Here is a 52952-nt window from a genome sequence, read left to right as displayed (position 1 = left end):
GGTCGTGCAGTTCCTGCTCGGCCGCTGCCGGTCGGGCGCCGAGAAGCGGCTGCGCTACATCATCTACAACCGCCGGATCTGGTCGGCCAGCTCGGGCTGGGTCCAGAAGACGTACACCGGCGCGAGCCCGCACACCGAGCACGCGCACTTCAGCGCGTCGTACACCGCATCCCTCGAGGCGAGCACCGCCTCATGGCATCTGGAGGACATCCCCGTGGCGCTCACCGCCGCCGACCTGGCGAAGATCCAGGCCATGATCAAGGCCAACAACGACGAGGCAGCCAAGGCCGTCTGGGCGCAGCCGCTCGGCTCCCCTCCCGGCTCGGACTCGCCTACCTGGCCCGCCGAGAACATGGCCCGCAACACCTACAACGAGGCCAAGCGTGGCCGCATCGCAGCCGAGAACGCTGCCGCGCCCGCGCCGGCCAAGGCGTAATCGGCGGATCATGGGTGAGCAGGCGAACGGTACCCCCGCTGCAACGGGACGCGCTGTTCCTGGTGTTCGGCGGCGTGTGGGGGACGTGGACCGTCCTGACGGCGGGCCCGTGGCCACTCATGCTGATCAGCGCCGCGACCATGCTGGGACCTGGCTTTCTACGGCTCTGGCTCTCCGGGCCCGGTACCGCGCCCAGACCGGGCTCGCCGCCGCCGGAGCCGCCGGAGCCGCAGCCCTCGTTGCCGCCTACCTCATCCAGCGCGGTTTCGGAGGCTGAGGCGCTATGACAACCGTCGAGGAGAGCAGGCCGCGCGTACCGCTCGACCCGCGGGTGTGGGCGATCCTGGTCAGCATCTGGCTGGGCACCATCGCTTGCTTCGGGCTGTTCTCGTTCTGGATCCAGCACAACCAGCACGTGCAGGCCCGCAAAGCCGCGGCCGCGGAGGCGCGCTCGGCGGAGCAGGCCAGGGCGATCGTCTGCCGGCTGTTCACCACGATCCTGGACACGTACCAGGAATCCCCGCCGGCCACGGCGGCCGGGCGCGCGCAGGTCGGCGCGTGGATTCAGGTCTACGAGCTGAGCAGATGTCAGCCCCCACGGTGAGCCTGGGCCTCGACCCACGTGCCGCCGACGGTGCGCATCCAGCGCTGGGCCGTTGCGAGGGCGTAGTGCTCAGCGTGCTGTCCGGCGTACGCCAGGACACCGGGCGCCGGCCATCGCACGTGCTGCGCCGCGTAGCGCTGCACGTACCAACGCCCGTCGGCCAGCCTTCCGACCGCGATCTTCGCGGCAGCCTCGTCCCATTCGTCGCCGTTGCGCCACCGCTGCCGCTGGCCGTGCCGTAGGGACTTCAGCTCGATCCGCTCCACCCGACCACGATAGAACACCTGTTCGAAAGGAACCTCATGCAGCCAACCATCGGCCGGATCGTGCACTACACGCTCAACGACACGGACGCCAACCTGATCCAGCAGCGGCGCACCACCGACGGCACCATCGCGAACACCACCAGCGAGGGGCAGACGTACCCCGCAACGGTCGTGCGCACCTTCGGCGGCGAGGCTGCCAACCTTCAGGTCCACCTCGACGGCCCGGACACCTACTGGGCGACGTCGCGCACTCCGGGCGAGGGCCCGGGTCACTGGGCCTGGCCGGCCCGCGTCTAACCCAAGGAGGAACCATGAAGATCTTCGGCCGCGAGCCCGCGCTCGTCATCTCGGCGGTCGGCGCCGTCGTCACCCTGCTCGTCTCGCTCAACCTGGACTGGCTGTCCGCCGGCGCCGGCGCAGCTGTTATCGCCTTCCTCACTGCGGTGGTCATCGCCGCCACCACCCGGCCGATCGCGCCTGCCCTCTTCACCGCCGTCGTCTCGGCGGGCGCCGCGCTCTTCGCCCAGTACGGTCTGCACGTGTCCGACGCCGTGGTCGCCGCGATCTCCGGGGTGGTCCTCGTCGGCTTCGCGCTGTTCGGCATCCGCCCCCAGGTGACCCCGAACGCGGATCCGCGGGTCATCGACGGCCGCGTGGCCTAGCCCGTCACCCTCAGGACGAGATCAACAGCCGTCAGGAACGACTACAGCGGGATACCGCAGGTCACAGGCGGCAAGAAGCCCCGCACTACCTTCCGGCGGTGCGGGGCTTCCGCGTTGCGGGCCCTACCTCAGCCCTTGGCCTGCGCGCGCAGCTGCCGCTCGGTTTCCTTCCGGTCGGCCTTGTGCGCCGCGATCTGCCGGGCGGTCGGCCCCCGCTCGGCGCGCACCCGGGACAGGAACTCGCCGTGTTTGATCATCGACTCGACCTGCTGCTGGTACTCCGTCTTCGCCATCGTCATTTCCTTCCCGGCAGGCGGCTGTCGCTTGCCGGCCGGAAGTCCACCGAGCTGCCGAGCGCCCGGCGCCCGCGGAACTCGGCGGCCTTGTCGATCGCCTGATCCCCGGTCATGCCCCGGTCGGTGACTCGCGCCTGCCGCCCGTCTTCGATCTTCACCACGTGATACGTCTTCTTGGCCACCGTCAGCCTCCTCAGCCGATCGCCGATTTCTTGACCTTGTTCAACTTCGTCCACACCCGGCGGCCCAGCCGGATCCGCTCACCGCTGCCCTTGCACCGACGGCACCGCCGAAACGTCCGGCCCGACTTCGACCGGAATTTGCCCCGGCCCTCGCACTTGCTGCAGTCCGCGAACGGGAACCATGCGCACGCGCCCAGGTACCAGCCGATGCCGGCGAGCCCCGCGACGATTGCCCAGAAGATCAGCCAGCCTCGATCCACGACGCCCCTCCGAATCCGGTCGCGGAGGTGGTCGCGGCACTGCGGTTGGTCGCGGATCCGCGACCAGGCCGCGACCAGGGATGACCTGCGGAAACGATGGGTGGTCGCGGGTCGCGGCAGGTCACTCGAACCCCTCCGATTCCTCGATTTCGCGGGGATGGAGGGCGGCGTCGAGAGCCGTCCGGCGGGCGCCCTTGATGTTGCGGCGACCGACTTTCACGTCTTGCGTCGGCACGTCGTAACGGGCGAGGGTCTCGCGCACCATGTCCGCGGTGATGCCCTCGTAGAACTCCGGCCAGGTCTCGGCCAGGCGTTGCGCGAGCACGTCCCACGGCATGCCGGACTCGCCCGGCCGCAGCATGGCCCAGGCGTCCTCGAGCATGTTGCGGGCGTGCACCTTCGTCTCGTCGGCGCCGGCCACCACGGTCGTACCGCGCAGCTCGGCGGCCCGCTCCATGATGGCCTTGGTCTGCTCGACGCTCGGGAACATCGACCGGTAGCTGCCCGGCTTCTCGAGGCCCTTGATGATGCCCCACCCGGCGTCGATCTCCGGGCGGTAGACGGTCGCCGACAGACCCGACTTGTAGGCGCCGGTGCCGAGCACCATGTCGTTCTCCATCTGCCCGCCCAGCGACATCGCCCAGCGGATCGTCACGCACCGCACGATGTTCGGCGGCAGCGACGACTTGTCCGGGATCTGGGTGGCCAGCACGAAGAAGATGTTCAGGGCACGCAGCCGCTTGATCGCCCGCTCGGCGTCGTCGGCCGCGTCAGGAAAGACCGCGAACAGCTCGTGCACCTCGTCGAGCACGATCATGACGGGGTGCAGGCCGGACCCCTTGCGCGCCGACAGCTCGGGCGTCACCTTCCCGCGCGGGGCCTCGCCGCTCTTCTTGGCGGCGAAGATCCGCTTGCCGCGGCGGCCGGCTTCGGCCAGGGCCCAGGCGATGATGTCCCGCCCGGCCTCGAATGCCTCGTCGTCCACGCCGACCACATAGGTCGAGCAGAACGGCGCGAAGTCGAGGAAGTCGCCGACGCCCTTGAACTCGGCGATCTTCAGTTCGCAGGTCGGGTCGAGCAGGGCGATCGTGGCCAGGGTGCGAGCGCCGTACGTCTTGCCGGAACCGGGCTGGCCGGCCACCAGGAAGTTACGCGCGAACAGCACAGTCTTGACCTTGCGCTGGCGCGCGTCCGTGCAGAACGTGGTCGGCGTGAACACGCTGGTCCGTGCGTCGGGCTTGGTCAGCTCCCAGGTTGGCTGACCCATCTTCGACGACGGCAGGTAGCCCACCCACAGATCGAGCTGGCCGTCGTGGTCGGGCCCCTTCTCCGGCCAGATCTGATCCACCGGCAGTCGCAGCGCCGACGACAGCGCGGTCCGCTTCTCCATTACCGCAGTCGCCAGCACCCCGGACGGCAGATCTACCCTGGCCAGCCAGCCGGGCCCGTCCCGATGGATGCCCGGCGCCGGGAACTTGAGCTGCTTCGGGTCCTTGACGACGCCGATGTCGGTCAGCGCCTGCCGGACCATCTCCGCGGTAAGCCGCGTGAACTTTGGCCCGTCCAGGGTGCGCTCGATGATCGGCCTGTCCGCAGGCCGGCCGACCCAGGCCAGCACGGGCGCGCCCACCAGCAGCGCCGGCCACGGCCACCACGACGGCCCGAACACCTGCAGCGCCACCACACCCACAACCACCGCAACCAGCCCTGCGAGCAGCATCAGAAAGCGGGCCCGGCGAGCCTCCGCCGCCTGCCGGGCCAGGTGACCACCGTGGTCCAGGTCGCCGCGGTTCGCCGCCGCCTGTTCCATCGCTGTCAGCTCCGGGTGCCACGCCCACCGCAACAGCCGGCCGATCACCAGCAGCGCACCCCATGGCGCGTACACCGCCAGCTTGACCAGGTACTTCGGCGACTTCCACGCGTGCTTGCCGAACTCGTACAGCACCACACCGCGGATCTGCCGCAGGGTGTCGGCGCGCTGGTCGGCGTTGCGCATCCAGGCGGGCACGATCGGCGGCCGGCGCGCCTGCTTCTGTCGCAGCACCGTGCCGTACAGCGTGGCCGGCTCTTCCGGCGGGTCCACCGGGCCGCCCAGCACGCCAGGCTCCTGCACGTACGACTCGGCGTCGTCCGGCCGGGGGTCCAGATCATCCTCGTCGCCGGCGTTGTCGGGGTCGTAGGCCTTCACGTCGGTCATGCCCGCCTCCTCTCCTGGGTGGACGTGCGCCGTGACCGAGCCTCAGGCGGAAGACTCGGCCACGGCTGATCAGGGGTTATTTGCAGCTAGCTCTGGTCGGCCTTGTCGCGCTGCTTACCGAAGTGCAGCCGACGCTGGATGGCTTCCTGGCTGAACATCGGCGGCGCCACCTTCTCGGCCCGGCGCTGCAGGTCAGCCATCTGCTGGTCGCTGATCGTGTTGATGCGCTTGGCCATCAGCCGACCGCAGCCCGCTTGATCCGCTCCCACCGCGACATCGCGCCGGGCCCCCGTGTCCACGGGATCTCGCTGGTGCGGACCCGCTTCACCTTGCGGACCTCGACGGGCCCGGTCGGCTCGCCCCACTCGTTGGACGGCACCTGGCCGACTCTCTTGGCCATCACCGCCGCCTTCCGCGCGTTTCGGCGTCGGCCTCGGCCCGCAGCTTCCTGACGTCCTTGCGAGCCCTGGCCAGTTCAGCCTCGGCCCCCTTCTTGGCCTTAGCCCACGGCATGCCCGAGTGGTGGAGGGCAACCGCACGACCCTGCGCACCCTCGAGTCGTGCGACGACGGCGTCGTAATCGCCGAGCATCTCTTCTCGTGTCCGTCCCACCTGTTCGCTCCTCTCAGATCCCACGCCGGCCACGCGCCACCGAGCGCACCATCGCGCTGCGGTCCTCGCGCCGGGCAGCCCCCTGACGCGCCGCTCGCTGCTCCCGGGCGGTCATGTTCGCCAACGTGGCGTTCAGCGCCCACCTGTCCTGCGCCATACTCGATGCACCTCTTCCTGCTCACGGCCGCCTGCTACGGCCTGGGTTGTTGGGGACCCGCCGGGACGGTTGCCTCCGCCCCGGCGGGGGTCTATTCGGCGTGCACCAGGTGCCGCAGCGCAGCGCCCAGCCCGAGCACCGCCACCGGCAGGCACGCCACCAGCGCGGTGATCTGCCACGGCGCCTGTGTCATTCCCGCCGCCACCATCAGGTGATACGCCACCTGACCAGCGGCGCCGAGAGCCAGCGAACCGATCGCCGACCAGCGGGCGAACCTCCGCGCTCGGAACGGCACCACGCCCGACATCCACACACTCAGCGCGTACGCCGCGTACGTCTCCAGGCCGATGGGGAGCGTGATCGCCAAGTTCACCGCGACCCCGTCCAGGCCCGGAATCCCGGGAAACGGATGCACCACCCCGAACCCGGTCAGCCGGCCGAGATCCACCCAGCCGCCCCAGATCGCCACGAACGCCGGCGCGGTCAGCAGCACCACCGGCCACGACCGCGGCCGCCGCCTGACACGCACCGCCTCGTTGACGGTCACCGGCGCGACCTCCGGGCGCTTCTGGACCGCTTCTGGGATCCTCGCCGGCACCGGCTTGGCGGCCGGTGCCGGCGGCGGCTGGGCGAGCGCCCCGTTAACAGTTCGTTGACGCTCGGCCCGAACCGGCCAGCCGCTTCCAGGGCGCTTCCGGCCGGCCAGCCGGCGCATCGCCTTGCGGGCCTCCCGGCGCCGCTGCTCCGCCGCCTGCCGCGCCTCATCACCCAACCGCGTTAGCACCTCGTTGACGACCGGCCAGCCTTTCGCCAGGTGCTTCTGAAGCTCCCGCTTCGACGGCAACCGGCCGCCCGTGGTCAGCTCTCGAGCCCGGGTGAGGGTCTCCTCGTCAACCTCGGCCCGGCCGTTGTCGGTGATCGTCATCGCGGCACCGCCGGACGGATCTCGACCTCACTGACATTTCCGTCAGCCTGTGGCGGTATCGCCAGAGCCAAGGTCGCGTGCACCTGGGCCAGCGCGATCTCATAATCGGTCGGATACGAGACACGGCTCTCCACCAGCAGTTCTTCAGCCCGGCGGATGTGCTCCTCGCGCGTCATCGGAGCACCTCGCCCTCGATGACTTCGCCCGGGCACACCGGCCGGACCTCGATGACCTCTACCGTCTCGGCCTGCTCGGCGAGGTGGCGCCGTTCGGCCGGCTTCAGGTCACGCTTGATCCGGCGCTCCATCGCCAGCAGCGTCACCCAGCCGATGCCCCACGGGATCGCGACGCCAGCGGCCACAGTCTCGAAGGACAGGTCCGCGAACGGCAACGTCCCTGCGCCCACCCACAGCGCGCTCGCACTCGTGCACAGCGAAGTGGTCGCGATCAGCCGCCGGCGACCGACGTCAGGCAGTACCAGGGACACCCGGAACCGGCGGCCCACCGCAATCGACACGGACGCCATCACGCCACCGCCCAACGGGCCGGGCGGGGACGCGCCACCGGGCGCGGGCGAGGCCGCGGCGCCGGGAACAGCACCTCGATCAGGCCCGGCCACATCGCCGACGCGATCGCCACGACCAGGCCGACCACCAGGAACGGGCCGAGCAGGATCAGCAGGAAGTTCTCGGGGGTCATCGCGCACCGCCCCGCGGGTTGTGAACGAAGTCGCTGTGCTTCGTCGCCTTCCGCAGCCAGCGCGCGGCCGCGGCGTAGTCACCGGAATCGGCCAGCCGGTCAGCGCCTGCAGCGATGCCACCGGCCTCGACGTGCGTCTCGCGCAGCTCGTAGTAGCGCGCGATCAGCTTCTGAGTCATCGCAAGGCCTCCACGTTGGCGAGCAGCTGCGCGACGACGAATCGCTCGTGGCGCTCCTGCGGCGTGACGGCCGGCGAGAGGACGAACGCGCGCGCCCAGTCCTCGAGCTCGCGATCCAGCGGCGGCTCAGCGTCGGGGCGCGCCGGGGGTGACAGAATGCTTCTCACGGTCTCAAGCCCTTCTGGAGAGGGTGAGGGGTCGGTTCCAGGCCTCGGCGGAGTTGGCGCTCCGTCGGGGCTGGCTTGTTTTTGATCCACCGCGCTCCTAGCGCAGTGTCATGACACACGCTAGCATGCGTGTCATGACACATACAAGGGATGCCCCGGGCGACCGTCATGACACCCTCAGTCGCGTGACGGGTAGGAGCGGCCGGGGCACCGCACGGCAGACAATCCGCATCGATGAGGACCTGTGGGACGACTTCGACGAGGCCGCCCGGAAGCTGGGAACCGACCGCTCGACGTGGATTAGGGACGCCGTGCGCTGGTGCGTCGGCAGGCCGAATGCGCCAACACCGGCCCGCCCCGAGCCCGATTCGGACGATGCGGCCTGAATCGATGGTCATGAACACACGATGACGTCGTTCTGTCACCCTCCGCGATGACGTCCGGGGCGTCTGTTGGGCGTCATCGCGGCGACAATAGAGATGACATTTCGGTGACGTCGGCAGTACCGTCGTCCCCATGACGATGACGCCGAAGCCCAACGTTGCCCTTCGCAACGCGCGCGAAGGCATGCACCTCAGCCTGGACGAATTCGCCGAGCGCATCCGCCTCGCCGGTGAGCGCGCCGGCGTCCCCAACACCGCGAGCAAGCGGCACGTACAGCGCTGGGAAGCCGGGGCCGTGACCATGCCGCAGCCGCACTACATCCGAGCGCTCGAAGCCGTCACCGGCCTGCCGATCACCTCGCTCGGCTTCCCCGCCGGCGCCGACGCCATGGTCGTCGAGGACGGCCGGGGTGGTCACGACCTCGAGGTCCGGGCGTCCAGGCTGCCGGCCGCCAGCGGCCCCGGCCGGGCTCACGGAGACCACACAGGCGTCTGGCTCAGCACCTACGAGTATTTCTCCTCCGGCCGCGACGGCAGCTTCAAGAACGCGCACTATGTGGTGCTCCTGCAGCACGACGATCGCGCCACCGTGCGCAGCCTCAACGGCCCCGAGAAGTCACTGCTCACTATGGAACTCCAGGTGGAGGGCAGCGTCGTCACAGGCACCTGGGCGGAGGAGACCGAGCGCGGCGGCTACTACCGGGGCGCCCGCTACTTCGGCGCCATCCAGATGCTCGCCGAACCGACCGGGCGCCGACTGACCGGCAAGTGGGTCGGCTTCGGCAAGGAGATGGACCTCAACACGGGCCCGTGGACGCTCACCTTCGTCGACTCGTCGACCAGCAAGGATGCGCTCGACAAGTACCGCGAGGCTCCAGAGGTCTAGTCACATCGACTGGGAAGCGGCCATCCGACGTTCGGGTGGCCGCTTCTCCTTTTCCCAGCCCCGATGGGCGGTTAGGGTCTTGATTACTGCCCTTGGTTGGGGCGGTAATCGAGGCATCAACTCTGCCCGTTTCGTTCTGCCTCACAGGGAGGCAGTGGGTGAGGCAGAGTACGGGGCAGTGAGGTGATAGCGTGCGAAGCGTGGCGCGACCGCCAGTGAAGATCACCGACGAGCAGGAACGCCTGCTCAAGAAGGTGAACAGGACCATCGACAACGCCCAGAAAATCATCGAGCGCGAAGAGGACAGGATCTGGGCCGCGGTCAAGGAGTTGCGCGACACCGGCATGCCAGACGTCCAGATATGCCGGCGCACCGGGCTCAACCGGTCCACCCTGCAGCGCAAACTCGGCCCCCGCGTAACCGACGAATAGCCCTCCTTAGTGGAGTGTCCGGTAAGGGTCTGGCCAGGGTCGTTGACCGAAAGTGCGTGTTGCATTCGCTTAACGTCGTAGTCACGAATCAGTTACATGTGCAATGTTTTTCTACAGGCCGTGATCAACAGGTCACGATCTAGCCACAGGCAGGTCATGCGAGCACAATCGGGGCTTCGACGCAGGCTCTCTCCCGGAGGCGTGGACGGAACAGGGGGCCGGGTCCGCCCACGGGAGGGAAACGCAGACATGACGGCTTCGACCGACAACGATCGTCGGCAGGCATCTGACACGGTCACGCCCAGCATCGAGCAACCCTGCGGCCACCACCCGGTCATGCCAGCCGTCAAGTTATTCGCCGGGGTGACCGCAGTCGCCGGGGCCGGCTGCCTCGCAGCAGCGTTCAGCGTGGCGGAATGGCGTATCGCGCTGGCCGGCTCGACGCTGGTCGTCCTTTCCGCTGTGGCGTCCGCCCTATGGATCGCCGACGGGCTGCTCGCCGACCGGCACGCTTTCTATCGCCGGGGCAAGGTGGACGGCTGGTACGAGGGCTGGCGCGGCCAGCCACCGGCCACGGACGATCCCCTCCTGCGCCGTTCCTGAGATCGGGTAGAACTCGCCGGACAACCTAGTGGCCTTGGCTCTGCGAAGATGCAGGACCAAGGCCATTTTGCACAGAGGTCAGACGAGGGCAACCCGAAGATGCCGGGCGAGCCGCCGCGCGTGCAGCCGAGCAAGATGAACAAGGCGAACTGGAGCTAAAGGACCTTCTTCATGCCCTCGTGGCTGGCGGTGAAGCCGAGCGACTCGTAGAAGCGATGCGCCTCGGTGCGGCGCTTGTCGGTGGTGAGCTGCACGATCCGGCAGTTCCGCTCGCGGGCGCGGTCCATCGCGTACGCCATGAGCTTGCGCCCGATGCCGCCACCCCTTCTCTCCGCGCTGACCCGGACCGCCTCGACGGTCATCCGCCAGGAGCCGCCGCGGCTCAGGCCGGGGGTGAAGGTGAGCTGGCAGGTCGCGACGATCTCGCCGTCCTGCTCGGCCACGATCAGCTCGTTGTGGGGATCGGCGTCGATCGCCTCGAACGCCGCCCAGGTTGCGGCGTCGACCTCCTCGGGCACGACGCCGAAGCCCCGGGCCCGGCTGATGTCGTCGTCGGCGAGCAGCGCCAGGATGGCGGGCACGTCCGACCGCGTGGCCGAGCGGAACATCAACTCTTCCGATCTCCCCTCGACGTGCGTCGTTCGGGCACGATGTTGGCCATGCACGTCCTGCTCACACCCTTCCGAAGGATCTATCGCGGTGTCGTCTGGCTGGCGAACTCACCGCGCACCCTGATCCTCGCCTACGCCCTGCTGATCATCATCTGCGGCTCGGCTTACCACCACTTCGAGAAGAGCGCCTCGTACGGCGACTCCCTGTGGTGGGCGATCGTGACCGCCTCCACCGTCGGTTACGGCGACATCTCGCCCTCGACCTGGGAGGGCCGGGTGCTCGCCGGGATCCTCATCTCGGTCATGGTGCTCCTCGTCATCCCGCTGATCACCGCTCACTTCGCGAGCAAGCTGATCGTGGACACCGACGCCTTCCGCCACGAGGAGCAGGAGGAGCTCAAGCAGAACCTGCGCCGCGTGCGGGTGCTGCTCGAGGCGCTGGCCGAGCGGGAGGGCGTCACTTTGCCGGACAGCGCAGGCCCTCCTGCGGCACCTTCAGATCGATGAGGTAGGTGTCGACCGCGTTCACGATGCAGGGCGTGCTCGGGTACGCCGTGTGTCCCTCGCCCTCCCAGGTGAGCACATGGCCGACGCCCAGCATGCTCGCCAGGTCGGCGGTGTTCTCGTACGGCGTGGCGGGGTCGCCGGTCGTGCCGACCACGACGATCGGCGGGGCGCCGGTGGCCGGGCCGGCCGGGTACGGGTCGCGCTCGCCCGGCCAGAGGCTGCACGAGAGCATGCCGACCGCCAGCGACGCGCCGAACAGCGGGTACTTCGCGCGCCACTCGCCCTGCAGCTTGCGAACCTCCGCGACGCTCGGCACGTCCTTGGTGTCGGCGCAGTTGACCGCGAGGTTGGCGTCGAAGAGGTTGCTGTAGGTGCCGTCGGGTTTGCGCTCGGCGTACTGGTCGGCGAGGTTGAAGATCCCCTTGGGGTTGCCCTCCTTGAGCGCGGACACGGCGCCGGCCAGCGCCGTCCAGCCCGACTCGGTGTAGAGCGAGGAGATCACGGCCAGGAAGATCCAGCCGGACGTCGCCTTGCGGCCGTCGGTGTAGGGCACCGGGTTCTTGTCGGCGGCGGCCATCGCGTCGGTGACGGCCTTGCGGGCGTCGGGCGCGATCGGGCACTTGGCCGGCGTCTGCTTGCACCAGGTGGAGAAGTTGGTGAAGGCGCGCTCGAAGCCCTTGGCCTGCGACTCGGAACCCTGCACGTACGTCTGCTTGGGGTCGATCGCGCCGTCGAGCACCATCGCCCGGATGTTGGTGGGCGACTGCTGGGCGTAGGTGGCGCCGAGCAGCGTGCCGTAGGAGAAGCCCAGGTAGGTCAGCTTCTCGTCGCCGACGGCGGTGCGGATCGCATCCATGTCCTGGGCGGCCTGGTTGGTGGAGAAATTGACCAGCTGACCGCCGTATTTCTGGCCGCAGCCGTCCACGATCTTCTTGGTCAGCGCGACGTAGCTGTCGAACTGGGCCTGGCCGGCCGGGTCGGGCGGCGCACCGAAATTCGCGTCCTGGTCGGCGTCGCTGATGCACTTGACCGGGTCGGAGCGGCCGACGCCGCGCGGGTCGAAGCCGAGGATGTCGAACCGGTCGGTGATCGCGGTGGGCAGGCCGCCGAGCGCCTCGCCGTAGGACAGGTAGACCGCGGTGTCGACGCCGGAGCCGCCCGGGCCGCCCGGGTTGATCAGCAGCGAGCCGATCCGGTCTTTCTGCGTCTTGGAGCGGATGCGGATCACGGAGATCCCGTACGTCTGGCCGCTGTTGGCGTCCTTCCAGTCGCGGGGGACGTCGACGGTGGCGCAGTCGTAGGCCATGCCGGTGGCGCCCCGCCCGACCAACTTCTCGGGGACATCGGAGCAGTCGCTCCAATCGGCGGTGCCGGTGTTGAGCGGGGCGCTCGAGCCGTTGGTTTCCGGTGTGGGCTCGCTCGACCCGTCCGGGGCGAACGTGGGCACGGTGCAGCCCGAGACGGCAAGAACCGTCGCGAACAGGAGTCCGGCGACCAGACGGAGGCGACGCGGCACGATCACGGCCTTTCCACGGCTTTGGCTTGCTGGACCGAGGCTAGCCGGTCTGTCTGACAAGAACCTTCAGCGGCTGGCCCTCGGCGGCGCTCGGCGGCTGGCCCTCGGCCGCGCTCGGCGGCTTGCCCTCGGCCGGGCTCAGCGGCTGGCCCTCGGCCGGGCTCAGCGGCTGGTCAGCACCTCGGCCAGGTTGAACTGGACCGGGCGCTCGAGCTGCTCGTAGGTGCAGGTGTGCGGGTCGCGGTCGGGCCGCCACCGCTCGAACTGGGCGGTGTGCCGGAACCGGATGCCCTCCATGTAGTCGTAGCGCACCTCGACGACACGCTCCGGGCGCAGCGGGATGAAGGACAGATCCTTGCCGTTGTTCCAGCGGCTGTACTCGTTCTTGCGCGGGGTGCGCTCGCCCTGCTCGTGGGCCGCCCAGTTCCACGGGTGCCCCTCGAACTCGGTGACCAGGGGCTGCATCTCGCGGAAGAGCTCCTCGCGGACGGCCATCGGGAAGCTGCCGATCACGCCGACCGACACCAGCACGTCACGCTCGTCGTAGAGCCCGAGCAGCAGGGAGCCGATCCTGTCCTCGCCGGACTTGTGGACGCGGTATCCGGCGACGACGCAATCCGCCGTACGCTTGTGCTTGATCTTGGTCATCACCCGCTTGTCGGGCTGATAGGTCAGGTCGCGGCCCTTCGCGATCAACCCGTCGAGGCCGGCGCCCTCGAACTCGGCGAACCACCGCTGCGCGGTGGGAAGATCGTCGGTGGCCGGCGTGACGTGCACCGGTGGCCGCGCGTTCTTGAGTACGTCTTCGAGCCGCGCCCGCCGCTCGGCGAAGGGGTGCTCGGTCAGATCCTCGTCGCCGATCGCCAGCAGGTCGAACGCCACGAAACTGGCCGGGGTCTGCTCGGAGAGCAGCTTGACCCGGCTGGCCGCGGGGTGGATGCGCTGCTGGAGCGCCTCGAAGTCGAGCGTGTTGCGCGCGGTGTCGGCCACGATCACCTCGCCGTCGATCACCGCCCGCTCGGGGAAGTTTTCCAGCACGGCCCGGACCACCTCGGGGAAGTAGCGGGTCATCGGCTTCTCGTTGCGGCTGCCGATCTCGACCTCGTCGCCGTCCCGGAAGATGATCGAGCGAAAGCCGTCCCACTTCGGCTCATACACCTGGCCGGGCGGAATCTCGGCGACGGGTTTGGCGAGCATCGGCTTGACCGGCGGGTTGATCGGCAGCTCCATGGCACCCAGTGTGCCGCTTCCGCCGCCATCGGGAAGCCCCGTTTTTCGGGCTTTACTCTCCCCCAAGGGGAGACCCCACACTCAACCCATGACCACGCAACACCTCGAGACTCTCGCGATCGGTGAGTTCGGCCGCCTGGCCGGCCTCTCGGTCAAGGCGCTTCGCTTCTACGACGTGCACGGCCTGCTGCCGCCCGGCTCGGTCGACCCGGCCAGCGGTTATCGCCGATATCGGGCCGACCAGCTCGACCGGGCCCGCCGTATCAGCCTGCTCCGCGGCCTCGACATGCCGCTCGCCATCGTGGCCGAGATCCTGGAGCTCTCCGACGAGGAAGCGGTGCTGCGCCTCGACCGCTGGTGGGCCTCGCAGGAGGCGATCATGCAGTCCCGGCGGGGGAGCCTCACCTGGCTGCGTGCCCAGCTCGTGCCGGGGGCGGCGCCGCCCGAGCTGACGTATGGGGTGAGCGTCCGCGAGGTGCCCACGGTGAAGGTCGCGGCCCTGCGCGCCGAGGCGTCGCAGACCACGCTGGTCCAGGTGATGCGCGAGTGTGAGTGGATGGTCCGCAGCCTTCTGCACGACCAGATGGCCTTCACCACCGGCGAGCACTGGGTGATCTACCACGGCCTGATGGCCCCCGACAGCGACACACCGATCGAGGTCTGCGTCCCGTTCAGCGGCGCCGTCGAGCCCGAGGGTGAGATGGCCATCCGTCTGGAGCCGGCGCACCGAGAGGTCTACGCCACCGTGGCCCGCGACGACACCTTCTACCCGCGCATCGCCCGTGCCTACGAGGCGGTCTCCGGCCACGTGGCGGCCAACGGGCTCGTGCCGTCCGGGCCCGAGCGCGAGATCTACCTCAACCAGTGGGACAGGGTCGCCGGCACAGACCCGTTCGTACACGTCGCACAGCCGATCGAGGAGTGACTTTCATGGACTACACACGACAGACCCGGTTCTCCGACCCGCGGGCACACGCGGCGCTGTTCGACCCGCTGCCCGCCGATCCCGGCGGCATCGGGGAGGTGATCCGCAACATCGTCGTCCACTACCGCGCTTCCGGCATCCCCTTCCCGCCCGACCGCCTCGCCGAGATCGACAGCCGCTGGGCCGACCGCTTGCTCGACGCCGACCGGCGGCGCTTCGACGCCCCGCTGGCCGAGCCGCGCGCTCCCGAGCGGCGCATCGTCGGCTGCTGCCGCGACTTCACGCTGCTCACCGTGTCGGCGCTGCGGCACAAGGGCATTCCCGCGCGTAGCCGCATCGGCTTCACCGACTATCTGGACCCGGCTTGGCACCACGACCACGTGGTCGCGGAGTACTGGGACGGCGCCCGCTGGATCGCCACCGACACCCAGATCGACATCGCCGACCTGCGGCTGGCTCCCGGCGGCCTGCGCACGGCCGGCCAGGTGTGGTCGGCCCACCGACGCGGCGAGATCGACGTCGAGACCTTCGGCGTCGACCCCGGCATCGACGACCTGCGAGGCGCCTGGTTCGTCCGCAACTACGTCATCTACGAGCTGGCCCACCGCCGCGGCGACGAGCTCCTGCTGTGGGACTTGTGGGGCGACGTCTCCCTCGACCTCCCCGACGACCTGTCCCTGATCGACGAGATAGCCGACCTACTACAGTCCGCCGACGCAGGCGACAATTCAGCCGAACGCAAACTGGCCGACCACTACGCCACCAACCCACGCCTGCACCCGGGCCGCCGCGTGAAGTGCTCCTCCCCAACAGGCACCATCACCGAAATCGACCTACACCGAGAACCCACCTGACCCCGCCCCGCCCGGCCTGCCCACGCCTGCCGCCGCCCGCCCACGCCTGCCGCCGGCCCTGCGTGTGCTGCCCGCCCACGCCAGCCGCCGCCCGCCCACGCCTGCCGCCGGCTCCGCGTGTGCTGCCGGTCCACGCCAGCCGCCGCCCGCCCACGCCTGCCGCCGGTCCACGCCAGCTGACGCCCGCCCACGCCTGCCGCCGGTCCACGCCAGCTGACGCCCGCCCACGCCTGCCGCCGGCCCACGCTTGCCCGTTCACCCACGCCTGCCCGTTCACCCACGCCTGCTGTTGTCCGCGGTGACCCCGCTCGGCGGCTCGTCTGCCGCGTCCGCGCTCTGCCGTTCGTCCGGCCCGTGGTCCGCGGCCGTTGCCGGCGACGTGGCCGTCATCCACGCGGCGAGCGTGACCGCGGTGCTGCCGCTCGATCGCCACAGGCCCGGCCGGGCCGTGTCCGCCGCTCGCCAGGCCGGCGTGACGGCTGTGCCCGCGGCGTGCCCACAGCACGGCTCGCGTGGGCTCGTTGGGGTGGCGGTGCGGCAGCTGCTCGGTCCTATCTGACCAGGAGTTCGAGCAGGCGCTCCAGTTCGGCGGCGGGGTCGGCGGCCAGGCCCATGTGGACCGGGCCGGCGCGCAGGATGGTGCTGCGCGGGGCTACCAGCCAGCGGAAGCGTTCGCCCGGCTTCATGTCGGCTGCCGCGCCGGCGCCGTTGCAGGTCGACTCCCACGAGGTCAGGGCGGCGGCCACCGCGGCGACGTCGGCCTGGGGGTCGAGGCAGCGGAGGCGCTCGTCGTGCAGGTGGGTGCGGGCGGCCAGGAAGTCGAGGCGCTGGCTGTAGAGGACCACGCCTACGTTGATCAGCTCACCACGTTCGATCCGAGGGACGGCCTGGATGATGGCGTACTCGTACGGGACTCTCATGGCAGCCACGCCTCCGGCTGGGCGGCCCGCCGGGACAGATGGTTCAGATAGGCGTCGCGGTCGCCGTCGTCGAGCCACTCGTCCGGGACCAGATCCAGCACCTCGGCGAGCAGCTCCGGCGTCAGGCGCTCGGCCAGGGCGGGACCCTCCGTGGCCAGGGCGGTGGCGTATGGCTTGAGCACGTGGTCGTCCCACTTGTAGGGCCGGTGCACCACGGTCTCGGCACGCGGCCAGTTGTGGTGGAAGTAGAGGGTAGCCCCGTGGTCGATCAGCCAGAGGGCGTTGTGCCAGATCAGGAGGTTCGGATTGCGCCAGCTGCGGTCGACGTTCTCGACGAACGCGTCGAAGGCCACGACCCGGGAGGCCAGGGCCGGGTCGACCGGGTGCGCGTTGGGGTCGTACCCGAGCGAGCCCGGCAGGAAGTCCATGCCGAGGTTGGCGCCGGCGCTCGCCTTGATGAGCTCCTGCACCTCCTCGTCGGGCTCGGCCCGCGCGACGATCGGGTCGAGGTGCACGACGGCGAGCTCCGGCACCGGTAGCCCAAGCCGCCGGCCCAGCTCTCCCGAGATCACCTCGGCGACGAGCGCCTTGGGCCCCTGCCCCGCCCCGCGAAACTTCACCACATAGGTGCCGAGATCGTCGGCCTCGACGACCCCGGGCAGCGACCCACCCTCACGGAGAGGAGTGACATACCGCAGAGCAGTGACCTGACGAAGCACGCCGCCCACCCTAACCGCCCCTGATCAACCGCAACCCGGCCCCCGCACAACCCACACCCATGCATCTGGCCGCCCGCGCATCCGGCTGTCGCTCGGGTGGCTGCCCGCTCGGGTGGCTGCCCGCTCGGGTGGCTGCCCGCTCGGGTGGCTGCCCGCTCGGGTGGGCTGCCCGCTCAGGTGCTGCCCGCTCAGGTGGCTGCCCGCTCAGGTGGCTGCCCGCTCGGGTGGCTGCCCGCTCAGGTGGCTGCACGCGTAGCGGGAGAGCTGGGTGGCCATGCCGACGTCGTCCGGGTTGGGCTCAGGGGCCGTGAGGCCGGCCGCATGCGTGGGCCGCGGGTGGGTGCCCGCGGCCCGGGAAGCGCATTGGTGGGTGCGGCGGTCAGGTGGTGGGGCCCTGGCGGCGGAGTTCGTCGACCTTTGTCATGGCCTGGCGTAGGTCTGCCAGCCAGTCCTCGGTGTGCTGGCCCACCAGCTTGACGCACCAGGCCAGGGCCTCGGAGCGTGAGCGGGCCACCCCGGCGTCCACCAGGGTGTCGAGGATCTGGCGCTCGGGCTGGCGCAGGCGGGTCATGACCGGCGCCGCCAGGTGGGTGAACAGCTCGTTGGTGTCGCCGCAGCGGATGCCCCAGGCGACCTTTCGCTGGTAGCGGTGCTCTATCTGGCGGGCCACCCGGATTCTGTCCTCTCGGGTGTCCTCGCGGAACTGCGAGATGCGGCCGGCCTGGGACGCGGCGCGGTCGGCATCTGTCGCGTCCGTGCCCAGGTCGGGCTCGGGGACGCGGCCCCAGATGATGATCTCGTCTCGGTCGACGACCACCTCGGGGCGCTCGGTGAACCAACCGTCGGGGACGGCGCCGGTCACCCAGGCCGCGGCGTCGTCGGCGGTGGGCGGCTCGGATCGGCCGCCCGGTGGAGTGGGACGAAAACGCATACCAACCTCCCCTTACGAACGTGATTACAGGATTACACCGTTACACGGTTTGCTGCCATCACGTTCGCGGGGAGCGGAAAGAGGGAGGCGGCAGCGGGCTAGTCGTGCTTGGCCATCTGAGCGTCTCGGACGGCGGCGTGCATCTCCCACGGGGCCTGCGGGAGCACGTGGCCCGTCTCCAGCAGCGACTTCAGGTTGGCGAAGACGGCCGGCCAGCCGTGCGAGATGGCCTGGACGGCCTCGTCGTCAGGCAGGTTCTCGTGGGTCACGGTCAGGCGGACGATCTCGTGGTAGGGCTCGATGTCGAAAGCGACCGTCGAAGGGCCGGAGGGCGGCGGCGTGGCGGCCGGGTCGTCGAAGGTGATGACCAGGCGTTTCGGCGGGGTGGACTCCAGAACCTTGCCGATGACGTCGGCGATGCCGGAGCCGTCGGTGCGGATGTGCTGCCACTCCGAGCCGGGTTGCCAGTCCGACACATTGCTGTGGCCCCAGAACGAGGCCGTCAAGTCGGCGTCGGTGAGGGCCTCCCAGACGCGCTCGGGAGTGCTCTCGATGTACGTGACGTAGACGTACGCGGGCTTCTCGGTCATGTCTCGCTCCTCCGCGTTCTGCTTGATGGCGGCCAGCACGCGCAGCCTCGGCTGCTCGAAGGGGGCCAGCCATCGCTGCTGGATGTCGTGGATCGGGACCGGGTTGAGGTAGTGCAGCTTCTCCCGGCCGCGACGGACCGTGCTGATCAGATTGGCGTCCTCGAGGACGGACAGGTGCTGGGTCGCCGACTGGCGGGCCATCTCGAGTTGCCCGCAGAGCTGACCGAGCGTCTGGCCGTCGCGTCTGCGCAGGCTGTCGAGCAGTCGTCGGCGCGACGAGTCGGCCAGAGCCTTGAACACCTTGTCCACGCCCTCATTATGCAGGCAAGTACCTGCATAACGTCAAGCGACGAGGTGGGGAGAAGCGTCCGAGAGAAAAACGGGTCAGGCGATCTGCTGCCACCAGCCGTCGACGGCCGGCGGGTTGTCCACGTCGACGCGCTCGCCGGGGCGGGGGATCGCCAGCCGTACGTCGCGGGCCTTGGCCTCGGCCCAGGTGCGGTTGGCCGGCTCGGGCCACTCGTGCAGCGCCAGATTGAAGGTCGCCCAGTGCACCGGGATCATCAGGCCGCCCTGCACGTCCTGGTGGGTGGCGACGCCGTCCTCGGGGATCATGTGGATGTCCGGCCAGGCATCGCCGTACGCGCCGACCTGGATCAGCGTGACGTCGAACGGCCCGTGCTCGCGGCCGACCTCGGCGAAGCCGGGGAAATAGCCGGTGTCGCCGGAGTAGAAGACCTTGCGGGTGGGTCCGTTGATCACCCAGCTGGTCCAGAGCGTCTCGTCCCGGGTGAAGCCGCGGCCGGAGAAGTGGCGGGCCGCGGTGGCGATGAACTCGAGGCCGGCGACCTTGGCCCGCTCGTTCCAGTCGAGCTCGATGATGCGGGCCGCGGGCACGCCCCAGCGCTCGAGGTGGGCGCCCACGCCCAGCGGCACCAGGAACGGCGCGGCCTGGAGGTCGACGAGATTTTGGATCGTCTCCATGTCGAGGTGGTCGTAGTGGTCGTGGGAGATCAGCACGGCGTCGAGCGGGGGCAGGTCGCGCAGCGCGACCGGCGGCTCGTGCAGGCGTTTCGGCCCGGAGATGCGCGACGGGGAGCAACGCTCGCTCCACACCGGGTCGAGCAGCACCCGGCGGCCCTCGATCTCGACCAGCGCCGAGGAGTGGCCGTACCAGGTGACGTGCAGGCCCTCGGCGTCGAGGCCGGGCGCGGGCGTCACCAGCGGGATCGGCAGGCGCGGGTGGCGAGCCTCGCGGTCGCGCAGGGCCGCGGCGGCCAGGCGCGGCATGGACGCGGGGGTCACCTCGGTGGCGGGGACGGTGTTGCGGAACTTGCCGCCGGAGAACTGCGGGCTCGCCAGGACGCGGGCCAGGCGGTCGCCCTTGGCCTTGCCGCCCATCTGCCGGGGGATGTCCTTGGCCACCCACACCGCCGCGGCGCCGAGCGCCAGCGCCACCAATGCTCCGGTACGTCCTCGCTTCGCCATCAGCCCAGTTTGACGAACCGGAGTCGTGATCCGCCACCTGCGTGACGATGGCACTGTCCGTGACTATCGACACCCTTCGGAACTCTCAGGTGCCGGGCGGTAACGTTGCCGGGCATGGACGATTCGCGGGCTCAGCGGCTTTTCGGGGACAGCCTGGTCGCGCCGGGTGATCTCGCCTCCGGGCCGTTCCGGGTCGACCGCGACCGGATCGTCAGCTCACCCTTCTTCGCGCGGCTGGCCGGCGTCACCCAGGTGATCAGCCCGGGCGGCGCGGGCCTGCTCGTGCACAACCGGATGACGCACAGCCTCAAGGTCGCCCAGGTCGCGAGGGCGATCGCGGAGCGAGTGTTAAACCGCGATAAATCGGATTTGTCGGAGAAGCTGGGCGGATGTGACCCCGACGTCGTCGAAGCGGCCGCCCTCGCCCACGACCTCGGGCACCCGCCCTTCGGGCATCTGGGCGAACGGGTGCTCGACCAACTGGCCCGGCACCGGCTGAGGATCCCGGACGGCTTCGAGGGCAACGCGCAGTCGTACCGGATAGTCACCAGCACCGAGATCCGGGGCGAGGCCACCATCGGGCTCAACCTGACCAACGCGGTACGGGCCGCGATCCTCAAATACCCGTGGACCAGGCACGGCGACGCCCGCTACATGGACCCGCCTCCTCGCGGCGCCGCCCCGCCGGCCGACGATCCCGACGGCGGATCGGCCAAGTTCGGCGCCTACCTCACCGAGGCCGACGACATGGTCGCCGCGAGGGCGCCGTTCGCCGGCCGGGTCGCGGACTGGCAGCAGACGATCGAGGCTTCGGTCATGGATACGGCGGACGACATCGCGTACGCCATCCATGATCTTGAAGATGTGCATCGGGTCGGCGTGCTGCAGCAGGGTGCGGTCGCGGCGGAATTGATGGCCTGGCAGCGCTGGGGCCCGGCGACGGATCTCGGACGGGCCGGCGGCGCGATCGAGTCGCTGCGGCGGCAGCTGCACCGCAAGGACGGCTGGATGGCCGACGACGAGGCGTTCACGGCCGCCATCGAGCTGGTGCGCGCCGAGCTGGTCGACGGGCTGCTGGCGCGGCCGTTCGACGGGTCGCTGGAGGCGGAGGCGCGGGTCGGCGCGTTCTCGGCGACCTGGACCCGGCGGCTGGTCGAGTCGATCGAGCTGGTCGAGCAGCCGGCGGTCCGGTCCGGGCACGTGCAGCTGGCCACGGCGCAGTGGCACGAGGTGCAGATCCTCAAGTTCGTGCAGAACCGCTTCGTGCTCGCCCGCCCCGACCTGGCGCTGCACCAGCGCGGACAGGGCCGCCTGCTGTCGTCGCTGGTGGAGGCGCTGCTGGCCTGGCTCACCGACCCCGACGAGGAGCAGCGGATCCCGCGCCGCCTGCGCGACCTGGTCGAGCTGGCCGAGACCGAGCTGCCGGAGGGCACGCCCGACCGGATCGGCCAGGCCCGCGGCCGCGCGGTGATCGACTTCGTGGCCGGGCTGACCGACAACCAGGCCATCGGCCTGATGGAGGCCCTCTCCGGCCATTCGCGGCAGCTCTGGACCGATGCGTTCGTCCTTTAGCCGGCTCGTCGGCGTCGCGATGGTCGTCGTGTCGCTGGGAGCCGCGCTCGGGATCCGCGCGCTCACCGGCTCGACACTCGAAACAACAGGGGCATTGGAGCAGATTTCGGGTACGGCGTTGTATGCGTCCGCCTTTTACGGCGGCCTGCTGTTCCTCTGGCCGCGGGCAACGCCGACCGTGCTCGCGGGTGGGTCGCTGGCGTTCTGCTGGATCGTGGAGTTCCTGCAGCTCACCGACGTTCCGGCGCGCCTGTCCGAGCAGAGCGTGGCGGCCCGGCTGGTGCTGGGGGAGAGCTTCGACCCGGCCGACCTCGTCTGGTACGTGCTCGGGGTGGCGCTGGCCGCGGGCGTGCACCAGGCGGCACGCTTCGGCGCCGGCCGAAGGTCGCGAGCATTAGCGTCCGGGCATGCGGGAGATTCGCGGGCGGGAAGCCGCCCTGGCCGTCCTGAATGATCCACGCTTCGTCGTGCCCCCGGTGCCCCCGGTGCCGCCGGCGGCCGCCGGCATCGGCTGGCTACGGGCGACGGTCGGCCGTTTCGCCACGGGTGAGGATCACCGGCGGCGCCGCGCGCTGGCGGCCACGATCATCGCGTCGCTGACGCTTACGCCGGCGTCGGCGGGGAAGCCGGCACCGGCGTCCGCGGGCGAGTGGGCGCAGATGTCCGCGGGTGAGCGGGTGCAGGTGTCCGCGGGTGAGCGGGTGCAGGTGTCCGCGGGTGAGCGGGTGCAGGTGTCCGCGGGTGAGCGGGTGCAGGTGTCCGCGGGGGACGAGCATCCGGTCGACGTGCTGGCCCGGGCGATGGGCATCGACGGCCCGGTGTCCGATGTGGTCCGCGACATCGCCCAGGCCTATCAGCCCGGGACGGGTGACGCCGCGCGTGCCGACGAGGCCGTCGAGCGGTTGATCGTGCGGCTCGGCGGCGCGCACGACGAGGCGACCGCGGCCCACATCGGCGTGCTGGTCCAGGCCTGCGACGCCACCGCCACGCTTCGGCAGCGGACCCGCGACCGCCCGCTCGACGAGGTGCTGCGCGACGACCCGCCGGTCCGCGCCACGAAACGCCAGGCCACCGAGGCGGTAACGATCGACGGCGAGCGGTTCGAGGCCGGCGAGGTGGTGCTGGTCCCGCTCGCCGGCGATCTCGCCTTCGGCGCCGGTCCGCGCCGCTGCCCCGGCGAAGAGCTGGCGCTAGCGCTCGCCCGGGCCTGACGCGCTCGCGCGGAGGAGGCGCGCGGAGGAGGCGCTCGCCCGGGCCAGACACTCGCGCGGAGGAGGCGCTCGCCCGGGCCAGGCGCTCGCCCGGGCCAGGCGCTCGCGCGGAGGAGGCGCTCGCCCGGGCCAGGCGCTCGCGCGGAGGAGGCGCTCGCCCGGGTCAGGCGCTCACGCGGAGGAGGCGCTCACGCGGAGGAGGCGCGCCCAGACCAGGCACTCGCCCAGATCAAGCGCCCGGCCGAGTGCGCCCGGCCTAGCGCCAGCGGCGGCGGATCGGGGCGAGGCCGCCGTCGGCCAGGGCCCGCCGGACGCGCTCGGCCAGCTTGCCCACCTCGCCGTCGATGCGGGTCGACGTTGCCTCGTCGAGTGTCACCGCGGCCGGGAGCGCGGGGCGGCGTTCCAGCATCTCGGCGCGCAGGCCGGTCGGCGGGTGTGAGGCGAACAGCGACGCCTCGGAGTGGCGGCTCAGCCGGCGCAGCGGGCCGATGTTCGCGGCCTGGTTGGCCCGCGCGGTCACCGCCGCCGCCCGCCAGGCCGGGAGGCCGTTGCCGGCCCGCGCCTCCCGGGCGATCACCGTGTCGAGCGCTTCGTCCAGCAGCAAGTGGTCGGCCAGCCCGGTCGCGGCCGCGGTGCCGCCGGCCCGGGCGCCGAGTTCGTCGGCGAGGTATTCGGCACGCTGCGAGTCGCGCAGGCTGGTCCACAGGAGCACGAGTTGGAGCGCCATCGCCGTACGGGAAATGATCCATCCGATCGACCGCGAGAGGGCCTCGATGAATCCGCCGCCGCTGGTTGACGGGTCGAAGAGCCCGGCGATGCGGCCGAGGGTCCGCTCGGCGACCTGGGTCAGCGGGCCGCGGCGCACGTCGCCGTTCACGAAGTGGCCCAGCTCGTGGCCGAGCAGCGCGACCCGCTCCTGCGGATCGAGCGTCGCCCACAGCGGAAGCCCCAGGCACAGGACCCGTTGACGGCGCACACCGACCGTGGTCGTGTACGCGTTCCGCTCGTACCCGATAAGAAGAATGTGTGGCACCGGCGCGCCCACCGCCGTGGCCACCCGCTCCACCAGCCCGAACAGCTCCGGCGCCGCGGATCGCTCGATCTGGTGCGCGTCGTCGGTCAGGTGGCCGAGCCGGCCGAGGCGCGGACGCAGCACGACCGCCGTCCCGATCAGCAGCACGCCGAGGCCCTTGGCCAGCGCGCCCGGCATCAGGAGCAGCCACACGCCCAGCCCCGCGATCGCGACCACGGCCGTGAGGAGCAGCGCCGCCGCCACCAGCGTGACGACCCGGGCCGCGGAGGCGGACCGGCGTACCAGCGGGCCGTCCGCGAGCGCCGTGAACTGCCCGTCGGTCAGCCGGGTGGCCACCCGGTGCAGCCGGCGATCCACCCATCCCCAGCCGAGGACGGCGGGCGTCACTTGCAGGTTCCAGTCGCAGGCGGGACACCAGCGGTGCGGGAGCCCCAGGGCGACGGTGGGTTCGGCGCAGCGCGGGCAGGCATCGACGGCCGGGGTGGTGGTCATGGCGGTTGATCATGCAACATGGCGGGCCCCGTCCGCGACCCCGTTTGCCGTGGTGGAAGGCTTGTTTGGTGGAGTACTTCTTTTACTGCCGCGATCGGGACGGCGTCGGTGATCTCCGATGGAGGCTCGTCGAGGAGCACTGGTCGTTCATGGACGACTACGCCGACGGGATGATCGCGCGGGGGCCGACTTTCGTTCCCGGGCGCGATGCCCCGACCGGCAGCGTGCACATCGTCGACCTGCCCGATGCCGAGGCCGCGCGGGTGTTCGCCTTCGAGGAGCCCAACTACCGGGCCGGCGTCTACGGCGAGGTGCTGGTGCGGCGGTTCGTCAACATGGCCGGCCGCACCATGTGGGAGTTCCCCGAGCGGAGCGGGACCGATGAGCGATTCCTGATCCTCGCGCACGCTGAGCCGGGGGTTGCGCGAAACGACGCGATCAAGGAGGCCGACGAGGATCGGCTCATCGTGTGGGGTCCGCTGCTGAGCGAGGACGGCGAGCAGTGGGTGGGCACGGCCATCCTGGGCGAGTTCCCCGACGAGCAGAGCGCCCGAGATGCCGTGGATGCCGACGCGTACGGGAGCGTGGAGGTGCACCATTGGCAGTTCGGCGGCCGCCGATGACGTCGATGTCCCACACCGTGTGCGACTTTCATGTTCGAAACGCGAGGGTGGCATCAAATCGGTCATCGTGATCATTGCTTCGCAACGGGGCGGTTTCTAGGCTCGGCGTGTTCCGTCAGCGATCAGGTGTGAGGGGGTCTCCACCCATGACCAACAGCAATCCGACATCGTCGAGCGCCTATGAGTACCTGGACAACGTCGGCCCGGAGGAGCAGGCGCGGCTCGAGGCCGTCCGTCGCTACCGGCTTGTCGATCAGCCGGTCGAGGACGCGTACGATCGGATCGCGTTTGTCGCGGCGGCCATTTTCGACACGCCGATCGCGACAGTTTCGCTGGTCGAGCAGGACAGGGTGTGGCTGGCCGCCTGCCAGGGTCTCGGCGGCGTCCGCGAGGTCGGCAAGGAGCCCGGCCTGTGCGCGTCCGTGATCGCGCAGGACGACGTCTATGTGATCAACAACGCGGCCGTCGACCCGCGCACGCTCGAGCACCCGCTCGTCCGCGGCGAGCTCGGCCTGCGGTTCTACGCCGCCGCGCCGATCCGCACCCACGACGGTTACCGGCTCGGAACGGTCAACGTCATCGACAACCGGCCGCGCGACGCCTCGCCGCGGCAGCTGCGGGCGCTCGAGCACCTGGCCTCGATGGTGTCCGACGAGCTCGAGCTGCGCCTGATGGTGATCCGCAGCGCGGCGGCCGAGCAGCGGATGCGGGAGACGGTTAGCTGAGAGTCGATATCGGGTAGTGCGCAGGGCATGCGCACTCCCGAAACCATCGCCGTCGTCGCCCACCAGCGGAAAACGCTTGACGGTGGGCTCGATGAGCTGCGTCGCCGGCTTTCCTCCGCCGGCGTCTCCAAGCTGCTCTGGCACGAGGTGCCCAAGAGCCGCAAGGCGCCCAAGAAAGTTCGCGCTCTCCTGGAGAAGAAGCCGGATCTGCTGCTCGTCTGGGGCGGCGACGGGATGGTGCAGCGGACGCTCGACGTCGTGGCCGGTTCGAAGGTCCCGGTCGGCATCATTCCGGCGGGCACCGGCAATTTGCTCGCCACCAACCTGGGCATTCCGCATTCCCTGGAAGAGTCGCTGGACATCGCGCTGAACGGCCGCCGGCACCGGATCGACCTCGGCAAGCTCGGCGGCGAGCACTTCGGTGTCATGGCCGGCGTCGGCTTCGACGGCGCAATGATCCAGGACGCCGACCGGAAGATGAAGGATCGACTCGGCAAGCTCGCGTACGTCTGGGCCGGCCTGCGCCACGTCAACGGCGAGCCCGCCTCCGCCCGGATCATGGTGGACGGCGTGAAGTGGTTCGACGACGAGGCCAGCTGCGTGCTGATCGGCAACGTCGGCACGATCACCGGCGGCATCCAGGCCTTCGACGACGCCCAGCCCGACGACGGCTGGCTCGACGTCGGCGTGGCCACCGCGCACGGCGCGCTCGAGTGGGCGCGGGCGCTGGGCACGATGGCGGTGGGCCGCTCCGACCGGTCGCCGTTCGTCCGCACCACCCGCGCCCGTCGCATCGACGTCAAGCTCAAGAGCAAGATGGAGTACGAGCTCGACGGCGGCGCCCGCTCGTCCACGAAGAGCTTCTCGGCCACGGTTTCGCCGGGCGCGGTGAAGGTGTGTCTCCCGCGGCATTGATCAATAATCCACAATGTATCGACACGGGGCGTCGCGATGTGATCACATCCGGCTATGACCCTTCCCCCTGGGCCGGATCGCGAGTCGTGGCAGCGCGACTTCGAGCAGTTGATGCGCGACGACCCGGGCGGTGCGGCCGACGCCCTCCTGGTGCTCTGGCCCGACGTCGAGGCCGACACCGAGATGGTCGACATGTTGCGCGCCAACACCGAGGCGCTCCTGCGCAACGGCAGCGACGCGATCTGGGCGGAGGGTCTGCATCCGGTGGTCTTCCGGGCCGGCAACAGCCTTTCCCATCAGGGCCTGCTGCCCGCGGCCACCACGTTCTGGGAAAGCCTGCTGCCCGTCGCTTCGGGGCGCCTCGGCTCCGATCACGCCGACACCCTGACGATCACCAACAACCTGCTTTGGGCGTACGGGCGTGGTGGCGACCCCGATCGTGCCCTCACCGGCTTCCGCGATCTGCTGGCCCTCCGCGTCCGGGTGCTGGGCCCCGATCACGAGAACACGCTGGCCACCCGCCACGCGGTGGCCACGTGGCAGGACGCCACCGGCGACCACCCCGGCGCGGCCGCGGCGATGCGTTCGCTGGTCAGCGACTACGAGCGCACGCTGGGCCCCGACCACCGCGACACGCTCAACACCCGCATCGCCCTCGTCGAGATCCTCGGCCCGGCCGACCCCGCCGCCGCGGTGGCCGAGCTGCGCCCGCTGCTCGACGACTTCCGCCGCGTGCTCGGCGCCGACCACCCCGAGGTGCTCGAGGTGGAGGTCGAGCTCGCGTCGTGGCTGGCCGAGGCGGGCGACTTCGACGAGGCCCTGTCCCGCGTCGATCGCCTCCTCGACGACTACGACCGGGTCCTCGGCCCGGCCCACCACGACACGCTGACGCTGCGCTTCCTCGCCGCCGACATGCGCGCCCGGGCGGGCCGCCAGCGCGAGGCCACCGAGGCGATGCACTCGCTGCACGGCGACGTGGTCGGCCTGATCAACCAGGGCCGCCGCGAGGTCGAGGACCTCAGAACCTCGATCGAGTCCTGGTCCTGATCGCTAGGGTTGGCGCGGTGAGGCACATCGCCCTGTTCCATTCCGTGTACGGCCGGCGCCCCGCCATCCTCGAGGCGGCCGAGCTCTTCCGGGCGGCCGGGCACGAGGTCACCGCGCCCGACCTGTTCGGCGGCCCGGTGGCGGAGTCACTGGAAGAGGGTTTCGCGATCAGCGAGCGCACCGGATGGGCGGCCATCATGCGGCGGGCCCGCGAGGCGGTCCAGGATCTTCCGCCCGACACCGTGCTGGCCGGCCTCTCGATGGGCGCCGGGGTCGTCGGTGACCTGCTCGCCGAGCGCCCGGGCACCGCTGGGGTGCTGTTGCTCCACGGCTTCGGAGGCGACCCTCGCCGGGTGTCCACCGGCCTGCCCGTCCAGGTGCACGTGGGCCAGGCGGACACGATGTTCCCGCCCGCGAAGGTGGCCGCTTGGCAGGCCGCCATGGCAGCCGGCGGCGCCACCGTCGAGGTGTTCACATATCCCGATATTCTGCATTTTTTCACTGATTCCGGCGTCGACGACTACGACGCGGAGGCGGCGAGGCTTGCTTGGGAGCGCAGCTTGCGCTTCGTGGGCGCCCTCTGACCGTCGGCTGCCGGGCCGCCTCGGCGCTTTTCGTCGAGCGGCGCGACCGGGAAGCGTCGGCGCGCCGCTAGTGACCGTCGGTTTCCTCGGCCCAGACGCGCCAGTTGTCGATGACGCCGTAGAGGGGTGGCGTCAGCCAGCCCGGTGCCGAGCGGCGGAAGACGCCCGGATCCATCTGGCCCGCGCCGTCCGGTAGGGCGCCCATCAGGTGCGGGGCCAGCTCGGACAGGTTGGCCCAGTGGACCAGCTCGGGGTCGGCGGGCCAGGCGCCGATCACCACGCCCGCCGGGACTCCCCGGCGGCTCAGAGCCTCCAGGGTCAGGGCGGTGTGGTTGAGGGTCCCCAGCCCGGCGCGGGCCACGACGACGGTCTTGACGCCGAGGGCGATGGCCAGGTCGGCCAGCGTCCAGGCCTCGCCCGAGGGCCGCACCCCCATCGGCACCAGCAGGCCGCCCGCACCCTCGACCAGGACCAGGTCATGCTTGTCGGCCTCGGCCCGAACGGCGTCGACCACCTCGTAGAGCTCCAGCGGCGGCAACTGTGCCACCGTCGCGGCCGCCAGCGGTGCCATGGGCTCGGGGTATTCGGCCAGCGTGCGCGTCGTGTCCGGCGCCGCGAGCCGGGTGATCACCTCGATGTCGGTGGGCGCGCCGGTGGCGATGCCGGTCTGCCCCGGCTTGATGACCGCCACGCGAAGCCCGGACGCCTGGGCAGCCGCGGCAATAGCGGCGGTGACGATCGTCTTGCCGACGTCGGTATCGGTCCCGGTGATCAGGACGACCCCACGCCACTCGCCGTGATCGGGGCGCTGGGGAGCGGGCTGCGCCTGGGCGGAGAGCTCCGTCGCGATCTCAGCGCCGAGCGCCTCGCCGGTCGGGAGATCCTCGGCGGCCAGGTCGGGCCCCACCGGCGCGGGAGAATCCGGAGCCGGAGAAACCGGGGCATCCAGGGGCGCGGCAGCGGGCTCGGCCGGCGGCAGTTCATCGGGAGAGCGCAGGGGCTCAGCAGGCGGCGCGGTCTCGCTGAGCGGCGCGGTCTCGGTGGGTGGGGCGGTCTCGGTGGGCGGCGCGGTCTCGGCAGGCGGCGTGGTGTCGCTGAGCGGTGCGGTCTCGGCCGGCGGCGTGGTGTCGCTGAGCGGTGCGGTCTCGGCCGGCGAATCCGGCTCGTCGTCGCTGCCTAGGAAGTCGTCGGCGGCCAAAGGCTCGGCGTCGACAGTTTGGGCCTCCGTTGGATCGTCGCTCAGGGTGTCCGGCGCTGAGGGCTGGGCGGGATCGTCGCCGCCGGCGGAGATGTCGTCAGGGACGGTGGGGTCCGCTCCGGGGAGTGGCGACGTGGACGACGGGGCCGGGCGCGGCGAAGGGACCGCGGGCCGGATGGTCACCGAGCCGGGCGCGGACTGGGTGAGCGAGCCGCCGGCCGACGGGGCGGGGCGACGGACCTCGGGCATGGGGACCGAGCCGGGCACCGTGGCAAGCACCGGTGGGGGCAGGGGCTCGCTGGTGAAGCCGTCCGGGCCGGGGGTGAAGACCATGTTGGCGGCTCGGAGGCCGGGCAGGTGGTAACTGCTGGCAGTCATGGGGCGCACTCCACGATGACGTCGAGGGCGTGGGCGAACGCGTCGTCGGGGACGCCCGCGTTCAGGGTAAGCCTCAAGCGGGAAGAACCGTCGGGGGTGGACGGTGGGCGGAAGCATCCCACGGCCACGCCTCGGTCGCGGCAGTCGGCTGCCCACGACACGGCGGCCTCGGGGCCGGGGGCCATCACCGAGAGGACGCCGGCCGCCGGGGGCTTCACGTCGAAGCCGGCGGCGGCCAGCCGTTGCACGATCTGGGCGCCGCGAGCCGCCAGCAATGCGCGGCGGTCGTCGGCGGTCTGGGCGATGCGGACCGCTGCCGTCACACCGCCGACCACGGCGGGGGGCAGGGCGGTGTCGTAGATGAAGGTGCGGCCGGTGTCGATCAGGTGGTCGATGAACGGGGCCGGGCCGGCCACGACGCCGCCGGCGCCGCCCAGGGACTTGGACAGGGTGGCGGTGACGACCACATCGGAGAGGCCCGCTAGGCCGGCCGCGGCTACCCCGCCGGCGCCGGACGGGCCGAGGATGCCGAGCGCGTGCGCGTCGTCGACCAGCAGGAGCGCGCCGCGCGCCGAGGTGACGTCGTGCAGCGAGCGCAGCGGGGACAGGTCGCCGTCGACCGAGAAGACCGACTCGGTGATGACCAGCGCGGACTGTCCGGGGTGGGCGTCGAGGACGGCCGCCACGCCGGCCGGGTCGTTGTGCGGGGCGACTATGGTGCGCGCGCCCGAGATCTTGCAGCCGTCGATCAGGGAGGCGTGGTTGTAGGCGTCCGAGACGACCAGGTCGCAGACGGCGGTCAGGCCACGGACGGCGGCCAGGTTGGCCAGGTAGCCGGAGGAGAAGACCAGCGCGGCCGGCATCAGAAGCCAGTCGGCGAGGGCGGTTTCGAGCTCCGCGTGTGCCTCGGTGGACCCTCGCACCAGACGCGAGCCGGTCGCGCCCAAGCCGTACTCGTGCAATGAGGAAGCGGAACCGGCGATCACCGCGGGATGGACGCTCAGCCCCAGGTAATCGTTGCCGGCCAGGTCGACGACGTCGTCGTCGGCCGGACGAGGGCGCAGCTGACGGGTGAGCCCGGCCTTGGCCCTGCTCCCGGCGAGGCGCTCCAGCGCATCCAACCAGCCCGTCAAGGCACCCCCAACGATCACAAGAAAGGGAAACTATCAGCAGCACGGTAGGGTACGGGCATGCAAGAGATCTTCGAAAAGGTGCTCGCGACCGGTGTCGGCCTCGACGAGGCGGGGATCCTGGAGGCGCTGAGGACCCCCGACGAGGATCTCCCCGATTTGCTTCAGCTTGCCCACGACGTACGCATGAAGTGGTGTGGTCCTGAAGTTGAAGTTGAGGGCATTGTCTCGCTGAAGACCGGCGGCTGCCCGGAGGACTGCCATTTCTGCTCGCAGTCGGGTCTGTTCGCCTCGCCGGTGCGCTCGGTCTGGCTCGACATCCCGTCGCTGGTCGAGGCGGCCCGGCAGACCGCCGCCACGGGCGCGACCGAGTTCTGCATCGTCGCCGCCGTGCGCGGGCCCGACCAGCGCCTGATGGATCAGATGCGGGAGGGCGTCAAGGCCATCAAGGAGGCCGTCGACATCCAGGTCGCCGCGAGCCTCGGCATGCTGACCCAGGCGCAGGTCGACGAGTTGGTCGAGATGGGCGTGCACCGGTACAACCACAACCTCGAGACCTGCCGGTCCTTCTTCCCGAACGTGGTGACCACGCACTCGTGGGAGGAGCGCTGGTCGACGCTGAAGATGGTGCGCGACTCGGGCATGGAGGTCTGCTGCGGCGGCATCCTCGGTCTGGGGGAGACGGTCGAGCAGCGGGCCGAGTTCGCGGCCCAGCTGGCCGAGCTCGACCCGCACGAGGTCCCGATGAACTTCCTGAACCCGCGCCCGGGCACGCCACTCGGCGATCAGCCGGTGGTCGAGGGGAAGGACGCGCTGCGGGCGATCGCCGCGTTCCGGCTGGCCATGCCCAAGACCATTCTCCGGTACGCGGGCGGCAGGGAAATCACCTTGGGCGACCTCGGCACCCGCGACGGTCTGCTCGGCGGGATCAACGCGGTGATCGTCGGGAACTACCTGACCACGCTGGGGCGCCCGGCCACCGAGGACCTGGCCCTGCTCGAAGACCTGAAGATGCCGGTCAAGGCGCTCTCGGCGACGCTCTGATGTACTGCGACCGGTGCGGCGCTTCAAAAAACGCCGATGACCATGGGCCCTGCGAGGCAGCCCGGAAACTCGAGCCGCCTCGCTACTGCCCCGACTGCCGCCGGCGGATGAAGGTGCAGGTCGTGCCGACCGGGTGGACCGCCACCTGCGTCGAGCACGGCACCCTGGTCAGCTGACCGCGGCCTGATCTTTGGCCGGCTCCCGGCCCGTGATCGGCAGCGTCACGCTGACCATCGCGCCGTCCCGCTCGGACTCGCCCGCGCCCAGGCGTCGCAGCGTGCGCAGCATCGCCACGTTGTCGGCGCCGGTGTGCGCGACCAGCGCGGCGAAGCGGCCCTTGCCGGCCCACGCCACCAGCCGGCGGGCCAGGGCGGTGCCGAGGCCGCGGCGCTGCCAGCCGTCCTCGACCAGGACCGCGAGCTCGCCCAGATCGCCCTCGGCCAGCAGGCTGGCCATCGCCACGACCTTGCCGCCACTGTCGATCGCGACCAGCGTGCGGCCGCCGGCCGGCTCGAGCAGCCGCCGCAGGCGCGTGTCGCCCGGGGCGCCGCCGCCCAGATAGCGGCTGTGCAGCGAGGCCGACGAGGCGCGCTCGTGCAGGGCGCGGACGCCGTCGAGGTCGTCTTCGACGGCCGTGCGCAGGGTGATCTCGGCGCCGTCCGGCAGCAGCAGGGTGGCCTGCTCCTGGTGGTTGCGCACCATCGTGCCGGCCACCTCGACCAGGGCGCGGGCCCGGGCGTACTCGGCCGGGGTGAACGACGGCCGGGGGCGCAGCACCTCGTAGGAGCCGCCGGCCGGATCGGCCAGCGTCATCCGGGAGTCGTCGTAGCCCGGACGCCCCGGCAGCGGGTCGGGCCGCCAGCGGGCCTCGGACGCGTCGAGCAGGGCGACCAGCGCCTCGCCCAGCGCGTCCGGGTCGTGCACCAGCCGCCCGGCCAGGGCGAGTGCCCGGGTCGGCTGGTCGGCGAGGCCCTCGGCCTCGGCCCGTGCCACGAACGCGTCCCGCCCGCGGCCGCGGGCGATCGCGGCGAGCAGGTCGGCCTCGGTGAGCGCGTCGGGCGCGTCGACGAGGAAGTCGTCCACGGCGCCGGCCTCGGTGGTGTGCACCTGGACGGCGAGAATGTTCACCGATTTGAGCGCGAGGCTCGCGGTCAATACGGAAAGGTAGCCCGGCCGGTCGTCCACCGTTGCCCGGATCCGCCACAGCGCCATGTTCGGCACTCCCTTCGGCTGTCCTGCTTCAATTCTGCCTGGGAGGTGTTAACCGGACATTGCTTGAGCTGCAGTTTTGGGGAGAGTCCGATCACATGACGGCGGGCACAGCGGCCGCGTCGAGGCGGTCGCCGAGGATCACAGCGGCGGCCCGGACGAGCTGGGCGAGCCGGTCGACCTCGGTGACGTGGAAGCCGGCGGCGGGCAGCTCGTCGTCGTCCTGCCGGGCGATCACCAGCACCAGCCCGGCCCGGCCGAACGGCGCCACCGCGTAGCGGGTGCCCGCGGGGTCGGTGAGCGGGCGGGCCCGCAGCGGGGTGATCTCGGGCAGCTGCAGCGGGGCGGGGGCGCGCCAGCTCGCGTACGCGATCGTGGCGTCGCCGCCGAGACTCATGATCGGCTCGGCCGGCAGCGGGCGGGGCGCGCCGGAGCGGGCGGCCCAGTCGGCCGGGACCACTGCGGCGGCGGCCCAGTCGGCGGCCAGCAGGCCGGGGACCGCGTCGACGAGGGTGGCGAGCCCGTCGGCCGGGTTCGCCGCGACCTGCGCGAGCAGTTCGGCGTCGTGGCCGCCGTTGACCGGGGCGCCGATCGCCTTCCACACGCCGTCGACCTGCACGCCGGGGATGGCGGCGAGGCCGGCGAGGAGGCGCTCGACCCGGGAGGCGCCCGGCCAGACCACGGTGAAGTCGTCGATGGCGCGGCCGCCCAGACGCTCCAGCACGACGACCTGGACGATGTCGGCGCCGGCGACGCCGAGCGTGCGGGCGACCTGGCCGAGGGCGCCGGGACGGTCGGGCAGGGTGACTCGAACCCGCAGCAACATGCATCTACTCCTGTCGGGACCTCGTAGGTTGTCCAGTCGTCCACACTGCCAAATCGGCGTTTCGCCCGGGTTGCGCGGCCGTAACTCCGAGGTCAAGGTAAAACTCGGTAGGGTCGGGGTGTGATCTGCCAGGCCTGCCGGGAGCGCCGCCACGAGGACTGCCGCGGCGGCTCGTGGTGCGACTGTCAGCACAAGACACCGCAGCCGACCCCGCCCGCGACGGGATCGCCGGGGCCGTGAGCGTCTTCCGTTCCTGGCCTTCCGACCTGGTCGAGCTTTATCCCCGCAATGCGGAGCCCACCCTGCGGGTCAACTTCATCGCGAGCGTCGATGGCGCCGTCACGGTGGACGGGCTCTCCGCCGGCCTGCAGGGGCCGGGTGACAAGGAGATCTTCGATGCGCTGCGGATGGTGTGCGACGCCTTGATCGTCGGCGCCGGGACGGTCCGACAGGAGAAGTACGACGCGCTTCGTTTGACGCCCGCGGCGCGTGCGTGGCGAAAAAATCGGGATTTGCCGGAATTTCCGCTCATGGTGGTGGTGTCGCGCTCGCTCGACTTCGACCTCGACCAGCTGATCTTCAGCGACGCGCCGATCCGGCCGATCATCCTCACCCATCGCCAGGCCGGCCTTGATCGTTTTGCGCCGGTCGCGGAGGTGATCGCGGTCGGCGACGGGGAGATCGATCTCGCGGCCGGCATCGCGGCGCTGCACTCGCGGGGCGCCACCCAGTTGCTCTGCGAGGGTGGACCGGCGCTGTTCGGGTCGCTGATCGCCCAGGACCTGGTCACCGAGCTCTGCCTGACCGTCTCGCCGCTGCTGGTGGGCGGCGGCCCCGGCCGCATCGCGACCGGGGCGCCAGGTGTCGCGCGGGAGATGTCACTGCGGCACGTGCTCTCCCGGGAGGACATGCTTTTCCTCCGGTACGGGCGTCAGGGCAGCTGACCGGCGCGGTTCACGATCGCCACTTCGAGCCGCGCGGTCCACCGAGACAACCCCTTTCGGGTACGGCGGGAGGTTGCCCACCACGACGACCCGCTCGCCGAGGAAGTCGTAGGTCTTCGCGTCGAAGATGTAGTCGAAGCGGACCTGGTGATCGACCCGGGAGACCGCCACCCCTTGCGGCCGGCCAGGTCGGGCCTGCCTGGTGAGGGTGACGCCGGGGGGATTGCCACCGCGACCGCCACCGCGGCGGCGGGTGGCGGGCTGGAGGAACATGTCGGCGCGGGGCTCGGGAGCGGGCTCGTGGAACATACGGCCTTCTCGAGAGTCGTCACCCGGTCATTGGCCGATCGGCCGAGATCGGTTCGATTCTGGGGCGCGCCTCCACAGGTTCAGCAAGATCTTGTGGATAAATCTGTGGATGGCCACCAGAAGTTGTGGACAACCAGTGCCAACCCCGGCCACCTGCTCGTTCTGTCGTACCCCTGGTGCAACATGATCGGCGTGTCTGACGAAACTTCCCCCGTCGGGCGGGTGCTCGGAACGGCCGACGCGACGCCGCTCCAGTTCTGGACGGCCGTGACGCCCGGGAGCTACCTGCAGCTCGACGACGTCGTGGTGACCAAGCGCGAGCTGCCCGACCGCGAGCCCGTGACGATCGCCGGCGTGGTCACCCAGGTCCGGGCGCGGCACGAGGGCGCCCAGTTCGACTCCGACGTCTTCGCGATCGCCGAGGGCACGCTGCCCGCCCTGGTGCAGGAGGCGGCCGAGATCACCACGACCCGGGTCGACCCCGAGCTCTACGTCCCGCCCGCCCCGGGCGCGGTGGTGCACCGGGCCGAGGGCGAGGCGCGCGACGCGGCGCTGCATTTCGACCGCATGGAAAGGCGCATCCCGATGGGGACGGGCCGCGACGGCGTACCCGTCTTCTTGAATGCCGATTTTCTCGACGGCACCCGCGGCGCCCATGTCTCGATCTCCGGCATCTCCGGCGTCGCGACCAAGACGAGCTTCGCGACGTTCCTGCTCTACTCGGTGTTCCGCTCGGGCCAGCTCGGCGCCGACGGGGCGAACGCGCGGGCCCTGATCTTCAACGTCAAGGGCGAGGACCTGCTGTTCCTGGACCATGCGAACACGAAGCTCGACGACCCCACCACCGCGGCCTACAAGCTGCTCGAGCTGCCCGCGACCCCGTTCGCCGACGTCCGCGTCTACGCCCCGCCGCGGGCCGGCGACTCGTCCGGCGCGCCCGATGTGAGCAGCCGCCTGACCGGGGTCGACGCGTTCTACTGGACGCTCGAGGAGTTCTGCGCCGAGAAGCTGCTGCCGTACGTGTTCGCCGACGCCGACGACGAGCGCCAGCAGTACACGATGGTGGTCCACTCGGTGACCGCCCACCTCAACCGGTACGCGGTGCCGGCCGAGGGCGGGATCAGCATCGACGGCCGCCGCATCTCGTCGTACGGCGACCTGGTCGACCACATCGTCGAGCAGCTCACCGACGACGACACCCGCTCCACCTGGGCCGGCAGCGCCATCAACATGGGCACGGTCAACGCGTTCGCCCGCCGGCTGATCGGCAGCAAGCGCGACCTGTCCCGGCTGATCCGCGGCGACCTCGCCCAGCGCCGTCCGCACCAGATCAAGACCGCCGAGTCGGCCCAGGTCACGGTCGTCGACCTGCACAACCTGCCGGACCGCGCGCAGCGCTTCGTGGTCGGCGTGACGCTCAAGACCGAGTTCGAGGAGAAGGAGAAGGCCGGCACCGGCCGCCCCCTGCTGTTCGTGGTGCTCGACGAGCTCAACAAATACGCCCCGCGCGAGGGCACGTCGCCGATCAAGGAGGTGCTGCTCGACATCGCCGAGCGCGGCCGCTCGCTCGGCGTGATCCTGATCGGCGCCCAGCAGACCGCGAGCGAGGTCGAGCGCCGCATCGTGACCAACTCGGCGATCCGCGTGGTGGGCCGCCTCGACCCGGCCGAGGCCGCGCGACCCGAGTACGGCTTCCTGCCCCCGGCCATGCGCCAGCGCGCCCTGCTGGCCCGGCCGGGCACGATGTTCGTCAACCAGCCCGACATCCCGGTCCCGCTCTGCGTCGAGTTCCCGTTCCCGGCCTGGGCCACCCGCAAGTCCGAGTCGGGGCCGCCTCCGGCGTCCTCGATGCGCTCGATCGTCCAGGGCGCCGATCCGTTCGCCGTCGTCGGCCGGCCCGGGGCCGACGACGACATCCCGTTCTAAGGTTCTCCGATGCGCATCTTGCACACTTCCGACTGGCACGTCGGAAAGGTCCTCAAGGGCCGCACCCGGCACGACGAGCACATCAAGGTGCTGGGCCAGGTGGTCGAGATCGCCCAGGCCGAGCGGCCCGACCTGGTGATCGTCGCCGGTGATCTCTACGACACCGCCGCGCCGACGGCCGACGCCACCCGGGTGGTGACCAGGGCGCTCTCGGCGCTTCGGCGCACCGGCGCCCAGGTGGTGGCGATCGGCGGCAACCACGACAACGGCCCGGCCCTGGATGCGCTGCGCCCGTGGGCTTCGGAAGCCGGCATCACCTTGCGGGGATCCGTCGACAAAAATCCCGATGAGCTCCTCATCACGGGCACCACCAACGACGGCGAGCGTTGGCAGTTGGTCGCGCTTCCGTTCCTTTCTCAGCGCTACGCCATCCGCGCGTCCGAAATGTATGAGTTGACGGCGGCCGAGGCCAACCAGACGTACGCCGACCACATCGCGCGACTGATCGACAAGCTCAGCGAGCCGTTCGCCGAGCCCGGCGTGATCAACCTGCTGACTGCCCACCTCACGATCGTCGGGGCGTCGTCCGGCGGCGGCGAGCGCGAGGCGCACACCATCATGGGGTACGCGGTGCCCGCGACGATCTTCCCGCAGAACACGCATTACGTGGCGCTGGGTCACCTGCACCGCTCCCAGAAGGTGATCGCGCCCTGCCCCGCGCGCTACTCGGGCAGCCCGCTGGCGGTCGACTTCGGCGAGGAGGAAAACATCCCGTCCGTCGCGATCGTCGACGTGTCGATCGACAAGGCGGCCCGGGTGCGGGACGTGCCGATTCCGTCGGCCCGCGCCCTGCGTACGGTCCGCGGCACGCTCGAACAGCTCACAACGGTGAACCTGCCGGACGCGTGGCTGCGTGTCCTGGTGCGCGAGACGCCCCGGGTCGGCCTGCGCGAGGACGTGCAGGAGCTGCTGCCCAACGCGCTCGAGGTGCGCATCGACCCCGAGATGATGCCGACCAGGTCGGGTGAGCGGATGGCGCAGCGGGCCGGCCGGTCGCCACGCGAGCTCTTCGGCGACTATCTGGACAATCGCGGCAACGCCGAGGACGGCGTCCGCGAGCTCTTCGACGAGCTGTACGACGAGGTGAGCAGCACTCAATGAGTCAGCGACACGAGCGGGGAGCGGGCGAATGAGGCCGATCCGGCTGGACATGTCCGGCTTCACCGTCTTCCGCGACGACACGACGGTGGACTTCACCGACGCCGACTACTTCGCGCTGGTCGGGCCGACCGGCTCGGGCAAGTCGACGGTGCTCGACGCGATCACCTTCGCGCTCTACGGCACCGTCCCGCGCTGGGGCGGCGCCCGCGGCATCGCGAACGCGCTGGCCCCCTCGGCCGCCGAGGCCCGGGTCCGGCTGGTCTTCGAGTCGGCCGGCGACCGCTACGTCGCGACCCGGGTGGTGCGCCGCGACGGCCGCGGCAACGTCAAGACGGCCGGCGCCGGGCTCCAGCTCATGCCGCCCGGCTTCGACGTGACCAAGCTGGACACCGGCATGGACCTCGACGACCTGGGCGAGGTGCTGGCCGGCACCCCGGCCGAGATGGACGACGCGATCCTCGGCGCGGTCGGCCTGCCGTACGAGCAGTTCACCAGCTGCGTGGTGCTACCGCAGGGCCAGTTCGCCGACTTCCTGCACGCCAAGCCGGCCACCCGGCAGCAGATCCTGGTCAACCTGCTCGGCCTGCACGTCTACGAGGAGGTGCAGCAGCGGGCGGTCGTCCGGGAGCGCACCGCCACCGACAAGCTCAGCGTCATCGACCAGCAGCTGGCCGGGCTCGCCGACGCGACCGAGGAGGCCGTCGAGGCGGCCGCCGGCCACCTGACCCGGATGCGGGAGCTGACCGCCGCCGTGGAGGAGTCGGTGCCCGGCCTGCGCGCGGCCCGCACCGCCGAGGCCGACGCGGCCGGCCGGCGGGACGCGCTCGACCAGGAGCTGCGGGCGCTTTCCGGCATCCGCATGCCCGACGGAAGCGCGGAGATCGCCGGCGCGACCGCGGCCGCGCGGGCGAGCGCCACCGAGGCCACCGACGAGGTGCGCGCCGCCGAGGAGCGCGAGGACAAGGTGCGCGGCGAGCTGGCCGCGGCCGGCGACGCCGGGTCCCTGCGGCTGACGCTCGACCGGCACGCCGAGCTCGACCGGCTGACCGAGCAGGAGGAGTGGTTCGCCGGCGAGGTCCAGGTCGCGGAGGTCGAGTTCAAGGACGCGCAGGCGGCCGCCGAGCTCACCCACAGCGCCCACCTGGGCGCCACGCAGCTGCTGGAGCAGGCACGGCTCGACTACACCGAGGCGCAGCGGATCGACCGCGCCGCCGCGTTGCGCGCCCATCTGGCCGCCGGCGACCACTGCCCGGTCTGCGAGCAGACCGTGACGACCGTGCCGCCCCTGCCCGCGGGCTCGGCGGTGCGCGAGGCCGAGGCCACCGGCAAGGCGGCCCGCGCCGCCGCCGAGGTCGCCGAGTCGGCGTGGAAGCAGCGCGACGCCGTGGCCCGCAAGCTGGAGGGCAATCTGGAGCGCAAGCGCGCCCAGCACGAGCACCACGTCGCGCGGCTGGGCGAGGTGCGCGCGGTGGTGGCCGGCTCGCCCGGGGTCGACGCGCTGAAACGCCAGCTCGCCGAGATCGACGCGCTGCAGCGCAAGCTCGACCAGTCCGGCGCGGCGGTGCGGACGGCGCGCGAGGCGCAGCGCCGGGCCCAGGCGTCCGCGCACCAGGCCGAGGAGCGCGAGCGCGCGGCGTGGCGCACCTTCGACGGCGTCCGCGACCGGGTGGCGCGGTTCGCGCCGCCGCCCGCCGACCGCGACGACCTCGCCGCGGCCTGGGCGACCCTGGTCGACTGGGCCGGCGGTGAGCATCGGGGCCGCGCCGCCGCGCGCGACGAGGCACAGGCCGCGGTGAGCGCCGCCCACGAGGCCGCCGTCCACGCGTACGCGACGGTCGAGGCGCTGTTCACGGCGGCCGGGGTGACGCCTCCGGCGCGGCGCGCGGACAGCGGCGAGAGCGACCTCATCCGCGCGGCCGCGGTCGCCGCCACGACCGCCGAGGCGGAGTGGCGCAAGGCCGTCGAGCTGCTGGAGCGGGCTCAGGAGCTGTCCGAGCAGCGGATCACGCTGCAGCGCGAGGGCCGGGTCGCCAAGGCGCTCGCCGGGCACCTGCGGGCCAACAACTTCGAGCGCTGGCTGCTCGAGGAGGCGCTCGACCTGCTGGTCGACGGCGCGTCGCGGATCCTGCGGGAGCTGACCGGCGGCCAGTACGACCTGATCCACGACAAGGGCGAGTTCTACGTGATCGACCACCACGACGCCGGGCTGCGGCGGGGGGTGCGCACGCTCTCCGGCGGCGAGACCTTCCAGGCGTCGCTGGCGCTCGCGCTGGCCCTCTCCGAGCAGCTGGCCGGCATGTCCACCACCGCCGCGAGCCTCGAGTCGATCGTGCTGGACGAGGGCTTCGGCACGCTGGACGCCGCGACCCTCGACGTGGTCGCCGCGACGCTGGAAAATCTCGCGGCCCGCGGCGACCGGATGGTCGGCGTGGTCACCCACGTGAACGCGCTCGCCGAACGGGTGCCGGTGCGCTTCGAGGTCTCGAAGGACGCAAGGTCGGCGCACGTCGAGAGGGTGGGCCTATGACGAGGATGTTCGTCGACGCCTGGGATCCGTCCTACGGCTCGTCGTTCGAGGGTGGCGGCGAGGACGGCCCGGCCTCCGCCTCCACCGCGCAGGTCGACACCGACGTCGAGGTGCCGGCGGCCGAGTGGGCGCCGATCGACGTGCCGCGCGGCCTGAACCCGCCGGACGTGGTGTTCCTGGTGGACGGTGTGCGCCGCAACGACGCGGGCCTTTGGACGGCGGAGGAGGACGGCACCTCGTACGCCGGCCTGGCCGCCTCTTTCGCGGCCGGGGTGGTGCGCTGCGACCTGGGACGGGGCGCCGCCGAGCTGGTCGACGCCAAGGTCGGGCGTGGACTCTTCACGGCCAGCCCGACCGCCGGCGACCTCCAAGCGGGTTCGGTGCGCTACGACGTGCACCGCGTCTCGGGCACGGGGGAGGCCAGCAAGCTCCCGGCCGCCGTGCAACCGCAGCTGACGGCGCTCGAGATCGAAATCTCCACGATGGCCCGCGGCGACGATCTGCTCGTGGTGGACGGTCCGCTGCGCAACCGGCGGCAGCTGCCGCGCACCATCGGATACGTCAAGACCCAGCAGAAGCAGTACCTTCCGGCCGCGCTGACCGCCGTGGTCACCGCGCTGAAGCCGGGCCAGCGCACCCCGGTCTTCCACTTGGGCACGGTCTGGGGTGGCTGGTCCTGGTATCTGCGGCTGCCGGGCGGCTCGGGCGCGCCGTGGTCGGGGATCGTGCGGGTGGAGTGCTCGCCCGACCTGACCCCGGAGCAGGCGATCGAGCTGGCCGAGCTGTCCGGGGCGACGCTGCCGAGGTTCGCGTCGTCGGCGTACAAGGATCCGCGCGCCCCGCAAAACCTCGTGCCGATCGCCGGGCTCGAGCGGCGGCTGCGCGGGATGTTGGGCGACGCTCGGGTTCTTCATCGGGCCTTGACGCTGGCCACAGCGCGAAATCGGGCATAAAGGCGTTGGGAGCGCTCCCATACCGTGAGATGAGGACGCTGAGAGAGCGACCGCCTACGGACCGGTGAGAACCGCACCGCCAGTGCGTCACCGCTGCTCAGAAGGGCGTTTCCTGGGACGCGTGTGGCTGAGTATTATTCGGTCGCCCTGGTAGGCATATCGGTCCAGATGGATGAATTTGATCGTCTGTCGATGTGCCCCGTGACGCCCCCACACGACACCGGAGGACAGTTGATCGCCCGCGTCCCGGAAATTTCCACGCCACCGTTGATCCCGGCGGGCCTCCCCAGCCGTATCTCAGGCGACGGGGAAGGCTCCGGGCGGAGGTATCAATGCATGCGCTGGTCGAGGAACGACTCGCGCCTGGCGGGGTGTGCCAGATGACACAGCAACGTTCCGGCGGTGGTCGGTGGCAGTCTCTCGACGGAGGCCGTGGTGCGGATGACGGTGGTTCGGTGATCCCGCGGCAGCAGGCGCCCCGGCACGGCGCGACCGAGCCGAGTCACGAGGACACCCTCGTCAAGATGCTCTACGAGGAGCACGCGGGCCCTCTGCTGATGTTCGTGCTGCGCCTGACCGGTGGTGACCGGCAGCGCGCCGAGGACATCGTGCAGGAGACCCTGCTGCGGGCCTGGCGCAACGCGCACCGGCTCGGCGCGCAGGGCCAGCAGTCGCTGCGTCCGTGGCTCGTGACCGTCGCCCGGCGGATCGCGATCGACGACCACCGCAGCGCCAGCGCCCGCCCCGCCGAGACCTACGACCGCGAGCTGGAGAGCTTCCCCAGCACCGCCGACGACACCGACCGCGTCCTGCAGTCGATGACCGTCTCCGACGCGCTGCGCGAGCTGTCCCAGTCGCACCGCGAGATCCTGATCGAGACCTACTTCCGGGGCCGGACGGTGCCGGAAGCGGCGGAGAAGCTCAACCTTCCGTTGGGTACCGCCAAGTCACGTGTGTATTACGCTCTGCGTGCGCTGCGTGCCGCGTTGCAGCAGCGGGGGGTGACGGAGTGATGACGCAAGAAGAGCACTACGACGTCGCGTCGTACGCGCTGGGTGTGCTGGACCAGCACGACGCCGCACGTTTCGAGGACCACCTGATCGAGTGCCCACGGTGCGCGTTCGAGCTGGAATCCTTCGTGCAGGTCGCCGACCTGCTCGCCGACGTGGACGCGGGCGCCGTGATCGCCGCCGAGGAAGCCAAGCGCGACGGCGTGATGCTGCACAGCATGCTCGGCGAGGTCCGCACCGAGCGGCGCCGCGCCAACAGCCGCCGGCTCTACTCGCTGGCCGCCGCCGTGGTCATCTTCGCGATGCTGTCGATCGGCGCGCTGTTCGCCGGCGGCAAGTGGTTCGCGCCCGAGCAGAAGTCGACGGGCAACACCGCCCAGCGCACCAGCTCGCAGCTCGACCCGCTGCCCAACAGCCAGGGCGGCCCCGGCATCGGTGGCCCCGACCTGGCCGGCCAGCGCTACAGCGGCACCGACCCGCGCACCGGCGTGCACCTCGACGCGGCCCTGGAGAAGAAGGACTGGGGCACCCAGATCTCCTTCGCCATCTCCAACATCAAGGGCCCGCTGGAATGCCGGCTGCTGGCGGTGCACACCGACGGCACCACCGAGCCGCTCGTCTCGTGGAACGTGGGGGAGAAGGGCTGGGGCACCGCCGCCAACCCGGAGCCGCTGCTGCTGCAGGCGATCACCGCGACCTCCCGCGAGGACATCGCGCACATCCAGGTGCAAGAGGTCAAGGGCACCAGCGGCGGGGACACTCTGGTCCGCGTACCGTAAAAGATCTTGAAGTAATTCGCGGGGCCCGGCCGATCGGCCGGGCCCTTTTTTGTATCCGCGCCGACACGCCGCGTGCTTCAAACAAAATTAAGGGAATTGATTGGGCCGATTGTTCAACCGACCCGGCCCGCCCCGCGTACTACTGCCCGGAAACGCCAGATGCGGAATCCCTGGAGGGGCACGTGGTACCGGAGAAGCGCAAGTTGATGGTCGTGGGAGCGGCCATCGCCGCGGCGTTCGCAGTGACCGGCTGCGCACCGGCCGGATACAACGCCGCCGACTACGGAAATGCCGCGGAGCCCGCCTCGAACACCGCGGCGAGCCCCGGCGCGACCGCCGACCCGGCGGCCACGAGCGACCCCGTCGCCGAGGCCGACCCGGACGCCACCGCGCCTCCCGGCTCGGACGCGAGCACCGCCCTCTCCGACGACCAGGTCACCAACAAGCTGACCGGCACCGCCGTGAAGCGGATGGGCTCGGTCGTCGAGAACGAGGACGGCTTCGTCCTCTACCGCTTCGACTCGGACGCCAACAACCCGGCGAAGACCAACTGCAACGGCGACTGCGCCAAGATCTGGCCGCCCGCGCTCACCAACGACGGCAAGCCGACCATCAAGGGCGTCGAGTCGAAGCTGGTCGGCACGGTCACCCGCGCCGACGGCACGAAGCAGCTGACGCTCAAGGGCTGGCCGCTCTACACCTACATCGGCGACAAGCAGCCCGGTCAGTGGAAGGGCCAGAACGTCTCCGGCAAATGGTTCGTGATCAAGCCGGACGGCGCCAAGAACCTCACCTGCCTTCCCGCCATCTCCAAGCCGGTCGCCCCGCCCGCCGATGATTCCGGCGCCGATGATTCGGGCGACTCCGGCAGTTCCGGTAGCGACTACAGCTACTGACTTAAGCGCGATTTAAGAAACTGCTGATCTCGGAGGTTGGAAATGGTTGCCGCCCGCTTCTCTCACCGGCTCTCGCGCTGGTTGGTGGGCATTTCGGCAATGGTCCTGACGTTCCTGCTGGCGCCGGTCTCCCCGGCCCGCGCCGACGGGACCGTCCCGGGTATCCCGGTGCCGCAGAACTCCTTCAACGCCAAGGGCGCCGGCTCGGTCAGCGCGGCCGATCGCGACTTCGTGATCAAGGTGCGGCTGGCCGGCCTCTGGGAGATCCCGGCCGGCAACATGGCCCAGGAGAAGTCGGACGACCCGCGCGTCGTCACCATCGGCAAATCGATCGCCGCCCAGCACGTCCTGCTGGACAAGCTCGACCGTGACGTGGCCAAGAAGCTCAGCATCGACCTGCCGAGCGAGCCGAACTCCGACCAGCAATTCTGGCTCAGCGAGATGAGGAACGCGAACGCGACGACGTTCGACCAGATCTTCGTCGACCGGCTCCGCGCGGCGCACGGCAAGATCTTCCCGGCCATCGCGACGATCCGGGCCAGCACCCGCAACGACTCGGTGCGCCAGCTCGCCCAGCAGACCAACCAGTTCGTCCTGACGCACATCACGCTGCTGGAGTCGACCGGCATCGTCAGCTACGGCGACCTCCCGACCGCGCCGCCCCCGGCGAACCCGAACGCGGGCCCGGTGCCCGTCGACGGGCAGATGGTCGCGGCCGCGCACAGCAGCACCAGCGCCATCCCGGGTGTCAACACCACGGTGATCCTCCTAGTCCTCGCCGCCGCACTCGTGGCCGGCGTCATCACGACCATGCGCATCTTCCGGGCGAGGTAGTCCCCAAACCCCGTCCAGGTCATCGAGACAGAGAAAGGTGTCCCCCCATGCGAAGGTCCAAGTACCGGCGCGCATCATCCAGGAATTCGGGTTGGTTCAGCGGCCGTCGCCGGATCATCGCGGTCGCTTCCACGCTCGTGGTGTTCGGTGGCATCGTCACCGTCACCCAGATCTCGAGCGCGTCCACGAACCGGACGCAGCGGAAGGCGTTGTCGGCATGTGACAACGTTCAGGCCCCGGCAGGCACCAAGCTGTCCACCAAGACCCGGCGAGGCTCGTGGACCGAGGAGAACGGCGCGGTCACGCAGCACGCGGACGACGGCGCCGGCGACGTGGCGACCACCGCCGAGCTGCGGGCGCGCTGCCGCCGCTGGGTGATGAACAACGTCGGCAACAACAACGGCGGCGGCGGTCAGCAGACCACCGCGCCGACGTCGGAAGCGACGACCGCCCCGCAGGCGGACCCCAGCGCCGACCCGAGCGCCTCCGGCGACACCGGCGCCGGCACTGGTGACAACGGCGGCGGCACTGGTGACAACGGTGGCGGCACCGGCGACAACGGCGGTGGCACGGGCGACAACGGTGGCGGCACTGGTGACAACGGCGGCGGCACCGGCGACAACGGCGGGAACAACGGCGGCGGCCAGCAGGAGACCACTGCTCCCGCGCCCGACCCGACCAGCTCGGACGGGGGGACCACCCCGCCGCCCGGCGCCGGCCTCGGCATCCTCACCAACAACTGCTCCACGAGCCAGCTGGAGCTGCACGACGGCTTCCAGAAGGGCGACCGCTGCGTCACCACCGAGTTCGGTGAGGTCTCCAGCGCCGCCAACAACTCGTCGCTGCTGATCACCCAGGCGCCGCGCAGCGTCACCGTGAACACCGCGTTCACGCTGACCGTCAGCACCCGCAACCTGATCCGTGACCGGTTCCTCGCGGCCGGCAAGGGCGGTTACTACGTGGAGAGCTCGGTGCTGCAGGACGGCATCGTCCGCGGTCACTTCCACACCGCGTGCCGCATGCTGCCGAACCTCAACGAGGCACCCGACCCGTCGCCGGTTCCCGCGTTCTTCGTGGCCACCGAGGACAGCAAGGGTGGCAAGGCCCCCGACTCGGTCGTCATCAACGTGCCGGGCATGCCGACCACGGGCACCGCGCAGTGTGCCTCCTGGGCCGGTGACGGTTCGCACCGTATCCCGATGATGGAGCGGGCCAACGAGACGCCGGCGTTCGACGTAGTGAAGATCCAGGTCCGGGCCGCGCGCGGAGGCAACTAACAACTGATCGAGGAGCGTCGCCGCAGAACCCGGAGCCGAACCCGGGCCGGATGGGGTAACCGACATTGCCCCGTCCGGACCGGGACCCCCCGTCGGCGCCGGTGGTCGCCCTTCCCCCTGACGGACGACTTCAGCGGCCAGCTCCCCAGGCGACCAGGATCACTCGGGTGTCCGGTCGCCCCCCGATGGCCCTGACCGGGAGCGCGGTCAGGGCCATCGGTCTTTTCTGTGGTTAGAGTTGCGCGGTGACCCGCCGCCTGACGCCGCCCGAGCGGTACGCCTTCGGCGCCTCGCTCTCCTCGCTCCAGGCGCCCAACGGCGACCCGTGCGTGCGGTTGACCGCCGGCGACCTGTGGATGGCCGCCCGCACCCCCGACGGCCCGGGCACGCTCCACCTTTCCAAGGACGGCGGCGAGCTGGCCGCCACCGCCTACGGCCCCGGCGCTGATTACCTTGAAGACCGCGCCGACGCCATCGCCGGCCTGCGCGACGACGTCAGCGACTTCCCGGCCCTCGCCAAGGCCCACCCGCTGGTGCATCAGCTGGCCCGCACCTTCGCCGGTTTGCGGATGCCGGCCACCGGGCTCGTCTTCCACCGCGTGCTGCGCGCGATCCTGGAGCAGAAGGTCACCGGCGTCGAGGCCTTCCGGGCGTACCGGATGATCTGCCGGAAATTCGGTGAGCCGGCGCCGGGCCCGATGGATCTGGTGCTCCCACCCGATCCCGCCGCGATAGCGGCCTCCCCCTATTGGGTGTTCCATCCGCTCGGGGTCGAGCAGCGCCGCACCCAGGCCCTGCTGCGCGCCGCCCGCGAGGCCGGCCGCATCGAGCGCTGCGCCGGCGCCGCCGAGGCCACCCGCCGGCTGACCGCGCTGCCCGGCATCGGCCCGTGGACGGCCGCCGAGGTGACCCGGGTCGCCTACGGTGACGCGGACGCGGTGAGCGTGGGGGACTACCACGTGCCCAACACGGTGGCCTGGGGCCTGGCCGGCGAGGCGCGCGGCACCGACGCGCGCATGCTGGAGCTGCTCGAGCCGTTCCGCGGCCACCGCGGCCGGGTCTGCGACCTGCTCGCCCACGGCGGCATCGGCGCGCCCCGCTTCGGCCCGCGGATGCCGATCCGGTCGTTCGCGCGGTATTAAACAACCCCTCTGGGTACGTTGATCCCCTTCGCCTTCGCCGAAAACGGGAGAGCTGACGACAAATGGGTGGCACAGGCGGCGAGATCGCCCTGGTCCTGGTGCTCGTGCTCGTGAACGCCGCGTTCTCCGGAAGCGAGATGGCGCTGGTGTCATTGCGGGACAGCCAGATCCAGCGGCTCGAACGGCAGTCCCGCAGCGGCAAGATCCTGGGCCGGCTCACCCGCGACCCCAACCGGTTCCTGGCCACCATCCAGATCGGCATCACGCTGGCCGGCTTCCTGGCGTCGGCGGCCGCGGCGGTGTCGCTGTCCAAGCCTCTGCTCGGCCCGCTGAGCTTCCTCGGCACCGCCGCCGAGCCGGTCGCCATCGTGATCGTCACGATCGCGCTGACCTTCGTGACGCTGGTGATCGGCGAGCTCGCGCCGAAGCGGATCGCGATGCAGCGCACCGAGGGCTGGGCGCTGCTGGTGGCCCGCCCGCTCGACATCCTCGCGATGATCTCCCGCCCGGCGGTGTGGCTGCTCGGCGCCTCGACCAACGTGGTGGTGCGGCTGGCCGGCGGCGACCCGTCCGCCCAGCGCGAGGAGGTCACCACCGAGGAGATCCGCGACATGGTCGCCGCACAGCAGGACTTCTCGATCGAGCAGCGCACGATCATCAGCGGCGCCTTCGAGATCGCCGACCGCATCCTGCGCGAGATCCTCGTGCCGCGCCGCGACGTGCTCACCCTCTCCACCGGCGCGCCCGCGCACCAGGCGCTGCGCCAGCTGATCGCCGGCGGCCACTCCCGCGCGCCGGTGGTCGGCCCGGCCGGCCTCGACGACGTGATCGGCGTCGTGCACCTGCGCGATCTGATCGACGCCGACGGCCCGGTCGACTCGGTCTGCCGTCCCGGGCTGTTCCTGCCCGAGACGCTGCGGGTGAGCGACGCGCTGCGGCAGATGCGCGGGGAGCACGCCCAGTTGGCCCTCGTCGTCGACGAGCGCGGCGCGATCGACGGCATCATCACCATGGAGGACCTGGTCGAGGAGATCGTCGGCGAGATCTACGACGAGACCGACCGGGATGTGGCCGCCGTGGTCCGCGAGGCCGACGGCGCGCTGTTGATGCCCGGCTCGTTCCCCATCCACGACCTGCCCGACATCGGCCTGCACGACGAGTCGCACGCCCACGAGGACGGCGACTACACCACGGTGGCCGGCATGGTCCTGGCCGCGCTGGGGCACATCCCCACCGATCCCGGCGAGGTGGTCGAATTGCCGGAGTTCACGGCTGAGGTAGTCGAGGTGACCGGCCGGGCCATCACCCGGGTTCGCCTACGGCCCTTGCAGACGGCGGCCGAGGAGGCATAGGGGTCACAATTGCTGTGCGAGGAGGTGACCTCCATGCAAACTGGCGGCGTGGCTTTCACCCTGACGATCGACTGCGGCGGCGGTGGCATCAAGGGCTCCGTGCTCGACGAGGCCGGCACCATGCGGGCCCAGCCGTTGCGCGTGCCCACGCCGTACCCGTTGCCGCCCGACCTGTTCGTGAAGACCCTGGTGCAGCTCGGCGAGCGGCTCCCGCAGGCCGACCGGGTCACCGTCGGCATGCCCGGGATGCTGCGGCACGGCGTCGTGGTGGCCACCCCGCATTACGTGACCCGCTCGGGCCCGCGTACCAAGGTTGACCCCGAGCTGCTCGCGGCGTGGGGCGGCTTCGATGCCCGCACCGCGCTGGCCGAGGCGTTCGGCCTGCCCACGCTGGTGCTCAACGACGCCGAGGTGCACGGCGCCGGCGTCGTGGCCGGGGCCGGCTGCGAGCTCATGCTCACCCTCGGCACCGGCCTGGGCTGCGCGCTGTTCGACGGCGGCGTGCTCGCCCCGCACCTCGAGATGTCGCAGGCGCCGGTGCGCTGGGGGATGTCGTACGACACGTACATCGGCGAGCACGAGCGCCGCCGCCTCGGCGACGCCCTCTGGTCCCGCCGCGTCCGCAACGTCGTCGAGGGCCTGCGCCCGGTGTTCCTCTGGGACCGGCTCTACCTCGGCGGCGGCAACTCCCGCCTGATCACCCCCACCCAGCTGGCCCGCATGGGCGACGACGTGGTGGTCGTGCCGAACACGGCCGGCATCGTCGGCGGGGTCCGCGCCTGGATGCTGGGCACCTCCCGCTGACATGCGTCCCGGCGCCCTGCTCCTCGACTTCGGCGGCGTGCTCGCCGACGCGCCGCCGCAGCGATCCGCCCCACCCGCCCTGGTCCTGCGCATCTACAACATGGCCCGCGGCGCGCTGACTCCCGGCGAGATCCAGCGCTCGCTCACCGACGGCAACGCCGCCTACGCCCGCTGGCGCGACGAGGACTGGCCGGACGAGCTGACGCAGGCCGAGGTCTGGGAGCGCTTCGTCCTGCCCGGCTGGCCGCCCGCCGCCCAGGTCCCGGTGCGCGGCGCAGTCAAGAAGCTCTCCTACGACTGGGCGTACCGCGACAACTGGGCCCTGCGCCCCGGCATCCCCGATGCCCTGGCCACGGCCCGCGACGCCGGCGTCCCCCTGGCGGTGGTCAGCAACACCCTTTCCGGTGCCGCCCACCGAGACTTCCTCAAAAAAGCTGAAATAAGCGACTTCTTCGACGCGCAGATCTACAGCGACGAGGCCGGCGTCCGCAAGCCCAACCCCCAGATGATCTGGAACGCCACCGACATCCTCGGCGTCCCCCCGGAGGCGTGCTGGTTCATCGGCGACAGCCGCCGCCGCGACATCGTCTGCGCCCGCCGCGCCGACGTGGCCAAGGCCATCCTCATGCCGTCCCCGCGCACCGCCACCGAGCCCGTCACCCCGTGGCCCATTCCCGACGAGACCATCGCCGACGGCTTCGAGCTATGCCAATTACTGCAAAAAAGCCTTTGATCGTACGAGGCAGCCCCTCCCCGCCGAATCCGCCCAGTCCCCGCCGCACAGAACAAGCTCACTGCAGCCCCAGGCCGTAGACACGCTGCGGCCATGCGGCCGCCCGGGGCCCGCTCACGGCGGCTCGCTCACGGGTGCTCGCTGACGGGCGGCTCGCTCACGGCGGCGGCCCGCTCACGGGGGCTCGCTCGCGGGCGGCTCGCTCACGGCGGCGGCTCGCTCACGGCGGCTCGCTCACGGCGGCTCGCTCACGGCGGCTCGCTCACGGCGGCTCGCTCACGGCTCGCGGGTGGGAGCTCCGGGTTGCCATGGCCCGGCAAGCGGGCGGTTGCGCAGGCGCGGCCCGTCGCGGCCAGTGGGTGGCTCGGCGCCGCGATGTTGATGAGTTCGCGTTCGCCGCGCGCGCCGACTCATCAAGGTCGCGCGACGAGGGCGGTCGTCGAGCCCGGGCTAGCCTGCGCGCGTGGCGAGGTTGATGAGTTCGTGTTCGCCACGCGCGCCAATTCATCAGGGCCGCGGCGCGCTGCCCGCGGAGCGCGACGGGCGGTGCTTGGCGCGACCCAGCACCTGCCGGGCCATGGCAACCCTGAGCGCCCACCCGCCCAGCGTGACAGGCTGGCCGCAGCGCCCACCCCCGTGGCAAGGCGGCCGCAGCCCACCCCGTGGCAAGGCGGCCGCAGCCCACCCCGCGTGGCAAGCCGGCCGCAGCGCCCACCCGCGTGGCAGGCCGCCTGCGGTGCCCACCCGCGTGGCGGGAGCGGGTCGCTGACGGCGACCCGCCCGATGCCGGCGATGGGCCACACCGGCCGCAGCGTGTCTACGGCCCGGGGATCGCAGCGAGCCGGTTCTGCGCGGCGGGGACTCGGTGTTTGTGGTCGGGAAGCGCCTGGGCCTCGTACGCGTAGAAGGAAGCCCTTAACGCACCTGCCAGACCGTTGTATGGCGGAACGGCACGCTCTCCAGGGACTCGATCACCGGGACGTCGTAGGCAGCCTGTTTGATCAGGCCCTCGGCCGGCAGGTAGGCGCGCCCGGGATCGCCGACCAGGACCAGGCAGCCCCGGGCGGCGGCGCGGCGCAGGAACGGCAGGACGCGGGCGGCCATCTCGCGGCTGTAGAAGACGTCGCCGGCGAGGATCACGGCGGCCTCGGGGTTCGTGTCGAGCACGTCGCTCTCGGAGAGCGTCACCTTCACGTCGTTGGCGATGGCGTTGGCCGCGGCGGCGGCCAACGAGTAGGGGTCGATGTCGTTCGCGGTCACGGGCGTGGCGCCGGCGACCGCGGCGGCGACGGCTACCAGGCCGGAGCCGGTCGCCAGGTCGAGCACCGAGCGGCCGGAGACCAGGTCGGGGTGGTCGAGCAGGTGGCGGGCGAGGGCCTGGCCGCCCGCCCAGGCGAAGGCCCAGAACGGGGGCGGCTGTTGCGTGCCGGATTCCTCCGTTTTTTCCCACAGCTCGATCGGCTCGGCGGCCTGGAAGAGGGAGATCTCGGGGACGAAGGGCACGGCGGCCAGCTCGGTGTTGGCGCGGATGAACTCGAGGAGCACGCGCCGATTGTCTCAGCTCGCGAATTGCCGGACCGATCTGCGACGGGGACGTAGGACGAAGGGAGCAGGATGCCGGTCTTCGGCGGGTGGATGGTGGCGCTCGTGGTCGCCTTCTGCCTGGCGCCGGCGGAGCGGCCGGCGATTCGCCTGGCGGCGGGCCTCTCCGCGGTGGTTGCGGTCTGGTGGGGCGTCCGGCGCAACCGAGCCGATGATCGTACGCCGTGGGCCTGGCTCGCGGGGTCGGTGGCGCTGTCGTCGGCGGGCGGGTTCCTGTATCCGGCCGACGCCGGGACGGTGCTGGTCACCGCGGCCTATCCGGTGCTGGCGGGCGTGCTGCTGACGTTCGTGCGGCGCCGGGCCGGGCAGGCGCGGGACCGGGCGGCGCTGCTCGACGCGCTCACCGTGACGGCCGGCGGAGCGTTGATCGCCTGGACGTTCGTGCTCGGTCCGCGGGTGGCCGACCACGACTGGCTGATGCTGGCGTACCCGCTAGGCGACCTGCTCTGCCTCGGCCTGGTGACTCGGCTGCTGAGCGCC

Annotated in this window: 65 protein-coding genes and 1 pseudogene (2 of these 66 running past the window's edge); 36 read left to right on the top strand and 30 right to left on the bottom strand. The window is 71.1% G+C overall.

The annotated features are described in order from the left end of the window. Together ACQPZX_RS41385 and ACQPZX_RS41380 are read left to right on the top strand one after the other, a co-directional pair. Positions 1-436 carry the 3' portion of a hypothetical protein gene (locus tag ACQPZX_RS41385; protein WP_433368348.1) on the top strand. It extends 242 nt beyond the left edge of the window, so the window shows 436 of its 678 coding nt (coding positions 243-678); its start codon lies beyond the left edge, outside the window; the stop codon is at positions 434-436. A 283-nt stretch (positions 437-719) separates the two neighbouring features. Then, on the top strand, positions 720-1040 hold the full coding sequence (locus ACQPZX_RS41380; RefSeq protein ID WP_433368345.1) for a hypothetical protein: 321 nt from the start codon (positions 720-722) through the stop codon (positions 1038-1040). On the opposite strand, the gene ACQPZX_RS41375 is transcribed toward ACQPZX_RS41380, so the two are convergent. Next, positions 1025-1306 carry a hypothetical protein gene (locus ACQPZX_RS41375; protein ID WP_433368342.1) on the bottom strand — a complete coding sequence of 94 codons (282 nt, stop codon included), beginning with the start codon at positions 1304-1306 and terminating at the stop codon, positions 1025-1027. The two genes, ACQPZX_RS41380 and ACQPZX_RS41375, sit on opposite strands and share 16 nt — an antisense overlap. A gap of 36 nt (positions 1307-1342) precedes the next feature. Between ACQPZX_RS41375 and ACQPZX_RS41370 the strand changes: the two genes are divergently transcribed. Then, complete coding sequence (locus tag ACQPZX_RS41370; RefSeq protein WP_433368340.1) at positions 1343-1603, top strand: hypothetical protein; 261 nt, start codon at positions 1343-1345, stop codon at positions 1601-1603. A gap of 14 nt (positions 1604-1617) precedes the next feature. Further along, positions 1618-1968, top strand: a complete 351-nt coding sequence (locus ACQPZX_RS41365) for a hypothetical protein (protein WP_433368337.1) — start codon at positions 1618-1620, stop codon at positions 1966-1968. 128 nt (positions 1969-2096) lie between these two features. Here ACQPZX_RS41365 and ACQPZX_RS41360 read toward each other — a convergent pair whose 3' ends face one another. The 14 genes from ACQPZX_RS41360 to ACQPZX_RS41295 all read right to left on the bottom strand — a co-directional run bounded on the left by ACQPZX_RS41360 (position 2097) and on the right by ACQPZX_RS41295 (position 7642). Next, on the bottom strand, positions 2097-2261 hold the full coding sequence (locus ACQPZX_RS41360; RefSeq protein WP_433368334.1) for a hypothetical protein: 165 nt from the start codon (positions 2259-2261) through the stop codon (positions 2097-2099). A gap of 2 nt (positions 2262-2263) precedes the next feature. Beyond that, entirely contained in the window at positions 2264-2446 is a 183-nt protein-coding gene (locus ACQPZX_RS41355) for a hypothetical protein (protein ID WP_433368331.1), read from the bottom strand. Between the two features lie 11 nt (positions 2447-2457). After that, positions 2458-2706 carry a hypothetical protein gene (locus tag ACQPZX_RS41350; RefSeq protein ID WP_433368329.1) on the bottom strand — a complete coding sequence of 83 codons (249 nt, stop codon included), beginning with the start codon at positions 2704-2706 and terminating at the stop codon, positions 2458-2460. A 121-nt stretch (positions 2707-2827) separates the two neighbouring features. After that, complete coding sequence (locus tag ACQPZX_RS41345) at positions 2828-4903, bottom strand: cell division protein FtsK (protein WP_433368326.1); 2076 nt, start codon at positions 4901-4903, stop codon at positions 2828-2830. 86 nt (positions 4904-4989) lie between these two features. Next, positions 4990-5139 carry a hypothetical protein gene (locus ACQPZX_RS41340; protein WP_433368323.1) on the bottom strand — a complete coding sequence of 50 codons (150 nt, stop codon included), beginning with the start codon at positions 5137-5139 and terminating at the stop codon, positions 4990-4992. Then, entirely contained in the window at positions 5139-5303 is a 165-nt protein-coding gene (locus ACQPZX_RS41335) for a hypothetical protein (protein WP_433368320.1), read from the bottom strand. The genes ACQPZX_RS41340 and ACQPZX_RS41335 overlap by 1 nt, the downstream gene beginning before the upstream one ends. Further along, positions 5303-5494 carry a hypothetical protein gene (locus ACQPZX_RS41330; protein ID WP_433368318.1) on the bottom strand — a complete coding sequence of 64 codons (192 nt, stop codon included), beginning with the start codon at positions 5492-5494 and terminating at the stop codon, positions 5303-5305. The genes ACQPZX_RS41335 and ACQPZX_RS41330 overlap by 1 nt, the downstream gene beginning before the upstream one ends. 34 nt (positions 5495-5528) lie before the next feature. After that, positions 5529-5672 carry a hypothetical protein gene (locus tag ACQPZX_RS41325; protein WP_433368316.1) on the bottom strand — a complete coding sequence of 48 codons (144 nt, stop codon included), beginning with the start codon at positions 5670-5672 and terminating at the stop codon, positions 5529-5531. A 91-nt stretch (positions 5673-5763) separates the two neighbouring features. Then, entirely contained in the window at positions 5764-6597 is an 834-nt protein-coding gene (locus tag ACQPZX_RS41320; protein ID WP_433368313.1) for an ABC transporter permease, read from the bottom strand. After that, a complete protein-coding gene (locus tag ACQPZX_RS41315; protein ID WP_433368310.1) occupies positions 6594-6773 on the bottom strand; it encodes a hypothetical protein in 180 nt (59 codons plus the stop codon). The genes ACQPZX_RS41320 and ACQPZX_RS41315 overlap by 4 nt, the downstream gene beginning before the upstream one ends. Beyond that, entirely contained in the window at positions 6770-7123 is a 354-nt protein-coding gene (locus ACQPZX_RS41310) for a hypothetical protein (RefSeq protein ID WP_433368308.1), read from the bottom strand. Before ACQPZX_RS41310 ends, ACQPZX_RS41315 begins: the two co-directional genes overlap by 4 nt. Further along, positions 7123-7296 carry a hypothetical protein gene (locus ACQPZX_RS41305; protein ID WP_433368305.1) on the bottom strand — a complete coding sequence of 58 codons (174 nt, stop codon included), beginning with the start codon at positions 7294-7296 and terminating at the stop codon, positions 7123-7125. Before ACQPZX_RS41305 ends, ACQPZX_RS41310 begins: the two co-directional genes overlap by 1 nt. After that, the gene (locus ACQPZX_RS41300) at positions 7293-7475 is read right to left on the bottom strand and encodes a hypothetical protein (RefSeq protein WP_433368302.1); all 183 of its coding nucleotides are present in this window, start codon (positions 7473-7475) and stop codon (positions 7293-7295) included. Before ACQPZX_RS41300 ends, ACQPZX_RS41305 begins: the two co-directional genes overlap by 4 nt. Then, entirely contained in the window at positions 7472-7642 is a 171-nt protein-coding gene (locus ACQPZX_RS41295; RefSeq protein WP_433368300.1) for a hypothetical protein, read from the bottom strand. Before ACQPZX_RS41295 ends, ACQPZX_RS41300 begins: the two co-directional genes overlap by 4 nt. A gap of 110 nt (positions 7643-7752) precedes the next feature. Here ACQPZX_RS41295 and ACQPZX_RS41290 point away from each other — a divergent pair, with 110 nt between their 5' ends. The 4 genes from ACQPZX_RS41290 to ACQPZX_RS41275 all read left to right on the top strand — a co-directional run bounded on the left by ACQPZX_RS41290 (position 7753) and on the right by ACQPZX_RS41275 (position 9945). After that, positions 7753-8028 (top strand): ribbon-helix-helix domain-containing protein, encoded by a 276-nt coding sequence (locus ACQPZX_RS41290; RefSeq protein WP_433368297.1) that lies wholly within the window; start codon positions 7753-7755, stop codon positions 8026-8028. 130 nt (positions 8029-8158) lie between these two features. Then, positions 8159-8911 (top strand): helix-turn-helix domain-containing protein, encoded by a 753-nt coding sequence (locus tag ACQPZX_RS41285; RefSeq protein ID WP_433368294.1) that lies wholly within the window; start codon positions 8159-8161, stop codon positions 8909-8911. 200 nt (positions 8912-9111) lie between these two features. Further along, positions 9112-9342, top strand: a complete 231-nt coding sequence (locus tag ACQPZX_RS41280) for a helix-turn-helix domain-containing protein (protein ID WP_433368291.1) — start codon at positions 9112-9114, stop codon at positions 9340-9342. Positions 9343-9591: 249 nt separating this feature from the next. After that, positions 9592-9945 (top strand): hypothetical protein, encoded by a 354-nt coding sequence (locus ACQPZX_RS41275; protein WP_433368288.1) that lies wholly within the window; start codon positions 9592-9594, stop codon positions 9943-9945. Positions 9946-10100: 155 nt separating this feature from the next. Here ACQPZX_RS41275 and ACQPZX_RS41270 read toward each other — a convergent pair whose 3' ends face one another. Then, a complete protein-coding gene (locus tag ACQPZX_RS41270) occupies positions 10101-10553 on the bottom strand; it encodes an N-acetyltransferase family protein (protein WP_433368285.1) in 453 nt (150 codons plus the stop codon). A 51-nt stretch (positions 10554-10604) separates the two neighbouring features. Here ACQPZX_RS41270 and ACQPZX_RS41265 point away from each other — a divergent pair, with 51 nt between their 5' ends. After that, positions 10605-11063, top strand: a complete 459-nt coding sequence (locus ACQPZX_RS41265; protein ID WP_433368282.1) for a potassium channel family protein — start codon at positions 10605-10607, stop codon at positions 11061-11063. On the opposite strand, the gene ACQPZX_RS41260 is transcribed toward ACQPZX_RS41265, so the two are convergent. Further along, the gene (locus ACQPZX_RS41260; protein ID WP_433385754.1) at positions 11014-12579 is read right to left on the bottom strand and encodes an alpha/beta hydrolase; all 1566 of its coding nucleotides are present in this window, start codon (positions 12577-12579) and stop codon (positions 11014-11016) included. The genes ACQPZX_RS41265 and ACQPZX_RS41260 overlap by 50 nt on opposite strands. A 162-nt stretch (positions 12580-12741) precedes the next feature. After that, positions 12742-13809, bottom strand: a complete 1068-nt coding sequence (locus ACQPZX_RS41255; protein ID WP_433368279.1) for an ATP-dependent DNA ligase — start codon at positions 13807-13809, stop codon at positions 12742-12744. A gap of 88 nt (positions 13810-13897) precedes the next feature. Here ACQPZX_RS41255 and ACQPZX_RS41250 point away from each other — a divergent pair, with 88 nt between their 5' ends. Both ACQPZX_RS41250 and ACQPZX_RS41245 read left to right on the top strand, forming a co-directional pair. Next, a complete protein-coding gene (locus tag ACQPZX_RS41250; protein WP_433368276.1) occupies positions 13898-14734 on the top strand; it encodes a MerR family transcriptional regulator in 837 nt (278 codons plus the stop codon). Positions 14735-14739: 5 nt separating this feature from the next. Beyond that, the gene (locus ACQPZX_RS41245; protein ID WP_433368273.1) at positions 14740-15588 is read left to right on the top strand and encodes a transglutaminase-like domain-containing protein; all 849 of its coding nucleotides are present in this window, start codon (positions 14740-14742) and stop codon (positions 15586-15588) included. Positions 15589-16139: 551 nt separating this feature from the next. Here the strand turns inward: ACQPZX_RS41245 and ACQPZX_RS41240 are convergent. The 5 genes from ACQPZX_RS41240 to ACQPZX_RS41220 form a co-directional block, all read right to left on the bottom strand. Next, complete coding sequence (locus ACQPZX_RS41240; RefSeq protein WP_433368270.1) at positions 16140-16508, bottom strand: DUF3037 domain-containing protein; 369 nt, start codon at positions 16506-16508, stop codon at positions 16140-16142. After that, positions 16505-17227 (bottom strand): HipA family kinase, encoded by a 723-nt coding sequence (locus ACQPZX_RS41235; protein ID WP_433368267.1) that lies wholly within the window; start codon positions 17225-17227, stop codon positions 16505-16507. Before ACQPZX_RS41235 ends, ACQPZX_RS41240 begins: the two co-directional genes overlap by 4 nt. Positions 17228-17606: 379 nt before the next feature. Further along, positions 17607-18158, bottom strand: coding sequence for a hypothetical protein (locus ACQPZX_RS41230; protein WP_433368264.1), 552 nt, complete (start codon positions 18156-18158; stop codon positions 17607-17609). 98 nt (positions 18159-18256) lie between these two features. After that, positions 18257-19057: an ArsR/SmtB family transcription factor gene (locus tag ACQPZX_RS41225; protein WP_433368261.1), complete on the bottom strand. Its 801-nt coding sequence runs from the start codon at positions 19055-19057 to the stop codon at positions 18257-18259. Between the two features lie 75 nt (positions 19058-19132). Beyond that, on the bottom strand, positions 19133-20236 hold the full coding sequence (locus ACQPZX_RS41220; protein ID WP_433368258.1) for an MBL fold metallo-hydrolase: 1104 nt from the start codon (positions 20234-20236) through the stop codon (positions 19133-19135). A gap of 114 nt (positions 20237-20350) precedes the next feature. Here ACQPZX_RS41220 and ACQPZX_RS41215 point away from each other — a divergent pair, with 114 nt between their 5' ends. From ACQPZX_RS41215 to ACQPZX_RS41205, 3 genes are read left to right on the top strand one after another with little or no spacing between them, the layout of a single operon-like run. Beyond that, on the top strand, positions 20351-21808 hold the full coding sequence (locus ACQPZX_RS41215; RefSeq protein ID WP_433368255.1) for a deoxyguanosinetriphosphate triphosphohydrolase family protein: 1458 nt from the start codon (positions 20351-20353) through the stop codon (positions 21806-21808). Further along, positions 21792-22262 carry a DUF2809 domain-containing protein gene (locus tag ACQPZX_RS41210; RefSeq protein ID WP_433368252.1) on the top strand — a complete coding sequence of 157 codons (471 nt, stop codon included), beginning with the start codon at positions 21792-21794 and terminating at the stop codon, positions 22260-22262. Before ACQPZX_RS41215 ends, ACQPZX_RS41210 begins: the two co-directional genes overlap by 17 nt. Continuing rightward, positions 22216-23019 carry a hypothetical protein gene (locus ACQPZX_RS41205; protein ID WP_433368249.1) on the top strand — a complete coding sequence of 268 codons (804 nt, stop codon included), beginning with the start codon at positions 22216-22218 and terminating at the stop codon, positions 23017-23019. The genes ACQPZX_RS41210 and ACQPZX_RS41205 overlap by 47 nt, the downstream gene beginning before the upstream one ends. A 256-nt stretch (positions 23020-23275) precedes the next feature. Here ACQPZX_RS41205 and ACQPZX_RS41200 read toward each other — a convergent pair whose 3' ends face one another. Then, on the bottom strand, positions 23276-24544 hold the full coding sequence (locus ACQPZX_RS41200; RefSeq protein WP_433368247.1) for a M48 family metalloprotease: 1269 nt from the start codon (positions 24542-24544) through the stop codon (positions 23276-23278). Positions 24545-24612: 68 nt separating this feature from the next. On the opposite strand from ACQPZX_RS41200, the gene ACQPZX_RS41195 reads away from it, so the two are divergent. The 5 genes from ACQPZX_RS41195 to ACQPZX_RS41175 all read left to right on the top strand — a co-directional run bounded on the left by ACQPZX_RS41195 (position 24613) and on the right by ACQPZX_RS41175 (position 28438). Then, complete coding sequence (locus ACQPZX_RS41195; protein WP_433368244.1) at positions 24613-25167, top strand: YciI family protein; 555 nt, start codon at positions 24613-24615, stop codon at positions 25165-25167. A 146-nt stretch (positions 25168-25313) separates the two neighbouring features. Further along, on the top strand, positions 25314-25892 hold the full coding sequence (locus ACQPZX_RS41190) for a GAF domain-containing protein (RefSeq protein WP_433368242.1): 579 nt from the start codon (positions 25314-25316) through the stop codon (positions 25890-25892). A gap of 27 nt (positions 25893-25919) precedes the next feature. Next, on the top strand, positions 25920-26807 hold the full coding sequence (locus ACQPZX_RS41185; protein ID WP_433368239.1) for a diacylglycerol/lipid kinase family protein: 888 nt from the start codon (positions 25920-25922) through the stop codon (positions 26805-26807). Positions 26808-26861: 54 nt separating this feature from the next. Further along, positions 26862-27854 (top strand): tetratricopeptide repeat protein, encoded by a 993-nt coding sequence (locus ACQPZX_RS41180; protein WP_433368236.1) that lies wholly within the window; start codon positions 26862-26864, stop codon positions 27852-27854. A 17-nt stretch (positions 27855-27871) separates the two neighbouring features. Continuing rightward, positions 27872-28438, top strand: a complete 567-nt coding sequence (locus tag ACQPZX_RS41175; RefSeq protein ID WP_433368233.1) for a dienelactone hydrolase family protein — start codon at positions 27872-27874, stop codon at positions 28436-28438. A gap of 67 nt (positions 28439-28505) precedes the next feature. Here ACQPZX_RS41175 and bioD read toward each other — a convergent pair whose 3' ends face one another. Then, positions 28506-29288: a dethiobiotin synthase gene (gene bioD / locus ACQPZX_RS41170; RefSeq protein ID WP_433385751.1), complete on the bottom strand. Its 783-nt coding sequence runs from the start codon at positions 29286-29288 to the stop codon at positions 28506-28508. A gap of 722 nt (positions 29289-30010) precedes the next feature. Beyond that, positions 30011-31147 (bottom strand): 8-amino-7-oxononanoate synthase, encoded by a 1137-nt coding sequence (locus tag ACQPZX_RS41165; RefSeq protein WP_433368231.1) that lies wholly within the window; start codon positions 31145-31147, stop codon positions 30011-30013. Positions 31148-31204: 57 nt separating this feature from the next. Between ACQPZX_RS41165 and bioB the strand changes: the two genes are divergently transcribed. Together bioB and ACQPZX_RS41155 are read left to right on the top strand one after the other, a co-directional pair. Continuing rightward, positions 31205-32188: a biotin synthase BioB gene (gene bioB / locus ACQPZX_RS41160; protein ID WP_433368228.1), complete on the top strand. Its 984-nt coding sequence runs from the start codon at positions 31205-31207 to the stop codon at positions 32186-32188. Continuing rightward, a pseudogene (locus ACQPZX_RS41155) lies at positions 32134-32364 on the top strand (hypothetical protein); the annotation flags it as partial. The gene bioB and the pseudogene ACQPZX_RS41155, both read left to right, overlap by 55 nt. On the opposite strand, the gene ACQPZX_RS41150 reads toward ACQPZX_RS41155, so the two are convergent. Both ACQPZX_RS41150 and ACQPZX_RS41145 read right to left on the bottom strand, forming a co-directional pair. After that, a complete protein-coding gene (locus ACQPZX_RS41150; RefSeq protein ID WP_433368225.1) occupies positions 32357-33400 on the bottom strand; it encodes a GNAT family N-acetyltransferase in 1044 nt (347 codons plus the stop codon). The pseudogene ACQPZX_RS41155 and the gene ACQPZX_RS41150 sit on opposite strands and share 8 nt — an antisense overlap. A 91-nt stretch (positions 33401-33491) precedes the next feature. After that, positions 33492-34223 (bottom strand): amino acid-binding protein, encoded by a 732-nt coding sequence (locus ACQPZX_RS41145; protein ID WP_433368223.1) that lies wholly within the window; start codon positions 34221-34223, stop codon positions 33492-33494. A gap of 236 nt (positions 34224-34459) precedes the next feature. Between ACQPZX_RS41145 and ACQPZX_RS41140 the strand changes: the two genes are divergently transcribed. Further along, positions 34460-35167: a pyrimidine reductase family protein gene (locus tag ACQPZX_RS41140; protein WP_433368221.1), complete on the top strand. Its 708-nt coding sequence runs from the start codon at positions 34460-34462 to the stop codon at positions 35165-35167. Here ACQPZX_RS41140 and ACQPZX_RS41135 read toward each other — a convergent pair. Further along, positions 35102-35476 (bottom strand): hypothetical protein, encoded by a 375-nt coding sequence (locus ACQPZX_RS41135; RefSeq protein WP_433368218.1) that lies wholly within the window; start codon positions 35474-35476, stop codon positions 35102-35104. The two genes, ACQPZX_RS41140 and ACQPZX_RS41135, sit on opposite strands and share 66 nt — an antisense overlap. Positions 35477-35659: 183 nt before the next feature. Here ACQPZX_RS41135 and ACQPZX_RS41130 point away from each other — a divergent pair, with 183 nt between their 5' ends. The 13 genes from ACQPZX_RS41130 to ACQPZX_RS41070 all read left to right on the top strand — a co-directional run bounded on the left by ACQPZX_RS41130 (position 35660) and on the right by ACQPZX_RS41070 (position 50870). Next, positions 35660-37402, top strand: a complete 1743-nt coding sequence (locus ACQPZX_RS41130; protein ID WP_433368216.1) for an ATP-binding protein — start codon at positions 35660-35662, stop codon at positions 37400-37402. 9 nt (positions 37403-37411) lie between these two features. Beyond that, positions 37412-38563, top strand: a complete 1152-nt coding sequence (locus ACQPZX_RS41125; RefSeq protein ID WP_433368213.1) for an exonuclease SbcCD subunit D — start codon at positions 37412-37414, stop codon at positions 38561-38563. A 28-nt stretch (positions 38564-38591) separates the two neighbouring features. Further along, positions 38592-41090, top strand: coding sequence for an AAA family ATPase (locus ACQPZX_RS41120; protein ID WP_433368210.1), 2499 nt, complete (start codon positions 38592-38594; stop codon positions 41088-41090). Next, a complete protein-coding gene (locus tag ACQPZX_RS41115) occupies positions 41087-42043 on the top strand; it encodes a hypothetical protein (RefSeq protein WP_433368207.1) in 957 nt (318 codons plus the stop codon). Before ACQPZX_RS41120 ends, ACQPZX_RS41115 begins: the two co-directional genes overlap by 4 nt. Before the next feature lie 332 nt (positions 42044-42375). Continuing rightward, positions 42376-43056, top strand: coding sequence for a sigma-70 family RNA polymerase sigma factor (locus ACQPZX_RS41110; RefSeq protein ID WP_433368204.1), 681 nt, complete (start codon positions 42376-42378; stop codon positions 43054-43056). Then, a complete protein-coding gene (locus tag ACQPZX_RS41105) occupies positions 43056-43832 on the top strand; it encodes a zf-HC2 domain-containing protein (RefSeq protein WP_433368201.1) in 777 nt (258 codons plus the stop codon). The genes ACQPZX_RS41110 and ACQPZX_RS41105 overlap by 1 nt, the downstream gene beginning before the upstream one ends. 206 nt (positions 43833-44038) lie before the next feature. Then, positions 44039-44728, top strand: a complete 690-nt coding sequence (locus ACQPZX_RS41100) for a COG4315 family predicted lipoprotein (RefSeq protein ID WP_433385748.1) — start codon at positions 44039-44041, stop codon at positions 44726-44728. A 99-nt stretch (positions 44729-44827) separates the two neighbouring features. Then, a complete protein-coding gene (locus tag ACQPZX_RS41095) occupies positions 44828-45562 on the top strand; it encodes a DUF4142 domain-containing protein (RefSeq protein WP_433368198.1) in 735 nt (244 codons plus the stop codon). Positions 45563-45609: 47 nt separating this feature from the next. Continuing rightward, complete coding sequence (locus ACQPZX_RS41090) at positions 45610-46839, top strand: Pecanex-like protein 1 (RefSeq protein ID WP_433368195.1); 1230 nt, start codon at positions 45610-45612, stop codon at positions 46837-46839. A gap of 245 nt (positions 46840-47084) precedes the next feature. Continuing rightward, positions 47085-47981, top strand: a complete 897-nt coding sequence (locus tag ACQPZX_RS41085) for a DNA-3-methyladenine glycosylase family protein (RefSeq protein ID WP_433368192.1) — start codon at positions 47085-47087, stop codon at positions 47979-47981. 62 nt (positions 47982-48043) lie between these two features. Next, a complete protein-coding gene (locus ACQPZX_RS41080) occupies positions 48044-49333 on the top strand; it encodes a hemolysin family protein (RefSeq protein WP_433368189.1) in 1290 nt (429 codons plus the stop codon). 48 nt (positions 49334-49381) lie between these two features. Further along, the gene (locus ACQPZX_RS41075; protein ID WP_433368186.1) at positions 49382-50137 is read left to right on the top strand and encodes an ROK family protein; all 756 of its coding nucleotides are present in this window, start codon (positions 49382-49384) and stop codon (positions 50135-50137) included. Between the two features lies 1 nt (position 50138). After that, a complete protein-coding gene (locus ACQPZX_RS41070) occupies positions 50139-50870 on the top strand; it encodes an HAD family hydrolase (RefSeq protein WP_433368184.1) in 732 nt (243 codons plus the stop codon). Between the two features lie 915 nt (positions 50871-51785). Here the strand turns inward: ACQPZX_RS41070 and ACQPZX_RS41065 are convergent. Further along, positions 51786-52415: a class I SAM-dependent methyltransferase gene (locus ACQPZX_RS41065; protein WP_433368181.1), complete on the bottom strand. Its 630-nt coding sequence runs from the start codon at positions 52413-52415 to the stop codon at positions 51786-51788. A 69-nt stretch (positions 52416-52484) separates the two neighbouring features. On the opposite strand from ACQPZX_RS41065, the gene ACQPZX_RS41060 reads away from it, so the two are divergent. Next, a protein-coding gene (locus ACQPZX_RS41060; protein WP_433368178.1) for an EAL domain-containing protein crosses the window boundary here: on the top strand, positions 52485-52952 show its beginning. The gene runs 2397 nt beyond the window's last position; the window shows 468 of its 2865 coding nt (coding positions 1-468); the start codon lies at positions 52485-52487; the stop codon falls past the right edge of the window.

The sequence above is a fragment of the Actinoplanes sp. CA-142083 genome (assembly GCF_050942195.1).
Classification (GTDB): domain Bacteria; phylum Actinomycetota; class Actinomycetes; order Mycobacteriales; family Micromonosporaceae; genus Actinoplanes.
This window is presented reverse-complemented; position numbering and strand designations above follow the sequence as displayed.

Excerpts from the sequence above, each read along its gene's own strand:
- ACQPZX_RS41325 (WP_433368316.1), bottom strand. The coding sequence starts at position 5,672 with ATGGCGCAGGACAGGTGGGCGCTGAACGCCACGTTGGCGAACATGACC.
- ACQPZX_RS41120 (WP_433368210.1), top strand. The coding sequence starts at position 38,592 with ATGAGGCCGATCCGGCTGGACATGTCCGGCTTCACCGTCTTCCGCGAC.
- ACQPZX_RS41115 (WP_433368207.1), top strand. The coding sequence starts at position 41,087 with ATGACGAGGATGTTCGTCGACGCCTGGGATCCGTCCTACGGCTCGTCG.
- ACQPZX_RS41335 (WP_433368320.1), bottom strand. The coding sequence starts at position 5,303 with ATGGCCAAGAGAGTCGGCCAGGTGCCGTCCAACGAGTGGGGCGAGCCG.
- ACQPZX_RS41300 (WP_433368302.1), bottom strand. The coding sequence starts at position 7,475 with ATGACTCAGAAGCTGATCGCGCGCTACTACGAGCTGCGCGAGACGCAC.
- ACQPZX_RS41190 (WP_433368242.1), top strand. The coding sequence starts at position 25,314 with ATGACCAACAGCAATCCGACATCGTCGAGCGCCTATGAGTACCTGGAC.
- ACQPZX_RS41135 (WP_433368218.1), bottom strand. The coding sequence starts at position 35,476 with ATGTTCCACGAGCCCGCTCCCGAGCCCCGCGCCGACATGTTCCTCCAG.
- ACQPZX_RS41370 (WP_433368340.1), top strand. The coding sequence starts at position 1,343 with ATGCAGCCAACCATCGGCCGGATCGTGCACTACACGCTCAACGACACG.
- ACQPZX_RS41220 (WP_433368258.1), bottom strand. The coding sequence starts at position 20,236 with ATGGCGAAGCGAGGACGTACCGGAGCATTGGTGGCGCTGGCGCTCGGC.
- ACQPZX_RS41285 (WP_433368294.1), top strand. The coding sequence starts at position 8,159 with ATGACGATGACGCCGAAGCCCAACGTTGCCCTTCGCAACGCGCGCGAA.
- ACQPZX_RS41360 (WP_433368334.1), bottom strand. The coding sequence starts at position 2,261 with ATGGCGAAGACGGAGTACCAGCAGCAGGTCGAGTCGATGATCAAACAC.
- ACQPZX_RS41095 (WP_433368198.1), top strand. The coding sequence starts at position 44,828 with ATGGTCCTGACGTTCCTGCTGGCGCCGGTCTCCCCGGCCCGCGCCGAC.
- ACQPZX_RS41270 (WP_433368285.1), bottom strand. The coding sequence starts at position 10,553 with ATGTTCCGCTCGGCCACGCGGTCGGACGTGCCCGCCATCCTGGCGCTG.
- ACQPZX_RS41090 (WP_433368195.1), top strand. The coding sequence starts at position 45,610 with ATGCGAAGGTCCAAGTACCGGCGCGCATCATCCAGGAATTCGGGTTGG.
- ACQPZX_RS41150 (WP_433368225.1), bottom strand. The coding sequence starts at position 33,400 with ATGGCGCTGTGGCGGATCCGGGCAACGGTGGACGACCGGCCGGGCTAC.
- ACQPZX_RS41105 (WP_433368201.1), top strand. The coding sequence starts at position 43,056 with ATGACGCAAGAAGAGCACTACGACGTCGCGTCGTACGCGCTGGGTGTG.
- ACQPZX_RS41070 (WP_433368184.1), top strand. The coding sequence starts at position 50,139 with ATGCGTCCCGGCGCCCTGCTCCTCGACTTCGGCGGCGTGCTCGCCGAC.
- ACQPZX_RS41245 (WP_433368273.1), top strand. The coding sequence starts at position 14,740 with ATGGACTACACACGACAGACCCGGTTCTCCGACCCGCGGGCACACGCG.
- ACQPZX_RS41265 (WP_433368282.1), top strand. The coding sequence starts at position 10,605 with ATGCACGTCCTGCTCACACCCTTCCGAAGGATCTATCGCGGTGTCGTC.
- ACQPZX_RS41210 (WP_433368252.1), top strand. The coding sequence starts at position 21,792 with ATGCGTTCGTCCTTTAGCCGGCTCGTCGGCGTCGCGATGGTCGTCGTG.
- ACQPZX_RS41345 (WP_433368326.1), bottom strand. The coding sequence starts at position 4,903 with ATGACCGACGTGAAGGCCTACGACCCCGACAACGCCGGCGACGAGGAT.
- ACQPZX_RS41365 (WP_433368337.1), top strand. The coding sequence starts at position 1,618 with ATGAAGATCTTCGGCCGCGAGCCCGCGCTCGTCATCTCGGCGGTCGGC.
- ACQPZX_RS41320 (WP_433368313.1), bottom strand. The coding sequence starts at position 6,597 with ATGACGATCACCGACAACGGCCGGGCCGAGGTTGACGAGGAGACCCTC.
- ACQPZX_RS41240 (WP_433368270.1), bottom strand. The coding sequence starts at position 16,508 with ATGAGAGTCCCGTACGAGTACGCCATCATCCAGGCCGTCCCTCGGATC.
- ACQPZX_RS41250 (WP_433368276.1), top strand. The coding sequence starts at position 13,898 with ATGACCACGCAACACCTCGAGACTCTCGCGATCGGTGAGTTCGGCCGC.
- ACQPZX_RS41330 (WP_433368318.1), bottom strand. The coding sequence starts at position 5,494 with ATGCTCGGCGATTACGACGCCGTCGTCGCACGACTCGAGGGTGCGCAG.
- ACQPZX_RS41110 (WP_433368204.1), top strand. The coding sequence starts at position 42,376 with ATGCATGCGCTGGTCGAGGAACGACTCGCGCCTGGCGGGGTGTGCCAG.
- ACQPZX_RS41290 (WP_433368297.1), top strand. The coding sequence starts at position 7,753 with ATGACACACGCTAGCATGCGTGTCATGACACATACAAGGGATGCCCCG.
- ACQPZX_RS41380 (WP_433368345.1), top strand. The coding sequence starts at position 720 with ATGACAACCGTCGAGGAGAGCAGGCCGCGCGTACCGCTCGACCCGCGG.
- ACQPZX_RS41340 (WP_433368323.1), bottom strand. The coding sequence starts at position 5,139 with ATGGCCAAGCGCATCAACACGATCAGCGACCAGCAGATGGCTGACCTG.
- ACQPZX_RS41205 (WP_433368249.1), top strand. The coding sequence starts at position 22,216 with ATGCGGGAGATTCGCGGGCGGGAAGCCGCCCTGGCCGTCCTGAATGAT.
- ACQPZX_RS41310 (WP_433368308.1), bottom strand. The coding sequence starts at position 7,123 with ATGGCGTCCGTGTCGATTGCGGTGGGCCGCCGGTTCCGGGTGTCCCTG.
- ACQPZX_RS41275 (WP_433368288.1), top strand. The coding sequence starts at position 9,592 with ATGACGGCTTCGACCGACAACGATCGTCGGCAGGCATCTGACACGGTC.
- ACQPZX_RS41100 (WP_433385748.1), top strand. The coding sequence starts at position 44,039 with ATGGTCGTGGGAGCGGCCATCGCCGCGGCGTTCGCAGTGACCGGCTGC.
- ACQPZX_RS41305 (WP_433368305.1), bottom strand. The coding sequence starts at position 7,296 with ATGACCCCCGAGAACTTCCTGCTGATCCTGCTCGGCCCGTTCCTGGTG.
- ACQPZX_RS41180 (WP_433368236.1), top strand. The coding sequence starts at position 26,862 with ATGACCCTTCCCCCTGGGCCGGATCGCGAGTCGTGGCAGCGCGACTTC.
- ACQPZX_RS41255 (WP_433368279.1), bottom strand. The coding sequence starts at position 13,809 with ATGGAGCTGCCGATCAACCCGCCGGTCAAGCCGATGCTCGCCAAACCC.
- ACQPZX_RS41200 (WP_433368247.1), bottom strand. The coding sequence starts at position 24,544 with ATGACCACCACCCCGGCCGTCGATGCCTGCCCGCGCTGCGCCGAACCC.
- ACQPZX_RS41215 (WP_433368255.1), top strand. The coding sequence starts at position 20,351 with ATGGACGATTCGCGGGCTCAGCGGCTTTTCGGGGACAGCCTGGTCGCG.
- ACQPZX_RS41145 (WP_433368223.1), bottom strand. The coding sequence starts at position 34,223 with ATGTTGCTGCGGGTTCGAGTCACCCTGCCCGACCGTCCCGGCGCCCTC.
- ACQPZX_RS41130 (WP_433368216.1), top strand. The coding sequence starts at position 35,660 with ATGATCGGCGTGTCTGACGAAACTTCCCCCGTCGGGCGGGTGCTCGGA.
- ACQPZX_RS41230 (WP_433368264.1), bottom strand. The coding sequence starts at position 18,158 with ATGCGTTTTCGTCCCACTCCACCGGGCGGCCGATCCGAGCCGCCCACC.
- ACQPZX_RS41315 (WP_433368310.1), bottom strand. The coding sequence starts at position 6,773 with ATGACGCGCGAGGAGCACATCCGCCGGGCTGAAGAACTGCTGGTGGAG.
- ACQPZX_RS41185 (WP_433368239.1), top strand. The coding sequence starts at position 25,920 with ATGCGCACTCCCGAAACCATCGCCGTCGTCGCCCACCAGCGGAAAACG.
- ACQPZX_RS41080 (WP_433368189.1), top strand. The coding sequence starts at position 48,044 with ATGGGTGGCACAGGCGGCGAGATCGCCCTGGTCCTGGTGCTCGTGCTC.
- ACQPZX_RS41125 (WP_433368213.1), top strand. The coding sequence starts at position 37,412 with ATGCGCATCTTGCACACTTCCGACTGGCACGTCGGAAAGGTCCTCAAG.
- bioB (WP_433368228.1), top strand. The coding sequence starts at position 31,205 with ATGCAAGAGATCTTCGAAAAGGTGCTCGCGACCGGTGTCGGCCTCGAC.